The sequence below is a fragment of the Reyranella sp. genome, from assembly GCF_030651995.1.
Taxonomy (GTDB): domain Bacteria; phylum Pseudomonadota; class Alphaproteobacteria; order Reyranellales; family Reyranellaceae; genus Reyranella.
Genome location: NZ_JAUSBN010000069.1, coordinates 1 through 49269, shown reverse-complemented (window position 1 = coordinate 49269; position 49269 = coordinate 1). Strand labels below are relative to the sequence as shown.

Annotated in this window: 51 protein-coding genes and 1 pseudogene; 20 read left to right on the top strand and 32 right to left on the bottom strand. The window is 66.2% G+C overall.

Features of this window, described 5'->3' with window-relative positions:
• The 4 genes from Q7V45_RS21680 to Q7V45_RS21665 all read left to right on the top strand — a co-directional run.
• Positions 1-550: enoyl-CoA hydratase-related protein (locus tag Q7V45_RS21680; RefSeq protein WP_304855981.1), on the top strand; the 550-nt coding region annotated here is incomplete at its 5' end.
• Between the two features lie 87 nt (positions 551-637).
• Complete coding sequence (locus Q7V45_RS21675) at positions 638-1672, top strand: ABC transporter substrate-binding protein (RefSeq protein WP_304855979.1); 1035 nt, start codon at positions 638-640, stop codon at positions 1670-1672.
• A 6-nt stretch (positions 1673-1678) separates the two neighbouring features.
• Positions 1679-2509: an ABC transporter ATP-binding protein gene (locus Q7V45_RS21670; RefSeq protein WP_370692643.1), complete on the top strand. Its 831-nt coding sequence runs from the start codon at positions 1679-1681 to the stop codon at positions 2507-2509.
• A gap of 1 nt (position 2510) precedes the next feature.
• Positions 2511-3308, top strand: a complete 798-nt coding sequence (locus Q7V45_RS21665) for an ABC transporter permease (RefSeq protein ID WP_304855977.1) — start codon at positions 2511-2513, stop codon at positions 3306-3308.
• On the opposite strand, the gene Q7V45_RS21660 is transcribed toward Q7V45_RS21665, so the two are convergent.
• Positions 3309-4130: an enoyl-CoA hydratase gene (locus Q7V45_RS21660; RefSeq protein ID WP_304855975.1), complete on the bottom strand. Its 822-nt coding sequence runs from the start codon at positions 4128-4130 to the stop codon at positions 3309-3311. It abuts the gene before it with no gap.
• A 150-nt stretch (positions 4131-4280) separates the two neighbouring features.
• Between Q7V45_RS21660 and Q7V45_RS21655 the strand changes: the two genes are divergently transcribed.
• The 3 genes from Q7V45_RS21655 to Q7V45_RS21645 all read left to right on the top strand — a co-directional run bounded on the left by Q7V45_RS21655 (position 4281) and on the right by Q7V45_RS21645 (position 6472).
• Complete coding sequence (locus Q7V45_RS21655; protein ID WP_304855973.1) at positions 4281-4748, top strand: MaoC family dehydratase; 468 nt, start codon at positions 4281-4283, stop codon at positions 4746-4748.
• A 10-nt stretch (positions 4749-4758) separates the two neighbouring features.
• Positions 4759-5451 carry a gamma-glutamylcyclotransferase gene (locus Q7V45_RS21650; protein WP_304855971.1) on the top strand — a complete coding sequence of 231 codons (693 nt, stop codon included), beginning with the start codon at positions 4759-4761 and terminating at the stop codon, positions 5449-5451.
• A 94-nt stretch (positions 5452-5545) separates the two neighbouring features.
• Positions 5546-6472 (top strand): DMT family transporter, encoded by a 927-nt coding sequence (locus tag Q7V45_RS21645; protein ID WP_304855968.1) that lies wholly within the window; start codon positions 5546-5548, stop codon positions 6470-6472.
• Positions 6473-6638: 166 nt separating this feature from the next.
• Here the strand turns inward: Q7V45_RS21645 and moaA are convergent, their stop codons facing one another.
• Genes moaA through Q7V45_RS21630 form a run of 3 tightly spaced genes read right to left on the bottom strand, consistent with a single transcriptional unit; the run spans position 6639 to position 10320 of the window.
• Positions 6639-7631 (bottom strand): GTP 3',8-cyclase MoaA, encoded by a 993-nt coding sequence (gene moaA, locus Q7V45_RS21640; RefSeq protein WP_304855966.1) that lies wholly within the window; start codon positions 7629-7631, stop codon positions 6639-6641.
• Positions 7628-9286: a cisplatin damage response ATP-dependent DNA ligase gene (locus Q7V45_RS21635; protein WP_304855964.1), complete on the bottom strand. Its 1659-nt coding sequence runs from the start codon at positions 9284-9286 to the stop codon at positions 7628-7630. Before Q7V45_RS21635 ends, moaA begins: the two co-directional genes overlap by 4 nt.
• Positions 9287-9288: 2 nt before the next feature.
• Positions 9289-10320, bottom strand: coding sequence for a ligase-associated DNA damage response exonuclease (locus Q7V45_RS21630; protein ID WP_304855962.1), 1032 nt, complete (start codon positions 10318-10320; stop codon positions 9289-9291).
• Positions 10321-10427: 107 nt separating this feature from the next.
• On the opposite strand from Q7V45_RS21630, the gene Q7V45_RS21625 reads away from it, so the two are divergent.
• From Q7V45_RS21625 to Q7V45_RS21615, 3 genes are read left to right on the top strand one after another with little or no spacing between them, the layout of a single operon-like run.
• Complete coding sequence (locus Q7V45_RS21625) at positions 10428-10715, top strand: DUF6516 family protein (protein WP_304855959.1); 288 nt, start codon at positions 10428-10430, stop codon at positions 10713-10715.
• Positions 10712-11065 carry a hypothetical protein gene (locus Q7V45_RS21620; RefSeq protein WP_304855956.1) on the top strand — a complete coding sequence of 118 codons (354 nt, stop codon included), beginning with the start codon at positions 10712-10714 and terminating at the stop codon, positions 11063-11065. The genes Q7V45_RS21625 and Q7V45_RS21620 overlap by 4 nt, the downstream gene beginning before the upstream one ends.
• On the top strand, positions 11062-13521 hold the full coding sequence (locus tag Q7V45_RS21615) for a ligase-associated DNA damage response DEXH box helicase (protein ID WP_304855953.1): 2460 nt from the start codon (positions 11062-11064) through the stop codon (positions 13519-13521). Before Q7V45_RS21620 ends, Q7V45_RS21615 begins: the two co-directional genes overlap by 4 nt.
• An 8-nt stretch (positions 13522-13529) precedes the next feature.
• On the opposite strand, the gene Q7V45_RS21610 is transcribed toward Q7V45_RS21615, so the two are convergent.
• The 7 genes from Q7V45_RS21610 to Q7V45_RS21580 all read right to left on the bottom strand — a co-directional run bounded on the left by Q7V45_RS21610 (position 13530) and on the right by Q7V45_RS21580 (position 20602).
• On the bottom strand, positions 13530-13847 hold the full coding sequence (locus Q7V45_RS21610; protein WP_304855988.1) for a CcdB family protein: 318 nt from the start codon (positions 13845-13847) through the stop codon (positions 13530-13532).
• Positions 13831-14103 carry a type II toxin-antitoxin system CcdA family antitoxin gene (locus tag Q7V45_RS21605; RefSeq protein WP_304855950.1) on the bottom strand — a complete coding sequence of 91 codons (273 nt, stop codon included), beginning with the start codon at positions 14101-14103 and terminating at the stop codon, positions 13831-13833. The genes Q7V45_RS21610 and Q7V45_RS21605 overlap by 17 nt, the downstream gene beginning before the upstream one ends.
• Before the next feature lie 74 nt (positions 14104-14177).
• On the bottom strand, positions 14178-17498 hold the full coding sequence (locus Q7V45_RS21600; protein WP_304855947.1) for an error-prone DNA polymerase: 3321 nt from the start codon (positions 17496-17498) through the stop codon (positions 14178-14180).
• 4 nt (positions 17499-17502) lie between these two features.
• The gene (locus Q7V45_RS21595) at positions 17503-17943 is read right to left on the bottom strand and encodes a type II toxin-antitoxin system VapC family toxin (RefSeq protein ID WP_304855944.1); all 441 of its coding nucleotides are present in this window, start codon (positions 17941-17943) and stop codon (positions 17503-17505) included.
• On the bottom strand, positions 17940-18182 hold the full coding sequence (locus tag Q7V45_RS21590) for a hypothetical protein (protein ID WP_304855942.1): 243 nt from the start codon (positions 18180-18182) through the stop codon (positions 17940-17942). The genes Q7V45_RS21595 and Q7V45_RS21590 overlap by 4 nt, the downstream gene beginning before the upstream one ends.
• Positions 18183-18195: 13 nt before the next feature.
• On the bottom strand, positions 18196-19845 hold the full coding sequence (locus Q7V45_RS21585) for a DNA polymerase Y family protein (protein ID WP_304855941.1): 1650 nt from the start codon (positions 19843-19845) through the stop codon (positions 18196-18198).
• Positions 19763-20602 (bottom strand): ImuA family protein, encoded by an 840-nt coding sequence (locus Q7V45_RS21580; protein ID WP_304855939.1) that lies wholly within the window; start codon positions 20600-20602, stop codon positions 19763-19765. Before Q7V45_RS21580 ends, Q7V45_RS21585 begins: the two co-directional genes overlap by 83 nt.
• A gap of 145 nt (positions 20603-20747) precedes the next feature.
• Here Q7V45_RS21580 and Q7V45_RS21575 point away from each other — a divergent pair, with 145 nt between their 5' ends.
• Positions 20748-21590 carry an MBL fold metallo-hydrolase gene (locus Q7V45_RS21575; RefSeq protein WP_304855937.1) on the top strand — a complete coding sequence of 281 codons (843 nt, stop codon included), beginning with the start codon at positions 20748-20750 and terminating at the stop codon, positions 21588-21590.
• A gap of 188 nt (positions 21591-21778) precedes the next feature.
• Here the strand turns inward: Q7V45_RS21575 and Q7V45_RS21570 are convergent, their stop codons facing one another.
• The gene (locus Q7V45_RS21570; protein WP_304855934.1) at positions 21779-22459 is read right to left on the bottom strand and encodes a GntR family transcriptional regulator; all 681 of its coding nucleotides are present in this window, start codon (positions 22457-22459) and stop codon (positions 21779-21781) included.
• Positions 22460-22560: 101 nt separating this feature from the next.
• Here Q7V45_RS21570 and Q7V45_RS21565 point away from each other — a divergent pair, with 101 nt between their 5' ends.
• From Q7V45_RS21565 to Q7V45_RS21550, 4 genes and pseudogenes are all read left to right on the top strand, one after another.
• Entirely contained in the window at positions 22561-23619 is a 1059-nt protein-coding gene (locus tag Q7V45_RS21565) for a TauD/TfdA family dioxygenase (protein ID WP_304855932.1), read from the top strand.
• Between the two features lie 46 nt (positions 23620-23665).
• Positions 23666-24634, top strand: coding sequence for a tripartite tricarboxylate transporter substrate binding protein (locus tag Q7V45_RS21560; protein ID WP_304855929.1), 969 nt, complete (start codon positions 23666-23668; stop codon positions 24632-24634).
• Positions 24635-24636: 2 nt separating this feature from the next.
• On the top strand, positions 24637-25605 hold the full coding sequence (locus Q7V45_RS21555; RefSeq protein ID WP_304855928.1) for a tripartite tricarboxylate transporter substrate binding protein: 969 nt from the start codon (positions 24637-24639) through the stop codon (positions 25603-25605).
• 70 nt (positions 25606-25675) lie between these two features.
• Positions 25676-26443 (top strand): annotated as a pseudogene (locus tag Q7V45_RS21550) (IS5 family transposase).
• 13 nt (positions 26444-26456) lie between these two features.
• Here the strand turns inward: Q7V45_RS21550 and poxB are convergent.
• The 5 genes from poxB to Q7V45_RS21525 all read right to left on the bottom strand — a co-directional run bounded on the left by poxB (position 26457) and on the right by Q7V45_RS21525 (position 31236).
• A complete protein-coding gene (poxB, locus tag Q7V45_RS21545; RefSeq protein WP_304855987.1) occupies positions 26457-28178 on the bottom strand; it encodes a ubiquinone-dependent pyruvate dehydrogenase in 1722 nt (573 codons plus the stop codon).
• 159 nt (positions 28179-28337) lie between these two features.
• Complete coding sequence (locus Q7V45_RS21540) at positions 28338-29369, bottom strand: histone deacetylase family protein (protein WP_304855925.1); 1032 nt, start codon at positions 29367-29369, stop codon at positions 28338-28340.
• Positions 29370-29378: 9 nt separating this feature from the next.
• Positions 29379-30551, bottom strand: a complete 1173-nt coding sequence (locus tag Q7V45_RS21535; RefSeq protein WP_304855922.1) for a CaiB/BaiF CoA-transferase family protein — start codon at positions 30549-30551, stop codon at positions 29379-29381.
• A gap of 71 nt (positions 30552-30622) precedes the next feature.
• On the bottom strand, positions 30623-30952 hold the full coding sequence (locus tag Q7V45_RS21530) for a type II toxin-antitoxin system RelE/ParE family toxin (RefSeq protein WP_304855919.1): 330 nt from the start codon (positions 30950-30952) through the stop codon (positions 30623-30625).
• On the bottom strand, positions 30949-31236 hold the full coding sequence (locus tag Q7V45_RS21525) for a type II toxin-antitoxin system Phd/YefM family antitoxin (RefSeq protein WP_304855918.1): 288 nt from the start codon (positions 31234-31236) through the stop codon (positions 30949-30951). Before Q7V45_RS21525 ends, Q7V45_RS21530 begins: the two co-directional genes overlap by 4 nt.
• A gap of 65 nt (positions 31237-31301) precedes the next feature.
• Here Q7V45_RS21525 and Q7V45_RS21520 point away from each other — a divergent pair, with 65 nt between their 5' ends.
• Both Q7V45_RS21520 and Q7V45_RS21515 read left to right on the top strand, forming a co-directional pair.
• A complete protein-coding gene (locus tag Q7V45_RS21520; RefSeq protein ID WP_304855916.1) occupies positions 31302-32543 on the top strand; it encodes a Zn-dependent hydrolase in 1242 nt (413 codons plus the stop codon).
• A gap of 132 nt (positions 32544-32675) precedes the next feature.
• On the top strand, positions 32676-33839 hold the full coding sequence (locus Q7V45_RS21515) for a benzoate/H(+) symporter BenE family transporter (protein ID WP_370692642.1): 1164 nt from the start codon (positions 32676-32678) through the stop codon (positions 33837-33839).
• A gap of 165 nt (positions 33840-34004) precedes the next feature.
• Here the strand turns inward: Q7V45_RS21515 and Q7V45_RS21510 are convergent, their stop codons facing one another.
• Positions 34005-34553 carry a carboxymuconolactone decarboxylase family protein gene (locus tag Q7V45_RS21510; RefSeq protein WP_304855914.1) on the bottom strand — a complete coding sequence of 183 codons (549 nt, stop codon included), beginning with the start codon at positions 34551-34553 and terminating at the stop codon, positions 34005-34007.
• A gap of 86 nt (positions 34554-34639) precedes the next feature.
• Between Q7V45_RS21510 and Q7V45_RS21505 the strand changes: the two genes are divergently transcribed.
• Positions 34640-34951 (top strand): helix-turn-helix domain-containing protein, encoded by a 312-nt coding sequence (locus Q7V45_RS21505; RefSeq protein ID WP_304855912.1) that lies wholly within the window; start codon positions 34640-34642, stop codon positions 34949-34951.
• Positions 34952-34963: 12 nt separating this feature from the next.
• Here Q7V45_RS21505 and Q7V45_RS21500 read toward each other — a convergent pair whose 3' ends face one another.
• The 13 genes from Q7V45_RS21500 to Q7V45_RS21445 form a co-directional block, all read right to left on the bottom strand.
• Positions 34964-35404: a hypothetical protein gene (locus Q7V45_RS21500; RefSeq protein ID WP_304855910.1), complete on the bottom strand. Its 441-nt coding sequence runs from the start codon at positions 35402-35404 to the stop codon at positions 34964-34966.
• Positions 35401-36642, bottom strand: coding sequence for a sulfite oxidase (locus Q7V45_RS21495; RefSeq protein ID WP_304855909.1), 1242 nt, complete (start codon positions 36640-36642; stop codon positions 35401-35403). Before Q7V45_RS21495 ends, Q7V45_RS21500 begins: the two co-directional genes overlap by 4 nt.
• A 29-nt stretch (positions 36643-36671) precedes the next feature.
• Positions 36672-37463: an ABC transporter permease gene (locus Q7V45_RS21490; RefSeq protein ID WP_304855907.1), complete on the bottom strand. Its 792-nt coding sequence runs from the start codon at positions 37461-37463 to the stop codon at positions 36672-36674.
• Between the two features lie 24 nt (positions 37464-37487).
• Positions 37488-38327 carry an ABC transporter permease gene (locus tag Q7V45_RS21485; RefSeq protein ID WP_304855905.1) on the bottom strand — a complete coding sequence of 280 codons (840 nt, stop codon included), beginning with the start codon at positions 38325-38327 and terminating at the stop codon, positions 37488-37490.
• Positions 38328-38729: 402 nt separating this feature from the next.
• A complete protein-coding gene (locus tag Q7V45_RS21480) occupies positions 38730-39728 on the bottom strand; it encodes an ABC transporter ATP-binding protein (RefSeq protein WP_304855903.1) in 999 nt (332 codons plus the stop codon).
• A gap of 1 nt (position 39729) precedes the next feature.
• A complete protein-coding gene (locus tag Q7V45_RS21475) occupies positions 39730-40815 on the bottom strand; it encodes a polyamine ABC transporter substrate-binding protein (RefSeq protein ID WP_304855901.1) in 1086 nt (361 codons plus the stop codon).
• Positions 40816-40831: 16 nt separating this feature from the next.
• Positions 40832-41533, bottom strand: coding sequence for an ABC transporter ATP-binding protein (locus tag Q7V45_RS21470; protein ID WP_304855898.1), 702 nt, complete (start codon positions 41531-41533; stop codon positions 40832-40834).
• Positions 41533-42285 (bottom strand): ABC transporter ATP-binding protein, encoded by a 753-nt coding sequence (locus Q7V45_RS21465; protein ID WP_304855895.1) that lies wholly within the window; start codon positions 42283-42285, stop codon positions 41533-41535. The genes Q7V45_RS21470 and Q7V45_RS21465 overlap by 1 nt, the downstream gene beginning before the upstream one ends.
• Positions 42278-43243, bottom strand: a complete 966-nt coding sequence (locus tag Q7V45_RS21460) for a branched-chain amino acid ABC transporter permease (protein ID WP_370692644.1) — start codon at positions 43241-43243, stop codon at positions 42278-42280. Before Q7V45_RS21460 ends, Q7V45_RS21465 begins: the two co-directional genes overlap by 8 nt.
• Positions 43243-44157, bottom strand: coding sequence for a branched-chain amino acid ABC transporter permease (locus Q7V45_RS21455; RefSeq protein WP_304855891.1), 915 nt, complete (start codon positions 44155-44157; stop codon positions 43243-43245). Before Q7V45_RS21455 ends, Q7V45_RS21460 begins: the two co-directional genes overlap by 1 nt.
• 62 nt (positions 44158-44219) lie before the next feature.
• Positions 44220-45398, bottom strand: a complete 1179-nt coding sequence (locus Q7V45_RS21450) for an ABC transporter substrate-binding protein (RefSeq protein ID WP_370692641.1) — start codon at positions 45396-45398, stop codon at positions 44220-44222.
• A gap of 125 nt (positions 45399-45523) precedes the next feature.
• The gene (locus Q7V45_RS27075) at positions 45524-45766 is read right to left on the bottom strand and encodes a GNAT family N-acetyltransferase (RefSeq protein ID WP_370692640.1); all 243 of its coding nucleotides are present in this window, start codon (positions 45764-45766) and stop codon (positions 45524-45526) included.
• Between the two features lie 179 nt (positions 45767-45945).
• Positions 45946-47505, bottom strand: a complete 1560-nt coding sequence (locus tag Q7V45_RS21445; RefSeq protein WP_304855889.1) for a benzoate-CoA ligase family protein — start codon at positions 47503-47505, stop codon at positions 45946-45948.
• Positions 47506-47617: 112 nt separating this feature from the next.
• Between Q7V45_RS21445 and Q7V45_RS21440 the strand changes: the two genes are divergently transcribed.
• On the top strand, positions 47618-48085 hold the full coding sequence (locus Q7V45_RS21440) for a hypothetical protein (RefSeq protein WP_304855886.1): 468 nt from the start codon (positions 47618-47620) through the stop codon (positions 48083-48085).
• A gap of 201 nt (positions 48086-48286) precedes the next feature.
• On the opposite strand, the gene Q7V45_RS21435 is transcribed toward Q7V45_RS21440, so the two are convergent.
• Complete coding sequence (locus tag Q7V45_RS21435; protein WP_304855885.1) at positions 48287-48664, bottom strand: hypothetical protein; 378 nt, start codon at positions 48662-48664, stop codon at positions 48287-48289.
• Positions 48665-48851: 187 nt separating this feature from the next.
• Here Q7V45_RS21435 and Q7V45_RS21430 point away from each other — a divergent pair, with 187 nt between their 5' ends.
• A complete protein-coding gene (locus tag Q7V45_RS21430) occupies positions 48852-49127 on the top strand; it encodes a hypothetical protein (protein WP_304855883.1) in 276 nt (91 codons plus the stop codon).
• Positions 49128-49269: the final 142 nt, after the last annotated feature.

Below are 49269 nucleotides of genomic sequence, written 5' to 3'. Positions count from 1 at the left end.
GCCCACCATCGCCGCCTGCAACGGCCCGGCGGTCGGCGTCGGCATCACCATGCAGCTCGCGATGGACATTCGCCTTGCCTCGGAAGCGGCACGCTACGGCTTCGTGTTCACCCGCCGCGCCATCGTCATGGAAGCCTGCTCGAGCTGGTTCCTGCCGCGCCTGGTCGGGCCGCAGCAGGCGCTGGAGTGGGTCATGACCGGGCGGGTTTTCGGCGCCGAGGAAGCGCTGGCTGGCCGCCTCGTGCGCTCGATCCACAAGCCCGATTCCCTGCTGCCGGCGGCCTATGCGCTGGCGCGCGAGATCGCCGACAACACCGCGCCGGTCTCGGTCGCGTTGAACCGCCAGATGATCTGGAAGATGCTGGGCGCCGACCATCCGATGGAAGCGCACAAGGTCGATTCCAAGGGCATCTACTCGCGCGGCAAGTCCGACGACGTGAAGGAGGGCGTGACCGCCTTCCTCGAAAAGCGCCCGGCCCGCTTCCCCATGAAGGTGAGCGACGGCATGCCGTCCTACTTCCCGTGGTGGCAGGAGCGTAAGTTCAACTAGCCGATCTTTCTCCGTGACCGGCGGCGGTTGCCGCGCTGCGCGCCTTGCGGCAATCTGCCGGAAAACAAGCCTGTCATGGAGGAAACGATGACCAAGCTGCAGATGCGGCGCCGGACCCTGCTGGCGGCCGCCCCGATCGTACTGGCGGCTCCGCATGTCGCGCGGGCGCAGGCCAAGCCCGAGAAGAGCAAGGTCATCCTGGCCGTCGGCGGCAAGTCGGCACTCTATTACCTTTCGCTGACCATCGCCGAGCGCAAGGGCTTCTTCAAGGAAGCCGGTATCGACGTCGAGATCAACGACTTCCAGGGCGGCGCCAAGTCGCTGCAGGCCCTGATGGGCGGCAGCGCCGACGTCGTCGCCGGCGCCTACGAGCACACGATCCGTATGCAGCAGCGCGGCCAGGATGTGACGGGCTTCGCGCTGATCGGCCGCGGCATGCAGATCTGCATCGCGTTGCGCAACGACGTGGCCGCCCGGGTGAAGGGGCCGTCAGACATCAAGGGCATGAAGTTCGGCGTCACGGCGCCAGGCTCCTCGACCCACATGCTGCTTAATTTCTGGGCGGCCAAGGGTGGCTTGAAGGCCAGCGACGTGGTGGCGATCGGTGTCGGTGCCGGCGCCTCGGTCATCGCTGCGGTAGAGAAGGGAGAGGTCGACGGCGTGTCCCAGACCGATCCCGCGCTCACCATCCTGACCAACAAGAACCTGGTGAAGGTCGTCGTCGACACGCGCACGACCAAGGGCAATCAGGAAGTGTTCGGCGGTGCCTTTCCGGCAGGCAGTCTCTATTCGCAATCCGACTTCATCAAGAAGAACCCCGGTACGACGCAGGCGCTGGCCACCGGCATCGTGCGCGCCAACCAGTGGCTGCAGAACGCTTCGCCGGCTGACGTCGCCAGTGCCGTGCCCGAGGGTTACCTGCTGGGCGACCGTGCCATCTACGAGAAGTCGTTCGCCGGCGTCCGCGAGACGATCTCGCCCGACGGGACCATGCCGGCTGGAGCGATGGAGAATTGTCTCAAGTTCCTGGCCGAGAGCGATCCAGCCATCAAGCCCGCGACGATTAAGCTCGCGGACACGTGGAACAACGAGTTCGCCCAGCGTGCCGCCAAGCGCAGCTGACCGGACGTGACGACAACGAAGGACGTGCCGGCACTGGCGCTGGCCGATATCACCTGTCGCTTCGCCGCCCGCGACGATGCGAGCAAAGCCTACACCGCTGTTGCGGACGCCACGCTGAATGTCGCGCGCGGTGAGTTCGTGTCGGTGGTCGGGCCGACCGGCTGCGGCAAGTCCACTCTGCTCAACGTGGCGGCGGGACTGCTGGAGCCGTCATCGGGCACCGTCGAAGTTTTCGGCGAGAGGTTGCTGGCAACGCAGGGCGTGAACCGGCGGGCGGGCTACATGTTCCAGGCCGATGCGTTGATGCCTTGGCGCACCGGCATCGACAATGTGATCGCAGGCCTCGAATTTCGCGGCGTCCCGCGCGCGGAAGCGGTCGGGCAGGGCGAGGCGTGGCTGCGCCGCGTCGGGCTGGCGGGGTTCGGGGACCGTTATCCGCACCAGATGTCCGGCGGCATGCGCAAGCGGCTTGCGCTCGCCCAGACGCTGATCCTCAGTCCCGACATCCTGCTGATGGACGAACCCTTCTCGGCGCTGGACGTGCAGACGCGCCAGCTCATGGAGAACGAGCTGCTGGCGCTGTGGGCCGAGGATCGCAAGTCGGTGCTGTTCATCACCCACGATCTCGAGGAGGCCATCGCGCTCTCCGATCGCGTGGTCGTACTCTCGGCCGGCCCGGCAACTCGGCCAATCGGCGACTTCAAGGTGGATCTGCCGCGCCCACGCGACGTGCAGGAGATCCGCATGACGCCCGCCTTCCTCGACCTGCATCGCGAGATCTGGGCCGCGATGAAGGAAGAGGTGCTGAAGGCCTACGAACAGCAGAAGGCGATCTGAGATGCGGCTCAGGATCCTGCAACTGCTTCTCCTCGGCCTGCTGATCGTGGCCTGGTACGTCATGACGGCGCCCGGGCTGATCCCGCCCTTCTATTTCGACAAGGCCAACCGCGCCGCCTTCTTCTTCGGCGAGCCGCAGAAGGTCTTTTGGGTGATCGTCGACTGGTTCGCGAGCGGCGAGATCTTCCCCCATCTCGGCATCACCCTGCTCGAGACGGCGCTGGGCTTCACGATCGGTGCGGCGGCGGGGCTGGGCATCGGCCTATGGCTGGCTTTGTCACCCACCGCCTCGGCGATCACGGATCCCTATATCAAGGGCTTCAATTCCATGCCGCGCGTCGTGCTGGCGCCCATCTTCGCGGTCTGGTTCGGCCTCGGGATCTGGTCGAAGGTGGCGCTGGGCGTGACGCTCGTCTTCTTCGTGGTGTTCTTCAACGTCTATCAGGGCGTGCGCGAGGTCAGCCCCAACCTGATTGCCAATGCCCGCATGCTGGGCGCTTCGCAACGCCAGCTCCTGCGCTCGATCTACCTGCCGAGCGCCATGAGTTGGGTGTTCGCCAGCCTGCACAACGCGGTGGGCCTGGCCTTCGTGGGCGCCGTGGTGGGCGAGTATCTCGGCTCCTCGATGGGTGTTGGCTATCTGATCCTCCAGGCTGAGGGCACGTTCGATATCAACACCGTGTTCGCCGGCATCCTGGTCCTCACGGCCTGCGCCCTCGTGCTCGACAGCCTGGTCGGCGTCGTCGAGCGCCGCCTGATGACCTGGCAGCCCAAGGCCGGGCAGACGGAAAAGGTCTAGCTACCTGCCGGTAAACCTCGCGGCCCGCTTCTCGAGATAGTGGGCCACGCCTTCCTTGAAGTCCGAGGTCTGGAACGACAGTTCCATCTCGTGATTTGCCTGGAGCGTGGCCTCGGCCAGCGTCTGGAACTGGGCCTCCCAGAGCTGGCGCTTCATCACCGCCACCGAGCGCGGCGAGACCGTGTTGGCCAAGAGGGTGGCATAGGCGCGAGCCTCGGCCAGCAGCTTGTCGTCGGGAATGACCCGGTTCACCAGGCCCAACGCCAGTGCCTCGGGCGCGCGGAACTTGCGGGCCGAGCAGAGAAGGTCGAGCGCGGTCGGCAGGCCGACCAGCCGCGGCAGCAGCCAACTGATCCCGTGCTCGGCGATCAGGCCGCGCTGGGCGAAGGCCGTGGTGAACACCGCCGATTCGCCCGCGAAGCGCAGGTCGGCATAGAGCGGGATCACCATGCCGAGGCCGGCGGCCGGGCCGTTGATCGCCGCGATGATGAACTTCGGGATCGCCGGGAAATAGGAGTAGTTCATCCTGAACTCGGGCAGCGTGCTGCCGCCGGGAAGCCCCTCCTGGGCCTTGGTCGACCTGTCGGCCGAGGCCCCCGAGCCGATCGCCTGGAGGCCCCCCATGTCGGCGCCGGCACAGAACCCACGACCCGCACCGGTCAGGATGATGGCCCGCACCTCAGGGTCGGCGCCAGCCGTGTGCATGGCGTCCTTGAGGTCGAAATGCATCTGCCGGGTCCAGGCATTGAGCCTCTCGGGACGATTCAGGGTGATCGTGCAGATGCGCTCCGCGACGTCGTAGAGGACGGTCTCGTACGCCATATGGGGGTCTCCTCCTGTGCATTCTTGAGAGTGGCATGATGGGCAAAAGGCCGCGACGATACAAACGCGGAGGATAGCTATCGAGCAGACACGCGTGCGTTTCTGGTCAATATTGCAGTTGAAGCGAAGTAAATGAAGCAGAGGCGGTAAATGGCAAAGCGAGAGTTCGCCCATCCCAGCGAGATGCAGAAGCACGTGGGGGAGGAAATCGGTGTGAGCGACTGGGTTGAGATCACGCAGGAGCGGATCAACCTCTTCGCCGATGCGACCGGCGACCATCAATGGATCCATGTCGACGTCGAGCGGGCGAAGAAGGACATGCCGGGCGGCAAGACCATCGCCCACGGGTTCCTGACCCTGTCGCTGATCCCGATGCTCAGCCAACAGATTTCGCACATCAACAACGTGCGCAACGGCATCAACTACGGTTGCAACAAGGTGCGCTTCACCAGCCCGGTTCCGGCCGGCTCGAAGGTGCGCGCGCGCGCCAAGCTGATCGCGGCCGATCCGATGGACAAGGGCGGCGTGCGCCTGACCAACCAGGTCACCATCGAGATCGAAGGCCAGGAGCGTCCGGCCTGCGTGGCCGAGACCATGTCCATCGTCTACGGCACCTGAGGGACCGCGTTTGCTGACACGCGAGGACCTGACGTCGGAACGGATCGACCAGATCGTCGCCGACGCCCGAGCCGCCGGCTACGACTTCTTCCTGTCGTCGCCGGAGCGCGAGGCCAGCCTTAACGAGGCGCTGCTCGACCGTCCGCCGGGCGAGGAGACCTGGGTTTTCGCCTACGGCTCGCTGATGTGGAATCCGGCCCTCGAATATGCCGAGGTCCAGCCCTGCAGCGTGGAAGGTTGGCGCCGCTCCTTCTGCTTCTGGACGCCGATGGGTCGGGGCACGCCGGAACTGCCGGGTCTGATGCTGGCGCTGGCCGACGGCGGACAGTGCGAAGGCATCGCCTATCGCCTGTCGCCCGAACTCGTGCGGCAGGAACTGGGCCTGCTGTGGAACCGCGAGATGCTGGCGGGCGTCTACAAGCCGCGCTGGGTGCCGACGAAGCTGCGGGATGGGCGCACTGTCAGCGCCGTGACCTTCGTCGTCGAGACCGGGCACTGCCAGTATTGCGGCGACCTGCCGATCGAGCGCGCCGCCTACCACATCGCCTTCGCCGAGGGCCGCCGCGGCGCGTGCCGCGAGTACCTGTTGAATACCGCGGAGCATGCGCGGTCGCTCGGCATCCACGATCCCTATCTCGAGGAGCTGGTGGCCCGTGTCGTCCGGCTGCGCGAGGGTCGGGCGCCCGACATCGCGTTGGCCTGACATCTGATCGTCGGAGGGGGCGACGCACTCGCCTCTCGGAAGCCGCCGAACCGTCGATGGTGCGGGGTCGCAGGGCCTGTGACATAGTTGCGGCGTGTCCGCTCTCGTAGCCCGCTGGCTCGCGCTGCCGCCGAATTTGCGCGGGATCCTCTGGGTCGCTTTGTCGGGCGTCCTGTTCGCCCTGCTCAACGTCTTCACGCTGATCCCGGCGCAGCATCTCAATCCCTACGTGATGGCCTTCCTGCGCTATTTCTTCGGCGCATTGTTCCTCGTGCCGATCGTGATGCGCCTTGGCCTCTACCGCTCGCTGCACACGAGGCGGCTGCCCCTGCACATCTCGCGCGGAGCCATCCATACCGCGGGCATGATGCTGTGGTTCGTGGCGCTGCCGCTCACCACCCTGGCCGAGATCACGGCGCTGGGGTTCACCGGGCCGATTTTCGTCACGATCGGCGCCGCGCTGTTCCTCGCCGAGAAGGTGCGGCTGCGGCGCTGGATGGCCGTCATCGTGGGCTTCATCGGCGCCATGATCATCATCCGGCCGGGCTTCGGCGACATCCATATCGGCGTCATCTGCATCCTGATCTCGACGCCGATCTTCTCGGCCTCGAACCTGATCTCCAAGGCGCTGGCCCGCACCGATTCGGCGACCACGATCGTGATCTGGCAGAACGTCGTGATCGTCGTCTGCGCCTTGCCGTTCGCGCTGTGGTTCTGGCAGACGCCGGAGTGGGGCGACATCGTCTGGTTCCTGCTGGCTGGACTGGCCGGCACGCTCGGCCATATCTGCCAGCAGCGCGGCTACCAGCTCGCCGACATCACGTTGCTGCAGCCGATCGGCTTCCTGTCGCTGATCTGGAACACGATGCTGGGCTATTTCCTGTTCTTCCAGAAGCCGGACGTCTGGACCTTCGTCGGCGCGGCGGTGATCTTCGCCAGCGCCCTGTACATCTCCCACCGCGAGGCGGTGCGGCGGGCGCAGATCAAGACGGCAACGGCGAAGGCCAATCCAGAGGCTTGATGGAGCATGACACAAAAAACCCGTCGTCCTGAGCGGAGCGCCATAGGCGCGTAGTCGAAGGACCTCTTTTCGCTTCAACGCACCGTGCGTCGGAAAAGAGGTCCTTCGACTGCGCCGCCCTTTGGGCGGCTTCGCTCAGGGCGACGGGAGTTATTGGAACAGGCGCTCAGCCGCCGGTCACGCTCATGTGCCGCGGCACCGCGGGGCCGCTGTGGCGGCGGTCGATGATGAAGTCGTGGCCCTTGGGCTTGCGCGCGATCGCCTCGGTGATGGCGCGGTCCAGGACCTCGTCGCTCTCCGACGCGCGCAGCGGCGCGCGCAGGTCGGCCGCATCTTCTTGGCCCAGGCACATATAGAGCGTGCCGGTGCAGGTGAGGCGCACGCGGTTGCAGCTTTCGCAGAAATTGTGGGTGAGGGGCGTGATGAAGCCCAGCCGCCCGCCGGTCTCCTCGACCCGGAAGTAACGCGCGGGGCCGCCGGTCCGGTAATCCGTCTCGGTGAGCGTGAAGTGCCGGGCAATCTCGGTGCGGGCCAGGGACAGCGGCAGATACTGGTCGAGCCGCGCCGCGTCGCCGATCTCGCCCATCGGCATGACCTCGATCAGCACGAGGTCCATGCCGCGGCCGTGGCTCCAGCGGATCATCTCCTCGAACTCGCCGTCGTTGACGCCGCGCAGCGCCACCGCGTTGATCTTGATCGCGAGCCCGGCGCGCTGGGCGGCATCGAGGCCGCGCATCACCTGGTCGAGATCGCCCCAGCGCGTGAGCTGGCGGAATTTGTCGCGATCGAGCGTGTCCATCGACACGTTCACCCGCCGCACGCCGATGTCGGCGAGTTCCTGGGCGTACCTGGCGAGCTGGCTGCCGTTGGTGGTGAGCGTGAGCTCCTCCAGGGCGCCGCTGTCGAGGTGCCTGCCGAGGCCGCGGAACAGCGACATCACGTTCTTGCGCACCAGCGGCTCGCCGCCGGTCAGGCGCAGCTTCTTGACGCCGCGGCGGACGAAGGCCGTGCACAGGCGCTCCAGCTCCTCGAGCGACAGAACCTCCGCCTTGGGCAGGAAGGTCATGTCCTCGGCCATGCAGTAGACGCAGCGGAAATCGCAGCGATCCGTCACGGAGACGCGGAGGTAGGAGATGTGGCGGCCGAACGGGTCGATCATGGCTCTTCGGTTACGATGACGCTGGGATAATGGGCATGCGACATACCCCCTGCAAGGGGCGATTCCGGCCCCGATATCGTCAGCAGCCGCAGGAGGTTTTCGACCGTGTCGGCCTCGGCGGCCGGCTTGTCGGTCCGGATGCGGCTGATGCGCGGGAAGCGCATGGCCACCCCGGATTTGTGGCGGGTCGAGCGGGCGATGCCATCGAAGGCGATCTCCAGGACCAGCTTCTGCTCGACCTCGCGGACCGGGCCGTAGCGGTTGGTCGTGTGGTCGCGCACCCATTTGTCGAGCCAGCGCAGCTCCTCGTCGGTGAAACCGAAATAGGCCTTCCCGACCGGCGCCAGCTCCCGTCCGCCCGCCGCCCCATCTCGCCAGCAGCCGAAGGTGAAGTCGGAGTAGAAGGAGCTGCGCTTGCCGTGGCCGCGCTGGGCATACATCAGCACGCAGTCTGCGAGCATCGGGTCGCGCTTCCACTTGAACCACGGACCCTTGGGCCGGCCGGACAGATAGGCGCTGTCGCCGCGCTTCAGCATCAGCCCCTCGATGCCGTCGGCCCGCATCTCCTCGCGCTTGGCCGCAAGCTCTACCCAGTCGGCGAAGGTCACCAGCGGCGAGAGATCGAAGCGCGGCCGCTCCTTCCGCGCGATCCAGGCTTCGAGGCGAACGCGGCGCTCGTCGAAGGGGAGGGCGCGCAGATCCACGCCTTCGAGCCACAACACGTCGTAGAGGCGGACATGCGCCGGATGCTCCTTCAGCATCTTCGGGGTCACCGTCTTGCGGTTCAGCCGCTGCTGCAGGTCGTTGAACGGCGCCACCGCCGTCTCGCGGCGCACCAGCAGCTCGCCGTCGAACACGCTCTCGAAGTCGATCGCCTCGATGATGTCGGGAAAGGCCCCGGACACGTCCTCGCCGGCGCGGCTGTAGAGGCGCTTCAGCCCGCCGGATGCGGCAACCTGCACGCGGATGCCGTCCCATTTCCACTCGGCACGGAAATGCGCGGGATCGAGCGCGTCGAGCTCGCTGCGGTCGATCGGATTGGCCAGCATCGCCGGCAGGAAGGCGGCACCGGCGTTGGACTGCGGTCGCGGCGCGCCCTGCAGCAGCCAGTCGAACAGCGGCCGATAGGGCACCTCCAGCCCGTGCCAGACCTCCTCGACGGCATCGACCGGCTGGCTGCCGATGTTGGCAACCGCCTGCTTGGCGAGGCGCGCCGAGACGCCGACCCGCAGCGCGCCCGTGAGAAGTTTCAGGAGGGCCCAGCGGCCGGTCGAATCGAGGGCATCCAGCCAGCGTTTCAGGATCGCCGGCGTCTGGGTGCGCGTGGCCCGCTGCAGCGTCTCGACGACCTCGCCGAGTGTCGGGGGTGGTCCGGCAGCGGGGTCGGTCTTCCAGATCAGCGCCAGAGTTTCGGCGAGATCGCCGACATAGTCGTAGGAGAGGGCGAACAGCTCCTCGCCGATCTTCTCCTGGCCGAAGCCGCGCAGCAGCGCCGGCTTGGCCGAGGGAAAGTCGAGCCCGCCGGTCAGTGCCGCCAGCGCCCAGCCGCGGTCGGGATCCGGTGTCTCGCGCAGGTAGGTCTCGATCAGCCGCAGCTTGGCGTTGCGGGCCGGCTGGAAGGAGAGGGAGTCGAGAAGGCGGGCGAAGGCCTGCACGTTCAGGACTCCTCGTCCTCGCGGCCGGCCAGGTGCAGCGCCTCGGCGTCGATGCCGAGCCCGCGCGCATAATGGACCAGCGCCTCCTCGCGGCCGTGCGTCACCCAGACCCTGGGCGCGCCCACATCCTTCAGGGTCTGCGTGAGTTCCGGCCAGTCAGCGTGATCGGAGATCACCAGCGGTAGCTCAGCCCCGCGTTGCCGCGCTCGCGCACGCACGTTCATCCAGCCGGAGCATACGGCGGCGATCGGATCGGCGAAGCGCCTCGACCAGCGGTCGGCGAGGGCCGAGGGCGGGCAGAGCACGATGGCGCCCTTGAAGGTCTCGAGAATCGCCTCGGAAACCGGTGCCACATCACCGAGATCGACGCCATGATCCTGGTAGAGCTTGCACAGGGATAGCAGGCCGCCATGCAGCCAGATGCGCTTGTCGTAGCCGGCCTCGCGCAGCAGGCGGATAACCCTCTGGCACTTGCCGAGCGCATAGACGCCCACCAGATGAGTGCGCTCGGGAAAGGTGGCGACGGAGCGCAGCAGCTTGCCGATCTCGCCGGCATCGGAGGGATGATGGAAGACCGGCAGCGCGAAGGTCGCCTCGGTGATGAACACGTCGCAGGGTACGGGCTCGAACGGCGGACAGGTCGGATCGGGCCGGCGCTTGTAGTCGCCCGATACGACGATGCGCTGGCCCCTGTATGCCAGCACGGCCTGCGCCGAGCCGAGAATATGACCGGCCGGCGCGAAGCCGACCTCGACCTCACCGATGCGCACGCTCTCGCCGTATTTCAGCGCCTGCTGCTCGGTGTCGGGCATGTCCTGGAACCGAGTGCGCATGATCGCCAGCGTCTCGGGCGTCGCCAGCGCCTTGCGATGGCCCGGCCGCGCATGGTCGCCATGCCCGTGCGTGATCACCGCGCGCGGCACGGCAAAGGCCGGATCGATGTAGAAATCGCCCGGTTCGCAATAGAGGCCGCGCGGCGTCGGATAGAGCCACGTACGGGGATTCAGGGTCTCGGTTGCCGTCGTGATTGCCATGGCTCCTGATGCATCCTACCCCACAGATATGGGGCTTCACGCGTGTTATGCATCGGGTGTTGGCGAGTTTGACAACACTCCTTGGTGTTGGCATTTTTGCCAACACAATGAACGCCACGCTGATCGTTCGCTCCAAGACGGTTACCGCTGAAGGAGACATTATCGAATTCGTTGTGCGGCGTGTTCCAGCCCCTGTGCCGCCAAGCCGGCATGATTTCAAGTATCGTGCGGCTTATGTCGTCGAAGGGAAACGGGTCGTCGGCTTCGACAACGAACGTGGCAAGGGAGACCATAAGCACGTCATGGGCCGCGAGACGGTTTACCGGTTCACGTCGGTCGAGCAGATGATCGAGGACTTCATCAGCGAGGTCGATGCCATTCGGAGGCAAAGATGACGAAGCGCACTTTAACCATCCGGCTAAAGCAAGATTGGAAATCCAGCCTGAGAGCCGCAGCCCGCAAGGCGACCAGCAGGAGTTACCAGGGCGAAGAACTCCATTTTGAGACCGCTGCTGTTTTCTTTTCAAAGCTCACTGAGCGGCGATGGGAGCTCATCGGTGCTTTGCAAGGAAAGGGCGCGATCTCGATTAGAGAGCTGGCACGCCAATCCAAGCGCGATGTTAAGCGTGTGCATGAGGATGTGGCTACTCTGGTCGAATTGGGCATATTCGAGCGAGAGGCCTCGGGCGTCTCCTGTCCGTTCGACCTGATTCACGTCGACTTTGAGATTGCCAGAGCTGCTTGAGGTTGGTTGCGGCACAGTTGCTTCCCGACTTGTTTAAGCGCTGGTTCGAAAGTCGCGGCTGGGCGCCGCGGCCGCATCAGCTCGCGCTGGTCGAGCTGGCGCGACAGGGCAAGAGCGCGCTGCTGATCGCGCCGACCGGCGGTGGCAAGACGCTGGCGGGCTTCCTGCCGTCACTGATCGAACTCACGGAGCGGCGGCAGGCTGGCCAAGACCTCGCCTACAAGAAGGGGCAGGGGGAGCTGCACACGCTCTACATCTCGCCCTTGAAGGCGCTCGCGACCGACATCCGCCGCAACCTCGAACAGCCGCTGGCCGAGATGCAGCTGCCGGTGCGCGCCGAGAGCCGGACCGGCGACACGCCCCAGAGCCGGCGTTTGCGCCAGCGCGAGCGGCCGCCCGACCTTCTTATGACGACGCCGGAGTCGCTGGCGCTGCTGCTCTCCTATCTCGATGCGGCGAAGTTCTTCGCCAGCCTCAAATGCGTGATCATCGACGAGCTGCACGCCTTCGCGACCAGCAAGCGCGGCCATCACCTGGCGCTCTGCCTGTCGCGGCTGGCCACGCTCGCCCCGCAGGCGCGGTTCGTCGGCCTGTCCGCCACCGTCGCGGATCCGCCGGCACTCGCGGAGTTCCTCAATCTGCGCGACCAGCCAGTCGAGATCGTGATGGGCGAGCCCGGCGCGCCGCCGGTCGTCTCGATCATCGATGCGCACGAGCGGCTGCCGTGGGGCGGCCACATGGGACGCCATGCGGTGCCCGAGATCTACAACATCATCCGGCAGCACAAGACGTCGATCATCTTCGTCAATACCCGGGCGCAGGCGGAGCTGGCCTTCGATGCGCTGTGGCGCATCAACGACGACAATCTGTCGATCGGCCTGCATCACGGGTCGCTGGCCGTCGAGCAGCGCCGCAAGGTCGAGGCGGCGATGGCGGCGGGCAAGCTGCGCGCGGTGGTCGCCACCTCGTCGCTCGATCTCGGCATCGACTGGGGCGACGTCGATCTCGTCATCCAGATGGGCGCGCCCAAGGGCGTCAGCCGCCTGATGCAGCGCATCGGTCGCGCCAACCACCGGCTCGACGAGCCCAGCCGCGCCATGATCGCGCCGGCCAATCGCTTCGAGGTGCTTGAATCCCTGGCGGCGCTGGAAGCCGTCGAGGCACGCGAACTCGACGGTGATCCGCCGCGACCGCCTTGTCTGGATGTGCTGGCCCAGCACATCGTGGGCTCCGCCTGTGCCCAGCCGATCGACCGCGAGGCCTTCTTCGCCGAGGTGCGCCGGGCGCAGCCCTATCGCGACCTGCCGCGCAAGGATTTCGACGACACGTTCGACTTCGTGGCGACCGGCGGTTATGCGCTGGCGGCCTACGATCGCTGGCACCGGCTGAAGCAGCTCCCGGATGGGCGCTGGATGCTGGCCTCGCCACTGGTGGCCAAGCAGTTCCGCATGAATGTCGGCACCATCGTCGAGCTGCCCCTGATGAAGGTGCGGCTGCGGCGCGGCGCGGTGCTGGGCGAGGTCGAGGAGGGCTTCGTGCAGGGGCTGGTGCCGGGCGACACGTTCGTGTTCGCCGGCCGCCTGCTGCGCTTCGAGGGCGTCAAGGAACTGGCGGCGATCTGTTCGCCGGCCTTCAGCGGCGATCCCAAGGTGCCGGCCTATGGCGGCGGCCGGCTGCCGCTCTCGACCTTCTTGGCCGACCGCGTGCGCGGCATCCTGCAGGACCCGCTGAAGCATCCCAAGCTGCCGGCCGAGGTGCAGGAGTGGCTGCGCATCCAGGTCTTCCGCTCGATGCTGCCGCCGGCCGACAAGCTGTTGGTCGAAGGCTTCCCGAGGGGCGGCAAGCAGTTCCTGGTCGCCTATTGCTTCGAGGGCCGCAACGCGCACCAGACTCTGGGCATGCTGCTGACGCGGCGCATGGAGCGCATGGGCCTGCGGCCGCTCGGCTTCGTCGCCACCGACTATGTGCTGGGCCTCTGGGGGTTGCGGTCGGCGTCGCCGAAGCAGCTCGATGAGCTGTTCGACGAGGACATGCTGGGCGATGATCTCGAGGCCTGGATGGACGAATCGAGCATGCTGCGGCGCTCCTTCCGCAACGTCGCGGTGATCGCCGGCCTGATCGAACGCCGCTTTCCCGGCGAGGAGAAATCGCGCCGCCAGGTCACGTTCAGCTCCGACCTGATCTACGACACGCTGCGCCAGCACGAGCCCAACCACATCCTGCTGCGCGCCACGCGCCAGGATGCGGCCTGGCAGCTCGCCGATCTCAAGCGGCTGGGCGACCTGCTGAAGCGCGCCAAGGGCCGCATCGTCTATCGCCGGCTCGACCGCATCTCGCCGCTGGCCGTGCCGGTCCTGCTCGAGATCGGCAAGGAACGCGTCCTCGACGGCACCGCCGAGGACGAGCTGCTGGACATCGCCGCCCAGGAGCTGATCGACGAGGCGACGCGGCTCTGAGCAGGCAGTCAGATACCCTGGAACGTCCAATCGATGGCGTCGACGATCCTGTCGCGAAATGCCCCGAGATTTGCCACTGAATGGCGTAGCCCCGTCACCGGCACATTGGTCATGGAGGGCATGAGTAGAACAAATTCCCGGTCGCCGATCTCGACAACGGGCATCAGCCGACCGCTGATCGGACCGATTTCGGCCCGTGGGGCCAGGAAGGCAATGATGCGTTCACGGCCAAGTGCTGCGATATCGGCTTGAAGGACCACCAAGTAGGGGTACGCCCGGCGGGCTCGCACGAGCGTGTTGGGAAAGACCTCAAGCTGCATCGTCACGATCGGCAAGATGTTCCCGCAACATCTCGGCCGGAGAGCCGTGCTTCTCGACGTAGGCGTTATAGGCGCCGAGATCCTGGCTGATCTCGGCTCTGACCTTCTCGGAGATGCGCACGGCCAGAGCCTCGGCCAATGCCGCTTCGGCCACCTGCGACGCATTGATGCCCTGAGCCTTGGCCTTGGCGTAGAGGTCGCCATTCAGAGTGAGGCTGACCGTGCGCTTTCGGGCCGCTGGATCGTAGTTGAGCTGCCTCATTGCTGTATTCCACTCGAAAACACATGTGTCTCCAACACGTGTAATTTGAGGTTGGTCGTCAAGAGTTGAGGGGCTCAATGGAAGTCCCGGCTCTGGATGCGGATTTTGGGCCGGTCGAGGACGACGAGGCTTCGGTCGTACTTCGGCTGGCCGGCCGGCTTTTCAGGGACATTCCGGCTCGAGCGATGGCGCGTGGCGTTGGCCTCTGCGACCTTCACCCGACGGTCGCCGGGATCGCTGCGGACCTCGTCGCCACGGCCGTTGGTCAGGTGGAACAAGTCGAGCTCGGAGATCGAGTCCAGTTCGGCCGAGAGGTCCCACAGCTCATCCGCGACCAGATGGATCACCTTGTAGTTATCCTCGCCCTGGCACTGGATGCGACCGCGCACGGCCATCATCCGGGCCCCCATGACGATGCGGCGATGGGCGTCGAACACCTTGGGCCAGACCACGAGGTTGGCGATGCCGAACTCATCTTCAAGCGTGACGAACACCACGCCCGAAGCGGTGCCCGGTCGCTGGCGCACCAGGACGAGACCCGCCAAGGTCAGGAGCTGGCCATTCATCGACGCCTTCAGCGCCTCGGTGCTGGACATGCCGCGCTGCGCGAGAGTGGCCCGCAGCAGCTCCATCGGGTGCGATCGCAGCGACATCGAGAAGCTGCTGTAATCGTCGACCACCTGTTCGCCGAGCGTCAGTGCCGGAAGGACGACGGCGGGCTCGACGTCGCAGGCTCCCGACTCCGTATCGAGCAACGGCAGTTGCCCATCGGAGAAGCCGCGCACCGCCCACAATACGTCGCGGCGCGTGAGGCCGAGGGACGCGAAGGCATCGGCACGGGCCAGCGCCACGATCTGCTTCTTGCTGAGGCCACTGCGCCGCCACAGGTCGGAGGGATCGCGATAGGGCCTGCCGCCCCGGTTCGCGACCATCTGCCTGGCCGCGTCCTCGGAAAGCCCCGTGACCTGACGCAGGCCAAGACGCAGCGCGCAGCGGTTGTTCCGTCCCGGCTCCAGGGTGCAATCCCAGTCGCTGTCGTTGATGTCGGGCGGCCGTATGTTGACGCCATGCTCCTTTGCGTCACGCACGAGCTGGGCCGGCGCGTAAAATCCCATCGGCTGGGCGTTGAGCAGGGCCGCGGCAAAGACTTCAGGATAGTAGTGCTTCACGTAGGACGAGGCGTAGACCAGGATCGCGAAGCTCGCGGCATGGCTCTCGGGGAAGCCATACTCGCCGAAGCCTTCGATCTGCCTGAAGCAGCGCTCGGCGAAGTCGCGATCGTATTTCTTCCCCACCATGCCTTCGATGAAGGGAGTCTTGAACTTGTGGATGGTGCCGTTGTGGCGGAACGTCGCCATGGCGCGGCGCAGTTCGTCGGCCTTCTCCGGCGAGAATCCCGCACCGACGATGGCGATCTGCATCGCCTGTTCTTGGAACAGGGGAACACCCAGCGTTCTCTCGAGGACCGCCTTGAGTTCGTCCCTCGGATAGACGACGGCGCGGGGATTGGCGCGGTTCTTCAGGTAGGGATGCACCATGCCGCCCTGGATGGGTCCCGGCCGCACGATCGCCACCTGGACGACGAGATCGTAATACTCCCTGGGCTGTAGCCGCGGCAGCATCGACATCTGCGCCCGGCTCTCGACCTGGAAGACGCCGACCGAGTCGGCGCGACACAGCATCTCGTAGACGTTCTCGTCGGTCGGCCGCATGGCGAGCGACAGCTTCTCTCCGAAATGCTTCTCGATCAGGGCAAAGCTCTTGCGCAGCGCCGTCAGCATGCCGAGCGCCAGCACGTCGACCTTGTAGATCTCCAGTACGTCGAGGTCGTCCTTGTCCCACTCGACGACGGTGCGCTTCTCCATCGCCGCGTTCTGGATGGGCATCAGCTCGTCGAGGCGGCCCTCGGTCAGCACGAAGCCGCCGACATGCTGGGAGAGGTGACGCGGGAAGCCGCACAGCGCCGACGAAAGTTCGAGCGCCAGCATGATGCGCGGGTCCATCGGGTCGAGACCCGCTTCCCGCACATGGTCGACCTTCACGCCGCTCGACCCCATGCCCCACACCGTGTCGGCCATCACGCCCACCATGTCGGGCGACAGGCCCAGAACCTTGCCGACCTCGCGGATGGCGCTGCGGCTCCTGAAGGAGATCACCGTGGCCGCCAGGGCGGCGCGGTTGCGGCCCTTCGTTTCGTAGATCCACTGAATGATCTCTTCGCGCCTCTCATGCTCGAAGTCGACGTCGATGTCGGGCGGCTCGTTGCGCGAGTTGGACAGAAAGCGCTCGAACAGCACTTCCGTCTCGTTGGGATTCACCGAGGTGACACCCAGGCAGTAGCAGACGGCGGAGTTGGCGGCAGAACCGCGGCCCTGGCATAGGATGCCGCGATCACGCGCCTCCCTGACGATCTCTTGCACCGTCAGGAAGTAAGGCGCGATTTGCTTGTGACCGATGAGTGCGAACTCGCGTCGGATCGTGCTGGCCACCTTGTCCGGGACGCCTTCCGGATATCGCCATTTCGCACCCTCCCAGGTCAGGCGGACGAGCTTGTCCATGGGGGTCTCGCCGCCCTCGTAGACGACCGGATACTGGTAGGTGAGTTGTCGAAGCGAGAAGCCGCAGCGCTTCACGATCTCCTGGGTATGCGCGATGGCATGGGGATGGCGGCGAAACAGGCGCGCCATCTCTGCGGGGTCCTTGAGATGGCGTTCTGCGCTGACGAAGCGCCGGAAGCCAAGCTCCTCGACGGTGCAGCCCAGGCGGATCGCCGTCACGACATCCTGCAGCGCCCGCCGCTCGGGGACATGATAGTGGACGTCGTTGGTGGCGACGAACTTCATCCCCATCTCGGTGACGAGATCGTCGAGCCGGGCCAGCCGCCGCGCATCGTCGCCCCGGAACAGCATCGTGCCCGCGAGGTAGCAGCGGTCGCCGAACAGTCCGGCCAGGGCCCGCAGCCTGTCGCGGAAGGCCGGGTCTCCGGGATCGCGAGGCGGCAGCACGATGGCCAGCAGGCCCTCTGCATGCCCGGCCAGATCGTCGAAGCTGATGTCGCACTGGCCCTTCTCGGTGCGACGGTTGCCCAGGGTCAGCAGGCGGGACAGGCGCTTGTAGGCGTCGAGGTCGGTCGGATAGGCGAGCAGCGAAAAGCCGTCGCGCGTTTCGAGGCGGCTGCCGGCCAGCAGCTTTATTCTGTCGCACGTGGGATCCTTTGGCTTCTTCTCGTCGCGCGAAGCTGCGAAGGCACGCACGACGCCGGCCAGCGTGTTGCGGTCGGTGATGCCGATGGCGGTATGGCCGAGCTCGATCGCCCGTTCGACCAGTTCCTGCGGGTGCGAGCCACTGCGCAGGAAGCTGTAGTTGGTGGTGACCTGGAGCTCGGCGTAGTCCATGGCATCAGCGATCGACGAGTTCGTCCGCCTGGGTGAGCGGGACACCCCGCACCGCAATGCCTTCGCTCTTCAGCGCCAGCAGGAACGCCTCGTCCGCGCTGACCAGCGGCGCCTGGGCGGACTCGGCACAGGCGGCATAGAAGCATTCGTGCACCGGCCGGCCGCATTGCAGGGCGATGGCCAGCGCGCGGTTGCGCAGTTGAGACGATTCGACGAAGGCCGAGATGAACGACGGCAGCGCGATGTTGCGCACGATGGGCTCGGCCTGTTCGGCCGTGATTTCACCGCGTGTCGTCTTCTGCCAGGCCAGCTCGGCGACGCCCGCGATCAGGATGTCGGGCGCGATCACCTCGTGACGGTTGGCCAACAGGGAGCGTGCCTGTGGCCGCAAGGGCTCCTCGACGAACCATTTGATGGCGACGCCGGGATCGACGACGACGATCACGTGCCGCCTCCCATCTGGGCGACGGATCGCGGTGTCATGGCGGCGATGCGGTCGGCCTCTTCCAGCGGATCGAGCACCAGCGGCTGGCCCGACGCGTAGGTCAGCAGGTCACGCAGGTCGGCCTCCAGCGAGCGGCCCCTGGCACGCGCATGGATCTTCAGGCGTTCGATGATCGCGACATCGAGGCCGCGGATGGTGAGCGTGGTGCCCCGTCTGGCCGTTGCTGTTGCCGTCTCCATTTCCCTCTCCCCTTCAGGCGCAGAAACCGTGGAGGAACCAGCGGGCGGTCGGATGACCGTTGGCGGCGAGCTGGTAAGGCCCGTCGCGGAACAGCCAGAAGCGGCCGCCGTCATCGTCCTCGACGCGGTAGTAATCGCGCACCGGCGGCAGGGTGCCGGCCGGCGGATGAGTGCCGTCGGACCGCGGTCGCCACCATTCATTGGCGATCCGTTCCGGGCCGTCGGCGCGCACGATGCGGTGGGCATGCCGCCGCCAGTGGAAGACCGAGGGCGGATCGTCGGGCACGAAGGCGGTGACCTCGACGGGCTCGGGTCGCTGCAGCAGGCGCGTTGGCCGTGCGCCCTTGAGGCTCGCGACGCGGCGCCAGGCGCCCGCCGCTGCGGGCTTCGATGAAACAGCCGCAGCGACCTGTACGCGTTCGGGCAGATGGCTGTCGCGCGACAGCAGCCGCACGACATTTTCCGATCCCAGCCGCAGCGCCAGACGGTCGGCGAGATCGATCATGCCGTCGACGCCCGAGGCGATGCCGGGCGCGTTCTGGTCGGGCAGCGCATCTTGCGTGCCGCTCCAGGCTTCGACCTCGGGGGCGGCCAGGATCATCAGCTCGACGCCGAAGCCGGGATCGAGCTCGCCCAGCCTCTCCTCGAACAGCTTCATCAGCTTCGGGTTGTCGCGGTTGGGCCGGCTGGTGCCGATCGAGGTGCGGTCGACCGATCCGTCGACACGATAGAGCGCGATCTCGAGCTGGCGCGCGCCGACACCGGCCTGTTCGAACTGTCGGCAAAGTGCTGCCAGCAGCCGGCTGGTCGCGGCGGCGATGTCCTCGGCCCGGCCGATCGGCTCGGCAAAGGCGAGGCGCGTGCGGAAGGCGGGCGGCAGGCGGCGCGGCTCGATCGGCTCGGCGAGCGTACCCAGCGCCTGGTCGAGGCGATTGAGCGGCTGGTTGCCGAAGCGGCGGGCGAGCGGCGCACGCGGCATGGGATAGAGATCGCCGATGCGGCGCAGGCCGAGCTTCAGGAAGGCCTCGAGGATCGGCGGGTCGAGCCGCAGGCCTTCGACCGGCAACGAGCCGAGCGCATCGCGCTGGCCGCGCGACGGGCAGAAGAGATCGGCCTGGCGCTCGGCGAAGCGCGCCAGTGCCCAGGCGGCGCCCGCCGTGTCGGCCATCGCGGCGCGACAGGAAAGGTCGCGGCGGGCCAGCCGCGTGACCAGGTCGGCCAGCAGCGCCCGTTCGCCGGCCTCGCCCTCGCCGAAGAGATGCGTGCAGCCCGTTACGTCGAGCAGCAGGCCGGCATCACCGCCGAAGCCGCCGGCGCTGCAGGTCTTTTCGATGTCATCGGCAAGGGCCCCGCCCATCGGATCGATCGCCACCCACGGCGTGTAGCGATCGCACCAGCCCGCGATCGCCTCGATCAGGCGAAGGTCGGCCTGTGGTTCGCCCGCGACCGTGACGAGGTCAGGGAGCAGGGCGCGCGCATCGGCCAGCCGCATGCGTGGACGCAGGCCGGCGGCCCGGGCGTGCGGATTGACGGCGGCGAGGCGCGGGCAGCCGTCGTGCCAGACGACGGTGGCGGTGGCCCTATCCGACCAGTCTTTCTTCGAAGCGCGCGCCAGACGATCCGTGGAGAGCTTGGGGAACCACAGCGAGACAATGCGTTTCATCGTTCCACTCCAGGAGCCAGGACGGTGTTTCGGCGGCGGACGGCGTGCCGAAGCGGTTGCGCCGAAGTTCGAGGCGCCAGCGCGCGGCGCCGACATCCTTGAGACCCGGCGTCGAGCAGGAGGGCGCGGAGGCGATCCGCCACCGGGTCGCGCATACGCTTTGCGGCGGCGCCGGCTGGGCGCGCAGCAGCAGGGCGGGCACGCCGTTCTTCTCGGCGGCCAGCGACAGGCGGCGGCCGGCCGTGGGATCGGCCGCCCGCGTCTCGCCCAGCACGGCGGCGATGCCGGGGCAGCGCAGCCCTTCCTCCATCGCCCAGAAGAGATCCTCGTCGCGATGGGCCGTGACCATCAGCAGGCGCGCCGGATCGAACCAGGGGGAGAGCGCGGACGCATAGGGCGGCGCGTCGAAGCGGCCGGTCGGGCGGCGGCACCACAGGATCGTGCCCGGCCCGAAGCGACCGAGCAGATGGGCGGCGAAGCCCAGCGCGGCCCCGTCATGGGGCGCCACGCGGCCGGAGGGGCAGGGCCCGGCCTCGATCTCGTGCAGGGCGCCCGTCAGCAACCCGCCCTCGGGCAGCAGGGCGTCGATGGCCGCAATCCCAAGGGGAACCGCGGCCGCTTTGCCGCTTCTCTGGACACTGTTTGCCCTCTCCAGACGCCTTACTTTTTCCCGCAGGGCCGCAGGGACCAGAGTCGCCAGATCGTTGGCGGCCTTGGAAGCAGGGGAAGCAAAGGCACTCGGGGAAATGACCGGCATCGCCCCCTCGTCGGTCTGGTGGACGGGCTGTGGGTTAAATGTTCTTGTTTTGTTCTAGTTCCTTCACAATCGCGAGTCAACGGCACTCAGGGCTGGCATATCGAGTGCATCCGGGGAGAAGCTGCCATCCTGTCCCGGAGGCTCCATGACTCTTCGTCTGTCGCTCTTCGCCTTGTGCGCCACCGCCTTGGCCCTGCTGGCCGGCCCGGCGCTGGCGCGCTGTTCCAAGAACCTGGTCGAGCTCGGTCCCACCCTGCAGGGCCGCGGTGTGCAGATGGCCTCGCTCGACGGGGCGCAGATGGCGGCGGACACGGCGAGCCGCGCCATCATCACCTTCCTCGGCCATGCCAGCTTCGAGATCGACACGCCCCAGGGCGTGCGCGCCATCACCGACTACAACGGGCTGAACGGCTTCGGCCGCAAGCCCGACATCGTGACGATGAACAACGCGCACTCCACGCACTACACCGACACGCCCGAGGAGGGGATCACCTACGTGCTGCGCGGCTGGCCGAGCGAAGCCGGCCAGACCGAGGCGCGCCACGACGTCTCGCTCAAGGACCTCAAGGTGACGAACCTGCCGACCAATGCGCGCGACTGGGGCGGCGGCTCGGCGCGCATCAACGGCAACTCGATCTTCACCTTCACCATCGGCGATCTCTGCATCGCCCATCTCGGTCACCTGCATCACCGGCTGACCCGGGACCATCTCGACGAGCTCGGCCGCATCGACGTGCTGATGGTGCCGATCGACGGCGCCTACACCGTGGGCCTGCCGGTGATGGTCGAGGTCATCCGTCAGATCCAGCCACGGATCGTGCTGCCGATGCACTATTGGGGACGCGGCCAGGTCGCGCGCTTCGAGGAACTGATGGCGGACCAGGACGCCGTCTTCATCTGGCCCGACCGCCGCACCATCGAGGTCGCGCACGACAAGCTGCCCGAGAAGCTCACCGTCTATGTCGTCGGCGGCAATGGCGGCGACTGATCCTGTTGATACCGCGAGCTGGCTGGAACACTGGACTCTCGACGCCGATGGCGAACCGCTGAGGACCCACACAGCCTGCTGTTACCGGTGCGGCGCAACGGTGAGCCGGCCATGCTCAAGATCGCGCATGAAACCGGAGGAGCGCCGCGGCAGCCAGCTCGCGTCGGCTGCGCTCGGATGCTGATCCGTCAGCCCTGCTTGGCCATCCCGTCGGCGAGCATGCTCAACGCCGTGTCGCGAGTGTCAAAGACGAGTTGGCGGGCGAAGCCCTCGGCGGCCTTGGCGTCGCCCGCGAGGATCGACCGGACCAGACCGTGCCAGTTGGCGATCGATTGCCGACGTCGGTCGGACGTCGACAGGCTGAGCTTCGTATAGCGGGCGGTCTGGCGGCCGAAAGACAGGATCAGGTCGGCCAGCCGCCGACTGCCGGCATTGCGCACGCAGAACTCGCTGATCGCCAGACTCGCGCGGGCATAGGCCTCGGCATCGTCGAGCGATCTTTCCAGTTCGGCACAGAGGCGTTCCAATTCGGGCCTGCCGGCCGGGGGGAGGGCGGCCACGAGACGCTCGCAGGCCAGGCCCATCAACTGGGCGCGAATATCGAAGATGTCCTCGACCTCGGCGGCGCTCAGCGCCGTCACCTGCGCGCCGCGCTGCGGCAGGATCGTCACCAGCCCTTCGCTTTCGAGGATGCGCAGGGCCTCGCGAACCGACGCCCGGCTGACCCCAAAGGCGCCCGCGAGATCGACCTCGCGCAACTTCTGGCCCGGCTTGAATTCGTTCTCGACGATGGCCTGCCCGATCCGCACCGCGATCTGCGCGGGTAGGGTGGCGTAGATGTCGTAGGTCTTTTGGACGGGTGCGGCCATGGGTTGGAACCCTCTAGCGGCATTTCGCTCTTGCTTCCAGCAAGTAGGTGCCCGAATGTCTGTAATTAATAATGTCGACATTCAGACGGAGGAAGAATCTCATGAAGGAGTTCGAACTGGAGGAAGTCCTCGGCCGCTCGGCATGGCTCGGTCAGGACCTGCAGAAAAGCGACGAATGGCTCTACCGGCTGAGCCCTGACGAAATCGCCGAGATCGACGCCGCTTTGCGCCATCTCCAGTCCACCGGCCACCAGATCCCGGAGATCGGCAAGGAACATTTCCCGTTGCCGCGTTTCGCGCGGACTTTGCGGCTGATCCAGACGGAGATCGAGAACGGCCTCGGGATCCTGCTGATTCGTGGCCTGCCGCGCGACCGATACAGTGCCGAAGAAATGGGTCTGATCTATTGGGGCATCGGAGCACATTTCGGGCGCGCCGTGGCGCAGAACGCACAAGGCGACGTGCTCGGCCACGTCCGCGATCTCGGCCGCGACCAGTACAAGGACATGCATGCACGCGGCTATCAGACCGCCAACCTCCTGCCGTTCCACAACGACTCCTGCGACATCGTCGGCCTGTGCTGCCTCGAGACGGCGCAGAGTGGCGGCCTTTCCGCCGTTGCCAGCTCGGTTGCGGTCTACAACGCGATGCTGCGCTCGCGCCCCGACCTCGTGAAGGTCCTGGCCCAGCCGTTCTATGCCGACCGGCGCGGCGAAGAGTCGGAAGGGCAGAAGCCCTACTACATCACGCCCATCTTCATCTGGCACAAGGGCCGGATGTTCAACCGCTTCAATCGCACTTTCATCGACTCCGCGCAGCGCTTCAACGAGGTGCCGCGACTGACGAAGCTGCAGATCGAGGCGCTCGATACCGTGGCGGCCTACTGCAAGGATCCCGTGTTCCGTCTCGATATGAAGCTGGAGCGTGGCGACATGCAGTTCGTGAACAATTACTGCGTGCTGCACTCGCGCACGGCCTTTGTCGATCACAGCGAACAGGATCGCAAGCGCCACCTGCTGCGTCTGTGGCTTCGGACGGCGGCCTTCACTGACTACCCCGCCGCTTTGCGCGACCGCTACGAGGACATGGACAAGTGGCGCAGCAGCCCGCGTCCGCCGTCTTACAGCTTCGTCACCATGAAGGAGGTGACGACCCACTGACGCTGCCTCGTCTCGGCCGAATTAACCAAGAAAAACTGGAGGAAACATGACGATGACGAGGCGTGCGCTGGCCACGGTGCTGGCGCTGATGCTGTCGTGTGTGCCCGCAATGGCGCAATATCCGGACAAACCGGTCAAGCTGGTGGTGCCGTTCCCGCCGGGCGGTCCGACGGACGTCTTTGCGCGCGTCCTGTCGGCGGCGCTGGCGGAGCAGCTTGGTCAGCAGGTCGTGATCGAGAACAAGGGCGGCGCCGGCGGTACGGTCGGCACCGACCTGGTCGCGAAGGCCAAACCCGACGGTTACACGCTTCTGTTCGGCACGGCTGCCACGCATGGCATCAACGTATCGCTCTACCAGCAGCTTCCGTACGATCCGCTGAAGGATTTTGAACTCGTGGCGCTGGCCGGCCTCGTGCCGATGGTGCTGCTGGTCTCGCCCGAGCAGCAGCGCACGCTCCCCGAGCTGATCGCCAAGCTGAAGGCCGACAAGGGCAAGTCGAGCTACGCCTCGTCGGGCAACGGCACGACCAATCACCTTGCCGGCGAGCTGTTCAAGACGCGCGCCGGCGTCGAGGCCGTGCACGTGCCCTATCGCGGCTCCGGGCCGGCGCTGCAGGACCTGATGGGCGGCCGCGTGACCTTCATGTTCGATTCGTTCGGCACGTCGCTCGAACAGATCAAGGCCGGCAAGCTCTATGCCGTCATCATCATGGCCGACAAAAGGAGCACTGCACGCCCCGACGTGCCGACCGCAGCAGAGGCAGGCCTCGCAGACTTCGTGGGTGGTACCTGGAACATCGTGGCGGTGCCGGCCGGCACGCCCAAGCCAATCGTGGACCGGCTGAACGCCGCCATCAACAAGGCGCTGGTCAGTCCGGCCGTGGCGGAACGACTGCAGCAGCTCGGAATCGAAGCGGTCACGGATTCGACGCCGGCCAGCACGCGCGCCTTTGTGACGGCCGAAATCGCCAAGTGGCGTGACGTCATCCGTGCCGCCGGCGCGAAGGTGGACTGACCATGCGGCTTATCCTCGCTTCGCTCTTCGCCTGTGTCGTCGGGCTGCTTTCGGCCGGGCAAGCTGCTGCACAATATCCCGACAAGCCGCTGCGCATGGTTGTGCCGTTCCCGCCGGGCGGCCCGACCGACCTGATCGCGCGCGTTGTCGCCGTCGGCATGGCGGCCGATCTCGGCCAGCAGGTCATCATCGACAACAAGGGCGGCGCCGGCGGCAACGTCGGGACCGAGATGGTCGCCAAGTCGAAGCCCGACGGCTACACGCTGCTGTTCGGCACGGCTGCGACGCACGGCATCAACATCTCGCTCTACAAGAACCTGCCCTATCACCCGGTGAAGGACTTCGAGCTGGTCGCGCTGGTCGGCCTCGCGCCGATGGCGTTGCTGGTACCGCCGGGACAGCCCACGAAGCTGCCCGACCTCATTGCCAAGCTGAAGGCCGAGCCCGGCAAGGCGAGCTATCCGTCCTCCGGTAACGGCACGACCAACCATCTGGCCGGCGAACTGTTCAAGACACGCACCGGAGTCGACATCTTGCACGTGCCCTATCGCGGAACGGGACCGGCGCTGCAGGACCTGCTCGCAGGACGGCATACGCTGATGTTCGCCACGCTGGGACCGGTGATGGAGAATGTTCGGGCGGGGCAGCTGATCCCGATCGGGTTGATGGCCGACAAGCGCAGCACGGTGATGCCCGACATCCCGACGATGAAGGAAGCCGGCCTGCCCGATTTCGTGGGCGGCACTTGGAACATAATCGCCGTACCGGCGGGCACGCCGGCGGACATCGTCCGCCGCCTCAACGCTTCCATCTACAAGGCGCTGGCCGATCCGACACTGGGTGAGCGACTCAAGTCCCTGAACGTCGAGGCGAGTGAAGCACTGACGCCCGCGGAAACGAAGGCGTTTGTCGAAGCCGAGATCGAGAAGTGGCGCAAGATTGTGAAGGCTGCCGGCGCGCAGGTCGACTAGGTGGTGTGGACTCTTGGGGGATTCCGTTCGCTGATGGATTGTGATTCGAAGCTGTCTTTTGGAGGCAGCGTTGAGTGCTTTGGACCGTCTGATCCTGCGAGACGATCAATGGGCCAGGATATCGCCGCACAGCATCGGCGATGAGCGCACGCGCGGCTCCTCGGGCCGCGACAACCATCTGTTCGTGGAGGCAGTGCTGTGGATCGTGCGCACCGGCTCGCCGTGGCGCGATCTGCCCGAGGTGTTCGGCGAATGGAACAGTGTCTTTCGCCGCTTCAGCCGCTGGAGCCGCAAGGGTGTCTGGCTGCGAATGTTCCAAGCCATGTCGGACGATCGGGACTTCGAGTACCTGATCGTCGACTCGACGATCATTCGCGCGCATCAGCACGCTTCAGGCGCCAAAAAGGGGGGGGTCTGAAGATCAGGCCCCCTCGGCCGATCCCGCGGCGGCCTGAGTACCAAGATCCATATGGCGGTGCGCGGGCTTGGCTGCCCCGTCCGCTTCCTCCGCACGGCCGGCCAGAAAGGCGACGCACCTCAAGCCGACGCTTTGATCGAAGGCCTGCCTGCCGACTTCGTGATGGGCGATGCAGCCTATGACAGCGACAGACTACGGCAGGGTATCGCAGCAAAAGGTGCCGAGGCGGTCATTCCCAACAACCCGTCGCGAGCCCAGAAACACCCGATCGACAAGCACCTCTATGCTCAGCGTCACCTGATCGAGTGCTGCTTCTCAAAGCTCAAGCAGTTCCGACGGGTCGCCACACGCTTCGAGAAAACCGCGCGCAACTACTTCGCCGTCGTCACCCTCGCCGCTATCGTCCTATGGATCAGATAACTGTCCACGCTGCCTAGAGGCTGAGGTTGGTGCGCGCCAGGTCGATGAGTTCTTTCGCGCGGCCGTCCATCACCGCTCGTGTCAGGTACATGCTGAACCCATAGGCCTGCTCGAGTGTTGTCTCGGGAGGCATGACGAGTTCCTGACGGGCGCTCACCACGTCGACCAGTACAGGACCCTTGTGGGCCAGCGCCTCGCGCATGACGCCCTCGAGTTTGGCTGGATCCTCAACCCGGAAACCCTTGACGCCCATAGCCTCGGCCATGGCTGCGAAGTTAGGGTTCCTGAGCTCGACCGCGGTGTCGACGAAGCCAGCCGCCTTCATTTCCAGTTCGACGAAGCCCAGCGTGCCGTTGTTCAGCACTACGACTTTCACCGGCAGGCCGAGCTGCGACAGGCTGATGAAGTCGCCCATCAGCATTGCAAAGCCGCCGTCGCCGGACATCGAGATGACCTGACGTCCCTTGTGGGAGGCCTGTGCGCCGATCGCTTGAGGCATCGCATTGGCCATGGAAGCGTGGTTGAACGAGCCGATCAGGCGCCGTTTGCCGTTCATCTTGAGGTAGCGCGCTGCCCAGACCGACTGGGTACCGACATCGCAGGTGAAGATTGCATCCTCATCGGCCAAGTCGCTGATCAAGCGGGCGACACATTGCGGGTGGATCTGCTTGCCGTCGGTGCGGCCTTCGGCAAGGTCGTCGAGATCGGCGCGCGCTTTGCGGTAGTGGGCGAGGGCAGCATCGAGGAAGCTGCGGTCCGTCCGGGCCTTCAGGCGCGGCAGCAGCGCCGCGATCGTGTCCCCGACATCTCCGACCACGCCGATGTCTAGGCGGCAGCGGTTACCCAGGCTTTCGGGCCGGATGTCGACCTGCGCGACACGGGCCTTCTCGGGATAGAACTGGCGATAGGGGAAGTCGGTGCCCAGCAGGAGGAGCGTGTCGCATTCCTTCATCGCGGCATAGCCCGAGGAGAAGCCGATCAGGCCCGTCATGCCGACATCGAACGGATTGTCGTACTCGACATGCTCCTTGCCACGCAGAGAGTGCACGATCGGCGCGTTCAGCCTGCGCGCGAGTTCGACGACGGCGTCGTGCGCGCCAGCGCAGCCCGCGCCGCACATCATCGTGACCTTGCTGCCGCCGTTGAGCAGATCGGCCAGCGCGTCGAGATCGTGGTCGGATGGTCGGACAATCGGCGGGCTGGGTGCGAACCATTTCCCGGCCTCGACTTCGGTTTTCATCAGGGCGACGTCACCCGGAATGACGATGACCGCCACGCCCTTTTCGGCGATGGCGATGCGGATCGCCTTTTCCAGTACGCGGGGCATCTGCTCCGGATTGCTGACTGTTTCGACGTAGTGTGCGCACTCGGCGAAGAGCTGCTCCGGATGCGTCTCTTGAAAATAGTGACCGCCGATCTCGGCACTCGGGATGTGTGCGGCGATGGCCAGCACGGGCACACGGCTGCGGTAGCAGTCGAACAGGCCGTTGACGAGATGCATGTTACCGGGCCCGCAGCTTCCCGCACAGACCGCCAGCTTGCCGGTCAGATGAGCCTCGGCGCCGGCAGCGAACGCGCCGGCCTCTTCGTGGCGCATGTGGACCCACTCGATCCCCTTCATGCGACGCAGCGAGTCCGTGAAGCCATTCAGCGAATCGCCTGCAACGCCGTAGATGCGTTCCACGCCTGCTGCCCGCAGGGTCTCGGCCATAAGATCCGCGATCGTCTGTGCCATGTCATCGCTCCCCGCTAATTGCGTTTCCGGCGCCAGATGCGTCCGCATCTCAACATAACGCAATTCGGCTCGCGAGGCGCGTGGCCGCAGGACCACGCCGTCGAGGCGAAGCGGGAGCGCCGAAAGATCGGGGTAGCTGAAGCGCAGGCCGACCAGGCGCTAAGCGCCGCGTCCCTTCTCGAAACCGGCGAGGAACTGCACGAGGTTGCGGCCGAGATCGTCCCCGAGATAGCCGCCTTCCTGCACGAGCACCGTCGGCAGGCCCAGGCGCGCGATCTTCTCGGCCATGGCGTGGAAGCCCGCGCCGGTGACCTTGAGGCCCTGCAGCGGATCGCTTTCGCTGGCGTCGAGACCAAGCGCCACGACGAGCGCCGTCGGCTGGAACTCGCGGATGCGTGCGAGGGCCCTGTCACCGGCCTCGAGCCACGGCGCGTCGGGCGAGCCGAGCGGCAGCGGCAGGTTGAGATTGAAGCCCTGGCCCTTGCCGGCGCCGTGCTCGTGCGCGTGGCCCCAGAAGAAGGGGTAGTAATGGTCGGGATCGGCGTGGATCGAGACGGTAAGCACGTCGTCGCGCTCGTAGAAGATCCCCTGCGTGCCGTTGCCGTGATGCACGTCGACATCGAAGATCGCGACGCGCTGATGTTTCGTGCGCAAGCGTTGCGCGGCGACGGCGGTGTTGTTCAGAAAGCAGAAGCCGCCCGCCATGTCGGCATAGGCGTGATGGCCCGGCGGCCGGCAGAGCGCATAGGCATGGTCTTCGCCCGCCAGCACCATGTCGGCCACGGTCGCGGCGACCTCGGTGGCGGCGAGAGCCGCGTCCCAGGTGTGCGGCCCGATCGGGCAGCCGGTATCGACCTGGTGCCAGCCGGCGCGGCCCGCGAGCGCCTTCGGATACGAAGCATGGGCGCGTGCCGGATGGACGTTGGGCACCACCTCCGGACCCGCACCCGGCAGCTTCGCCCATTCGCGCGCGGCGATCTGCAGGAAGTCGAGATAGTCCGGCGTATGCACGGTGGCGGCCGGCGCCGGTCCGTATGATTTCGGCGGCAGGATCGTATGGCCCGCTTCCGTGGCGGCAGCCAGCAGGCGGGTGGCGCGTTCGGGCTGCTCGGCGCTGCGTAGCTTGGTGCCGCGCACGACGAAGTGCTGCGGGTCGTGCTGGGCGTGCTTCTCGGAATAGACGATTTTCACGGTAGGACCTCAGGTCGTCACGATGGCCTTCGCCGTCCTGAGGGCGGCGATCTCGTCATCGCTATAGCCCACCTCGCGCATGATCTCGACCGTGTGCTCGCCGATGCCGGGCGACTTCTGCCGCGTCTCGACCGGTGCTTCGGACAGCTTGATCGGGTTGGCGGCCGACTTCACCGGGCCGATGCCGGGATAGTCGATCTCCAGCACGCTGCCGCGCGCCCGGGCATGCTCGCTCGCCATCACGTCGCTCACCTTGTAGGCGGCGGAGCAGGGCATGCCGGCGGGGATCAGCTTTTCGAGCAACTCGTCGGCCGTGTACTGCAGGAAATAGTCCTCGATCATCCCTTCGAGGAGCGCCCGATGGGCGACGCGGCCGGCATTGGTCTTGAAGCGCTCGTCGTCGAGCCAGTCCTTCCTGCCGAGTGCCGTGCAGAGCATGCGCCAGAAGGCGTCGTTGGTGCCGGCCACGAACACCGGCTGCGTCTTGGTCGGGAAGACGCGCAGCGGGCAGAGGATCGTGTTCGAGGTGCCCATGCGCTCCGGATTCTCGCCGGTGAGGCCGTGATTCGTGATCCAGTGGCTCATCATGTGCATGCCGACGTCGAACAGCGACAGGTCGAGCCGTTGGCCCTTGCCGGTCTTGATCCGGTGCAGCAGCGCGAAGGCGATGCCGCCGGCGCAGGCGAGACCGGTCGAATAATCGATGGGCGCGGTGCCGACGCGGCACATCTCGCCCTGATAAGGGCCGGTCGCATCCATCAGGCCGATCTCGGCCTGGATGCAGGGATCGTATCCCGCACGGGGCGAGTAGGGACCTGTCTGGCCGTAGCCCGAGATCGAGGCATAGACGGTCTGCGGATTGACCTTCGAGACGACGTCCCAGCCGAAACCCAGCTTGTCGATCACGCCCGGCGTGAAGGCTTCCATGAACACGTCTGCCTTCTTGACCAGCCGCATCAGCACGCCCTTGCCGCCCTCGCTGCGCAGGTCGATCGCCAGCCCGCGCTTGTTGCGGTTCATCGACGGCACCCAGGCACCGCCGAAATGCGGCCGGAAATGCTCGCCGTTCAGCGGCTCGACCTTGATCACGTCGGCGCCCATATCGCCGAGGATCTGGCCGGCCGTGGGACCGGCGATGACCTGCGTCAGGTCGAGAACGAGCGTGTCGGACAGCGGAAGCATGCGGTGCGTATCCATTCCTGTAGTGGAGGCTTCAGCAATAGCGGTGCGCAGCCAATCCTGCCAGCGCCGGCCTAGGCGCCCAGCAGGCGTCTGCTCAGCAGGGCGCGCATATCGCGGCGGCCGTCGGCGACGAGGAACACGACAACCTCGCGCTCATAGACGCGATAGACGATACGGTAAGGCTTGAAGTGAACCTCCCGAAAGCTGCGGTTGCCCATGGCCAAAAGCTCGCGCGGATGCGATCCGCGGTCTGGCAAGCTCGTTAGGGACGCAAAGGCTTCCTCGATTCGCTGCGCGACGTGCTCCGCCTTCTCCGGCAAATCGTGGATAGCGATATAGTGGGCAATGTCGTCGAGATCGAGAAGGGCCTGTTCGGTCAGTACGACCGCATAGCGCTTCATTCCGCAGCTCTTGTCCGCTTGATCCTATCGCGGAAGCGCCGCATAGCCTTGACTGCGGGCACGGTCTTGCCTTCGTTGACCTGCTGCTCACCCAGCGCAAGGATCTTGAGGAATGCGAGCGTTTCCTGCGTTTGCTCGTAGCTGACGATATCCTGAATGACGGCGGTGGCTTCGCCATTCTGTGTGATGATCATCGGTTCGCCGCTTTCGGCAAGGCCGCGCACAACCTCGGCGGCATTGGCCTTAAGGTAGCTGATGGGCTTGATCCGGGTGGAGTACTTCATGGTAGGGTCCTCCTAAACCTGGACTGAATTTAGTCCGTTAACGGCTAGCTGACAACGGAGTCGCTATGACCACCGCCGACCGCCCCAATCTTCGCGTAGATCCCGACCGGCTGTGGTCGAGCCTGATGGAACTGGGCCAGATCGGCGGCACGGAGAAGGGCGGCGTCTGCCGGATCGCGCTGACCGACCTCGACCGGCAGGGGCGCGATCTGTTCGTGCGCTGGGCGAGGGAGGCAGGCTGCACGATCAAGGTCGACCAGCTGGGCAACGTCTTCGCACGTCGCGAGGGACGCGATCCGGCGAAGCCGCCGATCATGACCGGCTCCCACCTCGACACCCAGCCGACCGGCGGCAAGTTCGACGGCGCCTATGGCGTGATGGCGGGGCTCGAAGTGCTGCGCGTGCTGCATGATTCGAACTACGTCACCGAGGCGCCGATCGAGGTCGCGGTCTGGACCAACGAAGAAGGCTGTCGCTTCGCGCCGGCGATGGTGGCGTCGGGCGTGTTCGGCGGCGCGTTCACGCTGGAGCACGCTCTGTCGATCAAGGATCGTGACGGGGTGACCTTCGGCGAGGCGCTGAAGCAGATCGGCTATGCCGGCAAGGAGCCGGTTGGTGGCCGGCCGATCGCCGCCTTCTTCGAGGCGCATATCGAACAGGGACCGATCCTGGAGCGCGAGAAGAAGACGATCGGCGTCGTCACGGGTGCGCAGGGCCAGCGCTGGTATGAGATCAACTGGACGGGCATGGAGAGCCATGCCGGCACGACGCCGATGGAAGGCCGCCGCGATGCGCTGGTCGGCGCGGCGGAACTGATCGTTGCCGCGCGCGCCATCGGCAACCGGCCCAACGGTCGCTCGACCATCGGCGTGATCGAGAGCCAGCCGCAGTCGCGCAACACCATCCCCGGGCGCGTATTCATGACGGTCGACTTCCGCCACCCCGACGATGCTGAACTGACGAAGATGGACGCCGATATGCGCGCCGCCGCGGCCGACATCGCCAGGCGCCATCGTCTCGAGGTGAAGATCGAGCAGATCTGGTATTTCCCGCCGTCGCCCTTCGCGAAGGAGCTGGTCGAGGCGGTACGCCGCGGCGCCGAGCAGGCGGGCTATCCGCACATGGACATCGTGAGCGGCGCCGGCCACGATGCCTGCTATGTCAGCCGCGTGGCCCCGACGGCGATGGTGTTCGTGCCCTGCAAGGACGGCGTCAGCCACAACGAGATCGAGGACGCCAGCAAGAGCGACGTCGGTGCCGGCGCGCAGATCCTGCTGCAGGCCATGGTCGAGCGCGCGAATGCTTGATTGGGCGCAGGGCGATCGCTCGACGAAGTTTGTCATCCCGAGCGCAGCGAGGGACCTTTCGCGGCACCGATCAAAGGTCCCTCGCCTGCGGCTCGGGATGACAATGGTGTGGAGTTCGACAGGCGTGCGCCGTTGAAAATCGGAGGTCTGATCTCCGTCGCGGCCGCCGCGCTGGTCGCGACGATCGCCGGCGTGGGCGGAACCTTGCCCGTCGTGCTGGCGGCGGCGCAGGCAGTGGGGGCGACGCCCGATCAGGCGAGCTCCTGGGTCTCGGGGCTCGGTCTCGCCACGGCGGCCAGCGCGCTGCTGCTCAGCGTGCGGTACCGTATGCCGATCATCACCGCGTGGTCGACGCCGGGTGCCGCGCTCATCGCCTCGACCTCCGGCGTGCCGAGCTTCGCGGCAGCGGTCGGCGCCTTCGTGCTGGCGGCGCTGCTCATCCTGCTGACCGCCGCAGTGAAGCCGCTCGGCCGGCTGATCGGCAGGATTCCGCCCAGCATTGCCGCGGCCATGCTGGCCGGCATCCTGCTGCGGCTCGTCATGGCGATGGTCGAGCATGTGCCCACCGCGCCGCTGCTGGTCCTGCCGCTGATCGCCCTGTTCCTGGTGGCGCGCGTTTTCCTCCCGGCGCTTGCCTCGCTGATCGTGCTGGTCGGCGGCGCGCTGCTCGCCTGGTCGCTGGGCCTGGTGAAGCCCTTGCCGTCGCTCGGCCTCTCGACCCTGGTGGTCACCGCGCCGGCATGGGACGTGGCCACGCTCGTCGGCCTGGGCGTGCCGCTCTATCTCGTGACCATGGCGTCGCAGAACCTGCCGGGCTTCGCGGTGCTGCGCGGTTCTGGGTACCAGCCGCCGACGCAACCCATCCTCGCCGTGACGGGCGCGGCGTCGCTGGGCACGGCGTTCCTCGGCGCCCATACGTCGAACCTGGCCGCGATCTCGGCCGCGCTGTGCACCGGTCCCGACGCCCATCCCGATCCGGCGCAGCGCTGGAAGGCGGGGCCGTTCTACGCCCTGTTCTGGGGCCTGATCGCGCTGTTCGGCGCCTCGCTGGTTGGCCTGTTCGGCGCGCTGCCGCCTGCGTTGCTGGCCACCGTTGCCGGCACCGCGCTGCTGGGCTCGATGGCTGGCGCGCTGGGGATCGCGCTGGCCGGCGAGCAGGACCGTCTCGCGGCGGCGGGCACGCTGGCCGTCACCGTCTCGGGCGTCACCCTGATGGGCGTCGGCTCGGCCTTCTGGGGCCTCGTCTTCGGGCTGCTGATCCTAGGGGTCGACCGTCTCACGAAGGCGAAGCGCTAGAGCCGCTGCGCGGTGCGGCTTTGGGCAGGCAACCCCGGGAATCGCTTCCGGGGCGGGGGGCTTTCCCCGTGAGTTATTTCGTTTATTGCGTTTGTTTCGTTTATGGGGGCTGACGGGGCGCCGGGGTGGAGGGTCAAAGGGGATCCCTTTCGAGTCCTTTTCAGATCATGACGCTCCAGGAAAACGCGCGCCGTAGGCTTCGAGCGGCAGGTCGAGGGCGCGGCAGAGGAAGCTGATCGTGTGGCAGTAGCCCGCAAGCGCGATCACTTCGACGATGTGCGCCGCGTCGAAATGGGTGGCGAGCCGGGCCCAGGTTTCGTCGCCGATGGTGCGGCGGTCGACCAGATCGTCGACGGTGGCCAGCAACGCCTGTTCGTCGGCCGACCAGCAGGGCGCATCGGCCGGTCCGTGAACGGTCGCCGCGATCCTCTCCGCGTCGAAGCCGACCTTCTCGGCGAAGAAGGCGATGTGGACGCCCCATTCATATTCGGCCCCGAGCCGTGCCGTCGTGCGGTCGATCACGACCTCGCGCTGACGCAGCGAGAGGGCGCCTTTGTCGAGCAGGCCGCCGGCGAACATCTTCCCGAAGACGCGCGGGTTGCGCGCCATCGTCCGGAACAGGACCAGCGGCGCGACGCCCGGGGGCATGGTGCGCGCCAGGGCGGTTGCGATCTCGGACGGGTAAGGCTCGTCGGCGGGAGCGATGCGGGGCATGGCGGGTCTCCAATCAGTGCGCTACACATTCCGTAGCAACAAGCGACGCAATGCGCTACAAAAAATGTAGTAATGGAGTGTAATGGATGGTGAAGAGGGTGCGCGGCTCGTCGACCGGCCGTCCGATCATGGCGCTGCTCGACCTGCTGGGCCGGCGCTGGACCCTGCGCATCGTCTGGGAGCTGCGCGAGGAGCCTAAGCGCTTCCGCGAGTTGCAGGACCTGATCGGCGCCAGCCCGACCATCGTGAACACGCGGCTGGCCGAGCTGCGCGAGGCGAAGCTGGTCGAGCTGGACGAGGCGACGGGCTACCGGCTCACGGCGCTGGGCAACGAGTTGCTGCGGCTGTTCCTGCCGCTGCACGTCTGGTCGGAGAAGTGGGCGAAGGCGACGACGTAGCCTTCGCCCTCACTACTTCAGGAAGGGATTGTCGCTGCCACGTCCCTTGCGGCGGGGCGGGAAACTCTCGGCGAGATAGTCGAGGATCTCCGTGCGCTCCTCGGCCTTGATCGGCGGCATGCGAAACTTCTCGACCATCAGGTCGAGGGTCGAATCCCAGAGGTCGCGCGTCAGGCCCTGGGCCTTGATCAGTGCCACGCCGTGGCAGGCCGTGCACGCATAGAACGTCAGCTCGCGGTTCTTGCCCTCGGGCAGGTCCTCGACCGTGTCGTTGTGCGGCGGCGGCTTGCCCTTGTCGGGATCGACGACGGGCGGTGCAGCCGCCACCTTGGGCGCCGGCGGCACGTAGACGTACTTGTCCCTGTGCAACTCGCCGGCGCGATCGAAGGCGAGCAGCACGAACGTCGCCGCCAGGCCGAGGACGGCGGCGTGTATCACATTGATCTGGCTCAAGATTCGACGAGCACCCGGATGCGGTTGATCGGATTGGCCCCGTAGCCCTGCGGGTTCCAGTTGGCGGCGGCGAAGGGCTGGGTCACGCCCTTGCTGTCGGTCGCTTTGGCCCAGACTTCGTAGTAGCCCGTGGTCGGCAGCTCGATCGAGGCGCTGAAGTTCTGCCAGGCATACTTGTTGGCCGGCGCGTCGACCTTCGCGGGCTTCCAGGTGACGCCGTAGTCGGTCGAGATGTCGACGGTCTTGATGTCGAAGTCGCCGGCCCAGGCATGGCCGCGCAGGTCGAGCTTGCGCGACGTGAGGCGCGTGCCGTCGGCGGGGAAGGTGATGACCGAGCGGACGGGCATCGATTCCAGGATCGCCATGTCCTTGTCGTTGCCCTTGCTGCCGGGGACGATTGGCGTCTTCGGCACGCGGTAGGAGAAACCGCCCATGCCGGGACCGTCATGCTCCTTGTCGCGGATCCAGATGCGGTTCAGCCACTTGATCGACGCCGAGGCAGGCCAGCCTGGGATGACGAGGCGGACAGGCGCGCCGTGGATCAGTGGCAGGTCCTGACCGTTCAGCTTGAAGGCGATCAGCGTGTGCTCCTCCATGGCCTTGGCGATCGGCACGCCGCGCGAGAGGGTGGGCTTGTCGGTTTCCCCCGCCAGTGTCGGATCGGCGCCGTAGCTGCCGATATAGGTGGCCGAGGTCTTGAGCCCGGCGGCCTTCAGCACGTCGGCCAGACGCACGCCGGTCCACATCGGGCAGCCCGCACCGCCATTGGTCCACTGGTTGCCGCGTGCTTCCGGCGTGAAGAAGGACCGGCCGTTGCCGCCGCATTCCAGCATCAGCTGGTAGGTGACGGCGGGGAATTTTGTCATCAGGTCGCCGACCGTGATCTCCATCGGCGTGTTGACCTCGCCGTCGATCTTGACCTTCCACGCCTTGGGGTCGCCGGTGATGTCGGGCACCTGTCCGTTGTTGCGGATGAACAGCTTGTTGGTCGGCGTGACATTGTCGTCGAGCAGCTCGGCCTGGGTTTCCGCCACGAGCGGCCTGTCGCCCAGCACGGCGAGCTTGGCCTTGCCGTCCATCTCGAGCAGCTTCGGTCCCTTGGCGGCCGCCGGCGCGCCCTGAGCATGAGCCGCGCCCCCAACCGGCAGAGAAGCCCCCAACGACGCACCGACGGTGGCCAGGCCGACCCCCTTCAATACGCTACGACGCGACGCCTTCGACGTTTCGGAACGAAGCATTTTTTTCTCCCTGAGGAGGGATTCTTAGCTCAAACTTTCCTTCGCGTCAGCCAGCCGGACAGGATCAGGGCACAGGCCGCGATGGTCACGACGATGGTCGCGAGAACGTTGATCTGCGGGTCGACGCCCAGCCGGACGCTGGAATAGACGCGCATCGGAAGCGTTTGCGACTGCGCGCCGGCGACGAACTGGGTCAGGATCAGATCGTCCAACGATAATGTGAAGGCCAACAGCCAGCCCGAGCCGACGGCCGGCGCGATCAGCGGCAGGGTGATGGTGCGGAAGGTCACCCAGGGCGTGGCGCCAAGGTCCATCGCCGCTTCTTCCAGCGCGCGGTCGAAGTCGGAGAGGCGGGCCTGCACCACGATGGCCACGAAGGCGATCGAGAAGGTCGTGTGGGCGACGGCGATGGTGAGGAAGCCGCGGTCCGGTCCGCCGAACAGTCTCTCCGAGCCGACGAACAGCAGCAGCATCGAGATGCCCATGACGACTTCCGGCATCACCATGGGAGCGACCACGAGGCTGCCGAACACTGTGCGTCCGGGAAAGCGCGGTGCGCGCGCCAGGGCGTAGCCGGCGGCGAGACCGAGCAGCGCCGCGCCGGTGGCGCTCACCAGCGCGATGCGCAGCGACAGCCACGCGGCCTGCAGCATCGCCTCATTGGCGAACAGCGCGTGCCACCATTTCAGGGAGAAACCCGACCACACCGTGACGAGGCGCGATTCGTTGAACGAATAGACGATCACCAGCGCGATCGGCAGGTAGAGGAAGGCGTAGCCGAAGGCCAGCATGCCGAAGGCGAAGCGGGCGCGGCCCCTCATGCGCGACCTGTCATGTGGGCGCCCTCACGTGCGCCGCTCCAGGCTGCGCGCCTGGTTGCGCTGGAAGAGCGCGATTGGGCCAACGAGAAGGACCAGCAGGCAGACGGCGACCGCCGAGGCGAGCGGCCAGTCGCCGTTGGTGAAGAACTCGTCCCACAGGACCTTGCCGATCATCAAAGTTTCGGTGCCGCCCAGCAGATCCGGGATCACGAATTCGCCGACCGCCGGGATGAACACCAGCAGGCAGCCGGCGACGATGCCGGGCAGCGACAGCGGCAGGGTGACGGTGAGGAAGGCGGCGAACGGCTTTGCGCCGAGATCGGCGGCGGCCTCGAGCAGGCCGTCGTCGAGCTTCTCCAGGGTGGCGTAGAGCGGCAGCACCATGAAGGGCAGGTAGGCGTAGACAATGCCGAGATGCACCGCCCATTCGGTGCCGAGGATCGTGCCGGGATTCGACGCGAGGCCGGTCCAGCGCAGGAACTGTTCGATCAGGCCGTTGTCGGCCAGCAGGCCCATCCAGGCATAGATGCGGATCAGGAACGAGGTCCAGAAGGGCAGCACGACTAGCATCAGCAGCAGCGGCCGCCGGTTGGGCGCGGCACGCGCGATGGCATAGGCCATGGGATAGCCCAACAGCAGCGCCACCAGGGTCGAGGTCGCGGCGATGCGCAGGGAGGAGAGCCAGGCCGCCAGATAGAGGTCGTCCGAGAAGAGGAGCGCGAAGCTCTTGAAGCTGAGCCCCAGCTCGACCGGCGGCACCGAGTCGGGCGCATAGGTCCCCAGCGAGATGGCCAGCACCAGCAGGCACGGCAGCAGGAAGAAGATCCCGAGCCACAGGAACGGAAGCCCGATGACGAACCGCACCGCCTAGAGTCCTTCCATTTTACATTGACCCACTTACCTCATCCTGAGGAGCGCCGTGAAGCGGCGCGTCTCGAAGGATGGGCAACAAGCAAGGTGCGCGCTCCCACCCCAGCGCCAGGGGGATCGCATGCGGTCCCAATGGCGGCGGGAGCAGGTGTTTTGAAGAAAGAGAAAGGTCCTTCGCTGCGCTCAGGATGACAATTTTGCTGGGATGGGCGCAGTGCGTCGATGCAGAAAACGGTGTCATCCTGAGCGTAGCGAAGGACCTTTACGCCACATGCGATAGCCCTGATCCCAGCGCGGAGGTTACTCCGCGCGACGAGACGCATCGCTGCGCGGTGCTCCTCAGGGTGAGGTCGGTGTTGGAATGCCCGGCTCGATTCAATCTCGCCCATGAACGCTCTACGCCTCCAGCCTCTGGCCGGCCCCGTCGGCCCAGCCCAGCCAGACGGGCTGGCCGCGCGCAAAGGCATCGCCGGCGCTGCGGCTGGTGTTGGTCGTCGAGACGGTCATCGTGCCGTGGGCGTCGGTCTCGACATGATAGAGCGAGCGGTCGCCCTCGTAGGCGACGTCGACGATCCTGCCGGCGACGGTCTGCGGCAGGGCTGGCCGCGTGGCCGAGAGCGTGATCTTCTCCGGCCGCAGCGCCATCCAGCCGCCGCCTTCCAGGGCGATGATGTTGGCGATGCCGATGAAGTCGGCCACGAAGCGCGAGGCGGGATGCTCATAGACCTCGTGCGGCGTGCCGATCTGGGCAATGCGGCCGGCGTTCATCACGGCGAGCCGGGTTGCCATGGACATGGCCTCCTCCTGGTCGTGCGTCACCATGACGAAGGTGAGGCCGAGCTGCTCCTGCAGGCGCACCATCTCGAAGCGCGTGCTTTCGCGCAGCTTGCGGTCGAGCGCCGCCAGCGGCTCGTCGAGCAGCAGGAGCTTGGGCCGCTTCACCAGCGCACGCGCGAGAGCCACCCGCTGTCGCTGGCCGCCCGAGAGCTGCGACGGCTTGCGCTTCGCATGGTCCTGCAGGTGCACGAGCTTCAGGATCTCCGCGACCCTGTCGGCGATCTCCGGGCCCTTCACCCCGTCACGGCGCAGCCCGTAGCCCACGTTCGCCGCCACATCCATGTGCGGGAACAGGGCATAGGACTGGAACATCATGTTCACCGGCCGCCGATAGGGCGGCACGTCGGTCATGTCCTGGCCGTCGATGAACAGCCGGCCTTCGTCGGGCGTCTCGAATCCCGCCAGCATGCGCAGCAGGGTGGTCTTGCCGCATCCCGAGCCGCCCAGCAGGGCGAACAGCTCGCCGCGCGCGATTTCCAGATCGACGCGATCAACGGCGACGATCGGCCCGAAGCGCCGGGTTAGTCCCTCGATGCGGACGATCGGTCCTGAATCCAATTCAACGGCCCGTCTTGATTGTCGTCCACAGCCGCGTGCGCTCGCGCACCTGTTCGGCGGTGCCGGCGGTGATGGTGTAGAACTTCGCGCGCACGTCGGCCGGCGGGTAGATCAGCGGATTCTCGGAAATGTCCTTGGGCAGCAGCGCGAAGGCGGCCTTGTTGCCATTGGCGTAGCCGGTGAGCTCGGTCGACGCCGCGGCGACCTTGGCCTCCAGCATGAAGTCGAGGAAGCGGTAGGCGTTGGCCTGGTTGGGCGCATCCTTCGGAATCGCCACGACATCGATCCAGAGCAACGAGCCTTCCTTGGGGATCGCGTATTCGATGTCGACCTTGCTGGCGGCCTTGGCGCCGCGGTCGCGCGCCTGGAAGATGTCGCCGGAATAGCCGAAGGCGAGGCAGATGTTCCCGCCGGCCAGCGCGTTGATGTACTCCGACGAATGGAACTTGCGGACGTAGGGCCGTACCGCCTTCACCACGTCGGCGGCCTTGGCGAGATCCTCCGGCTTCTTCGAATCGGGATCGAGGCCGAGATACCTGAGCGCGGCCGGCAGTACGTCGGTGGCGCTGTCGAGCAGCATGACGCCGCAATCCTGGAACTTCGAGACGACCGCCGGATCGAAGATCATGCGCAGCGAATCGACCGGGGCGTCGGGCAGGCGCTTCCTGATCTCGGCGACGTTGTAGCCGATGCCGGTCGTGCCCCACATCCACGGCACGGCATGGGCGTTGTTGGGGTCGTATTTGGCCAGCGCCGTCATGATCTCGGGATCGAGGTTCTTCCAGTTCTTCAGCTTCGCCTTGTCGAGGGGCAGGAAGATGTTGGCCTGGAGCTGGCGCACGAAGAACGGCGAGGCCGTCGGCACGACGATGTCGTAGCCCGACCGGCCGGTGCGCAGCTTGGCGTCGAGGATCTCGTTCGAATCGTAGGTCGTGTAGTTGACCTTGATGCCAGTATCCCTGGCGAAGTCCTTGACCTGGTCTTCGGCGATGTAATCCGACCAGTTGTAGACGTTGACGGAGCCCTGCGCGGCGACGGGACCGGCAGCGGCAAGAAAGAGCAAAGAGGCAACGGCAAGCAGACGCATCGGCAACTCCGCAGGATCAGACGCCAAGATACCTGTGCTGCAGGTCCTTGTCCCCGGCCAGGGCCTGGGACGAGCCGACCCATACGACCCGGCCCTTCTCGACGATGTGGTGGCGGTCGGCCAGCGGGATCAGGGCCGACACGTTCTTGTCGATAACGAGGATCGCCTGGCCCTCGCGCTTCAGCCGGCCGAGGCAGGACCAGATTTCCTGCCGGATCAGCGGCGCCAGCCCCTCGGTGGCCTCGTCGAGGATCAGCAGCTTCGGATTGGTCATGAGGGCGCGGCCGATCGCCAGCATCTGCTGCTCGCCGCCGGAGAGCTGGTTACCCATGTTGCGCTGGCGCTCCGCCAGACGCGGAAAGAACTCGAAGACGCGCGCGATGGTCCACGGGTTCGGCCGCGCCGTGCGGTTGGCGCTGGCGGCCAGAAGGTTCTCGCGCACCGAGAGATTGGGGAAGATCTGGCGCCCCTCGGGCACCAGGCCGAGGCCGAGCCGGGCGATGCGGAAGGCGGGCAGGCCCTCGACCCTGGCGCCCTCGAACTCGACCGTGCCGCGGCGCGCCGGCAGCAGCCCCATGATCGTGTGCACGGTGGTGGTCTTGCCCATGCCGTTGCGGCCCATCAGGGTCACGACCTCGCCGGCATCGACGCGCAGTTCCATGCCGAACAGCGCCTGGCTGGGGCCGTAGAAGGCGTCGAGTTCCTGGACCCGCAGCATCAGGCCGTCTCCTCGCCGAGATAGGCCTGGCGCACCTCCGGATTGGCGCGGATCTCGTCGGGCGTGCCGCTGGCGATGGCGCGGCCATAGACCAGCACGGTGATGCGGTCGGCGAGCTGGAACACCGCATCCATGTCGTGCTCGATCAGCAGCATGGCGTGCTTCTGTTTCAACGCCCGCAGGAAGCCGATCAGCCGCTGGCTCTCCTCCGCGCCCATGCCGGCCATCGGCTCGTCGAGCAGCAGCAGGCGGGGCTCGCCGGCCAGTGCCATGGCGATCTCGAGCTGGCGCTGTTCGCCATGGCTGAGGGACGCGGCGAGGGTGCCGGCGCGGTCGCCCAGCCCGACTTCTTTGAGCAGGCGGCGGGCGGGCCCGTGCAGGCTCTCGTCGCGGCGGGCATCGGCCAGGAAGCGGAAGGAATGGCCGGCATGGCCCTGCACAGCCAGCGCCACGTTCGCGAGCGCCGTGAATTCGCGCAGCACCGAGGTGATCTGGAAGGAGCGGGCGAGGCCCAGTCGCACGCGTGCATGGGTCGGCAGGCGGGTGACGTCGCGGCCGGCGAAATGGATGGCGCCCGAATCCGGGGCGACGATCCCGGTGAGCTGGTGCACCAGCGTGGTCTTGCCCGCGCCGTTCGGGCCGATCAGCGCATGGATCTCGCCCGGCCGGACGTCGATCGACACATTGTCGGTCGCCAGCAGGCCGCCATAGCGCTTCACTAACCCCTCGGTGCGGAGCAGGGGCTCAGTCATGGCGGCGTCCCAGCAGCGAGTCGATGCCGCCGCGCGCGTAGAGCGCGATCAGGACCAGCAGCGGGCCGAACACGATCATCCAGTATTCGCCCCAGCCCTTGTGGGCGAGATTGAGGATCGGCGGCAGCGCCTCCTCCAGAACGAAGAAGGCGATGGTGCCGTAGAGCGGGCCGAACAGGGTGCCCATGCCGCCCAGCACGACGATGACGATGAGGTCGCCCGACTTCATCCAGGACATCATGGCGGGAGAGATATAGGCGCCCTCGTTGGCGAGCAGGATGCCAGCGAGGCCACCGAACGTACCGGAGATGGTGAAAGCGGCGAGCCGGTAGCGGAACACCGGGAAGCCGAGCGCCGTCATGCGCAGCTCGTTCGACTTCGCGCCGCGGATCACCAGGCCGAAGCGCGAGTTGGCGTAGCGGCCACAGAACCAGAGGCTGGCGCAGAGCAGGGCGAAGCACAGCCAGTAGAAGCTCGCCTTGTCGCGCAGGTCGACCAGCCCGGGGAAGCGGCTGCGGCTGATGTTGAGCCCGTCGTCGCCGCCATAGGCTTCGAGGCCGCTGCCCACGTAGTAGACGAGCTGGGCGAAGGCCAGGGTGATCATGATGAAGTAGAGGCCGCGCGTCCTGAGCGACAGCGCGCCGATCACGGCGGCCCACGCCGTCGCCGCGAGCAGGGCGACCGGCCACTGGACCCAGCCGCTGGAGATGCCTTCCGCCGACAGGATGCCAACCGCATAGCCGCCGATCCCGAAGAACATTGCGTGGCCGAAACTGACCAGCCCGCCATAGCCCAGGATCATGTTGAGGCTGACCGCGGCAATCGACCAGATGACGATGCGCGTGCCGATCGACAGGAGATAGCGCTGGTCGAACGCCTGGGTGAGCAGCGGCAGGACCGCCAGCACCAGCAGGATCAGGGCCGTCGCGAATCCGCGCGGCGTGCGGAGAGCTGCCATCATGTGCGCTGGCCGAACAGGCCGGTCGGCCGCCACACCAGCACCACGGCCATCAGCACGTAGACCAGCACCTGCGAGATGGCGGGCGCGGCGCTCGAGGCGGCGCTGGAGCTCATGAAGGTCTTGAGGATGTCGGGCAGGAAGGCGCGACCCACGATGTCGATCTGGCCGACCACCATGGCGGCGATGAAGGCGCCCTTGATCGAGCCGATGCCGCCGATGACGATGATGACGAGGGCGAGGATCAGGATGTCGTCGCCCATGCCGATCCGCACCGAGGCGATGGGGGCGGCCATCAGGCCGGCGAGGCCGGCGAACACGGCACCGAGTCCGAAGACCAGGCTGAACAGCAGCTCGATATTGACCCCCAGCGCACCGATCATGCGGCGGTTGGAGGCGCCGGCGCGGATCAGCATGCCGAGCCGCGTGCGCGCCACCAGCCAGGCCAGCAGAATCGCGACGAGCGCGCCCACCAGGATGATGGCGAAGCGGTAGGCGGGATAGGGCACGCCCGGCAGGATCTCGATGGTGCGGTTCAGGAAGCTCGGCACCGCGATGCTCTTGCCGGCCGGCCCCCAGAGCGCACGCACCAGTTCATTGAAGAAAAGGATCAGGCCGAAGGTCGCCAGCACCTGGGTGAGATGATCGCGCGCGTAGAGCTTTCGGATCACCACGATCTCGACGGCGACGCCCAGCAGGAAGATCGCCGGCAGCGCCAGCAGCGCGCCCAGCACGAACGAGTCGGTAATGCCGATCAGCGTCCAGGCGATGTACGCGCCCATCATGTAGAGCGAGCCGTGCGCCAGGTTCACCAGGTCCATGATGCCCAGGGTCAGCGTCAGGCCGGCGGCGAGCAGGAACATCAGCAGGCCGAGCTGCACGCCGTTCAGAACCTGGAGCAGCAGATATTCCATACGTTCCCCAAACGAAACGGGAGCGCGTCGCCGCGCTCCCGCCGACCGTTTCGACTATGACGTCACTTCATCGGGCACTTTGCCGCGAAGGGATCGACTGCGTCCTTCACGGCGGTGGCGATGGTCTTCACCGTCATCATGCCCTGCGGGTCCTTGACCGTTTCCTGGATGTAGAAATTCTCGATCGGGAAGTTGTTGTTGCCGAACTTGAAGTCGCCGCGCACCGACTTGAAGTTGGCCTTCTTCATCTCGGCGCGGACCTTGTCCTTGTTCGACAGGTCGCCCTTCAGCGCGTCGGCGGCCGAGGCCATCAGCATGATCGCATCGTAGCTCTGGGCGCCGTAGTAGGACGGATAGGTGCCATGCTTCTTCTTGAAGTCGGCGACGTACTTCTTGTTGGCCTCGTTCGGCAGGTCGTTGACCCATTCCTGTGCGCCGAGCGTGCCCAGCGCGAGGTCGCCCTGCTGCGGCAGGGTGATCGCGTCGATCGAGAACACCTGATAGAGCGGCACCGTCTTGTTGAGACCCGACTGCGCCCATTGCTTGACGAACTGAACGCCGTGCGCGCCCGGGTAGAAGATGAAGATGCCGTCAGGCTTGGCGGCGGCGACCTTGGTCAGCTCGGCCGAGAAGTCGAGCTGGTCAGGCCACTTGGTGTAGTCCTCGCTGACGATCTTGCCCTTGTAGGTGCGCTTGACGCCCGCGAGCATGTCCTTGCCGGCGGCGTAGTTGGGGCCGATCAGATAGAGGCTCTTCACGCCCTTGGTGTTGAGATATTCGCCCATCGCCATCGGCGTCTGGTCGTTCTGCCAGGAAGTCGAGAAGAAGTTCTTGTTGCAGAGCTCGCCCGCGATCTGCGACGGGCCGGCATTGGCCGAGACCAGGATCGTGTCGCCCTCGTCGACCACGGTCTTGTAGGAGGCCAGCAGCACGTTGGACCAGATGTAGCCGGCGATGAAGTTCACCTTGTCCTGCTGGACGAGCTTCTCAGAGCGCGCCTTGCCGACATCCGGCTTGAACTGGTCGTCCTCGTAGATGATCTCGAAGGGCTTGCCGCCCATCTTGCCGCCGAGATGTTCCTTGGCGAGCTCGACTGAGCGGCGCATGTCCTCGCCGATCGCGGCCTGCGGCCCGGAAAAGGTGCTGACGAAACCGATCTTGATCGGGCTCTGGGCCATCGCCGGCAAGCCGAACGCCATCGCCGCCGCAATAGTTGCGGTCCCAAACAATTTGTTCTTCATGAGCCGTCGCTCCCTGTTTTCTCTTGGCGGCTATAAAAGCGGAAAATGCAGGGCCCAACAATCGCTTAATGGACCGTAGCCGACGGCTTGAGGTAGGCGAGGGGCAGGTTTGCCCCGGCGGCTGGCTACACCAGGTCTTGATCTTGTGGTTCACCTGGATCGCGCCCCATCCAGCAAGTCCGGCTTTCCGTCGCCCTGTCGAAAATCAGAGCCGCAAACCCCCGGGCCTCCCAGAACCGCAGGGCGCCGACATTCATGCGATTGACGCCGACGTGAAACGATCGCGCGCCTCGCGCCCGAGCCGCGGCCAGCCACGTTTCCAGGAGCAGCGATCCGGCACCACGGCGCTGCTCGGGAGCGTCGCTCACTGAAGCGGCGCTAACGAATTCCGTCGTCTCGACCGGAGCCGAGCGCAGCGAGGCGGAGTGGAGAGACCTTCGCACCACGACTTGCCGACATTTGGGGGAGCGAAGGTCTTTCCACTTCGCGCGGAGTTTACCCCGAGGGTACTCGAGGGGCGCTCCGGTCGAGACGACGGCGCATTCGCTTAACCACGCAACTTGAAGCGCTGGATCTTGCCGGTGGCGGTCTTGGGAAGCTCGGGCACGTACTCGACCCAGCGCGGATACTTGTACGGCGCCAACGTCTTCTTGCAGTGGGCCATCAGCGCATCGGTGAGGGCGGCGCCGGCATCGCCCGGCTGCTTCAGCACGACGATCGCCTTGGGCTTGATCAGCCCCTGCTCGTCGCTCTGCCCGATGACCGCGGCCTCCAGAATGGCAGGGTGGCCCACCAGGCAGTTCTCGATCTCGACCGGCGAGCACCAGATGCCGCCGACCTTCAGCATGTCGTCGCTACGGCCCTCGTAGATGAAGTAGCCGTCCTCGTCCTCGCGATAGGTGTCGCCGGTGTTCAGCCAGCCGTTCACCATCGTCTCGGCCGTCTTCTCGGGCTTGTTCCAGTAGTGCTTCGCGGCCGACTCCGCCCTGATCCACAGGCGGCCACTTTCACCCTTTGGGACTGGATCTCCGTTCTCGTCGAGGATACGGACTTCGTAGCCCGGAACCGCCTTGCCGCTGGTGCCCGGCCGGAAATCGTCGAGCCGGTTGCCGATGAAGATGTGCAGCGCCTCGGTCGAGCCGATGCCGTCCAGGATGAGCGTCCCGGTCTGCTCCTTCCAGCGGCGGAACATGTCGCCGGGCAAGGCTTCGCCCGCCGAGACGCAGGCGCGCAGGCTGGAGAGGTCGCGCCTGCTCGTTTCGAGCGCGGCGAGCTGGGCGGCATAGAGCGTCGGCACGCCGTAATAGATCGTCGGCTTGAAGGTCTCGATGTTGGAGAAGGTCGTCTCCGGCGTCGGGCGACGATCGTCGAGGACGGCGGTGCCGCCGACCCACAGCGGGAAGGTCATGCCGTTGCCGAGGCCGTAGGCGAAGAACAGCTTGGCGGCGGAGTAGCAGACGTCCTGCTCGGTGACGCCCAGCACACGCACGCCGTACAGCTCGCTGGAGACGACCATGTCGCGCTGGGCGTGGACGGCGCCCTTGGGCCGTCCGGTCGAGCCCGACGAATAGAGCCAGAAGCAATCGTCTTCCGGGGCGGCGAGCCGGGCCTCGAGCGTGGGCGGGGCCTTTGCCATCTCCGCAAGGAAGGCGTCTACCGTCATCGCCTTCGGCGCCTTGTCCCCGAGTTGCTTCAGGGCGGGCTCGATTTCACCGGTGAACTCCGAGGAATAGACGACGAGCCTGCAGCCCGAATCCTCGATCATGTAGGCATAGTCCGGGGCGCGCAGCAGCGTGTTGGGCGGCACCGGCACGATGCCCGACTTGATGGCTCCCCAGAAGAGATAGAAGAAGGCCGGGCAGTCCTTCACCACCATCAACAGGCGGTCGCCGGGCGACAGCCCGTGTGCAAGCAGCGCGTTGCCCGTTCGGTTCACGCGCTCGGCAAGCTCCGCATAGCTCACCGTTTCCTCGCGCGTCAGGATCGCGGTCTTCTCACCTCGTCCTTCCGCCAGGTGGCGGTCGATGAAGGGCATTGCGGCATTGAATCGGGCCGGCAGCTGGACGGCATGCGTGGACGAGAAGGAAATGCCTGAGGGAAGCGCCATGTCGGGACCCGGAAGAATTCACGAGGTCCTTCGATACTAATCAGCCGGGCGGACCGCAACGCTTCCGGCCTGTCTCGCGTTGTCAGGTCGCAAAACCCAGGACCAGTCTCCCATGAAGCAAGGCGTCGTTTTTGTTCTCGCTTCCGCGGTGCTGCTCGCGGCCGTGGCCGCCGCGCATGTCATAGCCCCGTTGCCGGATGCCGCGCCTTTCCAGGCATCCGCGAAGGCGGTGAGCGCTTCAGATGCCGCGTTGCCTGTCCCGAAGCCTGGTGGGGAGACGCCGGTTTCGAAGCGCCCGGTGGAAGCTCGACAGGCGCCGGTACCCTTGCAGATGCGGGAAAGGCTGCCCGCGGTACTGTCGCAGACAGTCGAAACCGCCGCGGCAGCGATGCCGACAGCCGCAGGTCCTAGCGACATGGAAGGCGGCAACTTCGCCAGGAGTGCTATCGAGGCGGACGGCTACAAGTCCGTGAAGAACATTGTGGCCGGGCCGGGCGGTACATGGCAGGCCCGCGCCCTCAGAGGAAAGACGGAGGTGGTGTTGCGCGTCGATCAGGAGGGGCGTGTCTCGGCCGACTGACTTTTGCTGGCAACCCCGCGCCTGCTGGCGCGTTGTCGGAGTGCAGCCTTCGACGGTTCAGTAGCCGTCCCTCTCCCCCGAGGGGCTGCAGGAGCCCGTCCTGACCACCATCAGGACGGGCTTTCTTTTGGCGTTTCCGACGGCATGGCAAAGCCCGCCCAAGGTGACTGGGCGGGCCTGTTTGGCTATCCCGGACGCTCTCTAGAACCGGAGGACCACCCCCCGGTCGGCGGAAACGGCCAAATTGTCGCCCGCCTTGGCCAGCGGTTGGGTGGGCACGGGTTTGATGCTGATGGAGTCCGCAGGTGCCCCCTGGCGAACCAGCTCCTGTTTCACGGCGTTTGCGTAGTCCGCGCGTCCTTCGATGCGCACGGGCGACTGTTTGGCGGCGTCGGCAGCCGACCGGACGGTTTGCATTGCCGACTCGGGTACTCGGCCAGCGTCGCTGCCCATGAAAACCAGATGATCCGACCTGACGATGGGCGAGGCGTCCGGGGCCGATGCGAGGTTCTGGCCCAGGGCGGACAGCGGCATCAAGGCGAGGCCGCCAGCGACCAGGGCTGTGCTGAGCTTGTGCATGATCAAGGCTCCTTTGTTTGTACCTGATCAACGCAAAAGCCACGGTGGAAGTTTCCTGCGAAATGAGCGCAACGATTGTTGGTGAGCGTGTTCACCAAGGCGAGGCCGCCTCATTTGTCGCTGCGTTGCTCTGGCGTCCTGCAGTATGCTTGCACGCTGCCAGTTCAAGAGATGGAGGAGGTCGATCATGTCTGAGGAACGGAAGAGGGTGCTGCAACGCTTCAAGGAGCGGCTCGCGCACCTCGAATCAGGAGCGATCGCCGGACCGGCGCACTGGCACCTGTTTCATCTTCACAATGCGCTGAATGCGCTTCCGGACGACCATTCGGCAGCCGACCTCCATCTCGACGAGTTCGATCGCGCCGATCTCGCCAAGGAGTTTCCGGAGATGGAGGCGGACAGGCCGCCCTCGGCTTCCGAAATCCGCACCCGCTTCGACATGCTCGCGGGCGGGCTGCTCTAGCTGTGAGCTTTCAATAGGTTGTCCATCCGGCCCGGGCCGAGGAAGCTGAGGTTGTCGAGACTTCAGTAATCCTTGGGAGAGCCGAATGGACATCCACAAGAATGCCCGTCTGACGCCGCTCGGTCGAGAGCGCCTGGTCAAA

What these genes read in the sequence shown, in the direction of transcription:
- Q7V45_RS21675 (WP_304855979.1), top strand. Translation starts at nt 638, where the DNA reads ATGACCAAGCTGCAGATGCGGCGCCGGACCCTGCTGGCGGCCGCCCCG.
- Q7V45_RS21665 (WP_304855977.1), top strand. Translation starts at nt 2,511, where the DNA reads ATGCGGCTCAGGATCCTGCAACTGCTTCTCCTCGGCCTGCTGATCGTG.
- Q7V45_RS21660 (WP_304855975.1), bottom strand. Translation starts at nt 4,130, where the DNA reads ATGGCGTACGAGACCGTCCTCTACGACGTCGCGGAGCGCATCTGCACG.
- Q7V45_RS21655 (WP_304855973.1), top strand. Translation starts at nt 4,281, where the DNA reads ATGGCAAAGCGAGAGTTCGCCCATCCCAGCGAGATGCAGAAGCACGTG.
- moaA (WP_304855966.1), bottom strand. Translation starts at nt 7,631, where the DNA reads ATGATCGACCCGTTCGGCCGCCACATCTCCTACCTCCGCGTCTCCGTG.
- Q7V45_RS21630 (WP_304855962.1), bottom strand. Translation starts at nt 10,320, where the DNA reads ATGGCAATCACGACGGCAACCGAGACCCTGAATCCCCGTACGTGGCTC.
- Q7V45_RS21625 (WP_304855959.1), top strand. Translation starts at nt 10,428, where the DNA reads ATGAACGCCACGCTGATCGTTCGCTCCAAGACGGTTACCGCTGAAGGA.
- Q7V45_RS21620 (WP_304855956.1), top strand. Translation starts at nt 10,712, where the DNA reads ATGACGAAGCGCACTTTAACCATCCGGCTAAAGCAAGATTGGAAATCC.
- Q7V45_RS21605 (WP_304855950.1), bottom strand. Translation starts at nt 14,103, where the DNA reads ATGAGGCAGCTCAACTACGATCCAGCGGCCCGAAAGCGCACGGTCAGC.
- Q7V45_RS21600 (WP_304855947.1), bottom strand. Translation starts at nt 17,498, where the DNA reads ATGGACTACGCCGAGCTCCAGGTCACCACCAACTACAGCTTCCTGCGC.
- Q7V45_RS21590 (WP_304855942.1), bottom strand. Translation starts at nt 18,182, where the DNA reads ATGGAGACGGCAACAGCAACGGCCAGACGGGGCACCACGCTCACCATC.
- Q7V45_RS21585 (WP_304855941.1), bottom strand. Translation starts at nt 19,845, where the DNA reads ATGAAACGCATTGTCTCGCTGTGGTTCCCCAAGCTCTCCACGGATCGT.
- Q7V45_RS21580 (WP_304855939.1), bottom strand. Translation starts at nt 20,602, where the DNA reads ATGCCGGTCATTTCCCCGAGTGCCTTTGCTTCCCCTGCTTCCAAGGCC.
- Q7V45_RS21575 (WP_304855937.1), top strand. Translation starts at nt 20,748, where the DNA reads ATGACTCTTCGTCTGTCGCTCTTCGCCTTGTGCGCCACCGCCTTGGCC.
- Q7V45_RS21570 (WP_304855934.1), bottom strand. Translation starts at nt 22,459, where the DNA reads ATGGCCGCACCCGTCCAAAAGACCTACGACATCTACGCCACCCTACCC.
- Q7V45_RS21565 (WP_304855932.1), top strand. Translation starts at nt 22,561, where the DNA reads ATGAAGGAGTTCGAACTGGAGGAAGTCCTCGGCCGCTCGGCATGGCTC.
- Q7V45_RS21560 (WP_304855929.1), top strand. Translation starts at nt 23,666, where the DNA reads ATGACGATGACGAGGCGTGCGCTGGCCACGGTGCTGGCGCTGATGCTG.
- Q7V45_RS21555 (WP_304855928.1), top strand. Translation starts at nt 24,637, where the DNA reads ATGCGGCTTATCCTCGCTTCGCTCTTCGCCTGTGTCGTCGGGCTGCTT.
- poxB (WP_304855987.1), bottom strand. Translation starts at nt 28,178, where the DNA reads ATGGCACAGACGATCGCGGATCTTATGGCCGAGACCCTGCGGGCAGCA.
- Q7V45_RS21535 (WP_304855922.1), bottom strand. Translation starts at nt 30,551, where the DNA reads ATGCTTCCGCTGTCCGACACGCTCGTTCTCGACCTGACGCAGGTCATC.
- Q7V45_RS21530 (WP_304855919.1), bottom strand. Translation starts at nt 30,952, where the DNA reads ATGAAGCGCTATGCGGTCGTACTGACCGAACAGGCCCTTCTCGATCTC.
- Q7V45_RS21525 (WP_304855918.1), bottom strand. Translation starts at nt 31,236, where the DNA reads ATGAAGTACTCCACCCGGATCAAGCCCATCAGCTACCTTAAGGCCAAT.
- Q7V45_RS21520 (WP_304855916.1), top strand. Translation starts at nt 31,302, where the DNA reads ATGACCACCGCCGACCGCCCCAATCTTCGCGTAGATCCCGACCGGCTG.
- Q7V45_RS21510 (WP_304855914.1), bottom strand. Translation starts at nt 34,553, where the DNA reads ATGCCCCGCATCGCTCCCGCCGACGAGCCTTACCCGTCCGAGATCGCA.
- Q7V45_RS21505 (WP_304855912.1), top strand. Translation starts at nt 34,640, where the DNA reads ATGGTGAAGAGGGTGCGCGGCTCGTCGACCGGCCGTCCGATCATGGCG.
- Q7V45_RS21495 (WP_304855909.1), bottom strand. Translation starts at nt 36,642, where the DNA reads ATGCTTCGTTCCGAAACGTCGAAGGCGTCGCGTCGTAGCGTATTGAAG.
- Q7V45_RS21490 (WP_304855907.1), bottom strand. Translation starts at nt 37,463, where the DNA reads ATGAGGGGCCGCGCCCGCTTCGCCTTCGGCATGCTGGCCTTCGGCTAC.
- Q7V45_RS21475 (WP_304855901.1), bottom strand. Translation starts at nt 40,815, where the DNA reads ATGCGTCTGCTTGCCGTTGCCTCTTTGCTCTTTCTTGCCGCTGCCGGT.
- Q7V45_RS21470 (WP_304855898.1), bottom strand. Translation starts at nt 41,533, where the DNA reads ATGCTGCGGGTCCAGGAACTCGACGCCTTCTACGGCCCCAGCCAGGCG.
- Q7V45_RS21465 (WP_304855895.1), bottom strand. Translation starts at nt 42,285, where the DNA reads ATGACTGAGCCCCTGCTCCGCACCGAGGGGTTAGTGAAGCGCTATGGC.
- Q7V45_RS21460 (WP_370692644.1), bottom strand. Translation starts at nt 43,243, where the DNA reads ATGGCAGCTCTCCGCACGCCGCGCGGATTCGCGACGGCCCTGATCCTG.
- Q7V45_RS21455 (WP_304855891.1), bottom strand. Translation starts at nt 44,157, where the DNA reads ATGGAATATCTGCTGCTCCAGGTTCTGAACGGCGTGCAGCTCGGCCTG.
- Q7V45_RS21450 (WP_370692641.1), bottom strand. Translation starts at nt 45,398, where the DNA reads ATGAAGAACAAATTGTTTGGGACCGCAACTATTGCGGCGGCGATGGCG.
- Q7V45_RS21445 (WP_304855889.1), bottom strand. Translation starts at nt 47,505, where the DNA reads ATGGCGCTTCCCTCAGGCATTTCCTTCTCGTCCACGCATGCCGTCCAG.
- Q7V45_RS21440 (WP_304855886.1), top strand. Translation starts at nt 47,618, where the DNA reads ATGAAGCAAGGCGTCGTTTTTGTTCTCGCTTCCGCGGTGCTGCTCGCG.
- Q7V45_RS21435 (WP_304855885.1), bottom strand. Translation starts at nt 48,664, where the DNA reads ATGCACAAGCTCAGCACAGCCCTGGTCGCTGGCGGCCTCGCCTTGATG.
- Q7V45_RS21430 (WP_304855883.1), top strand. Translation starts at nt 48,852, where the DNA reads ATGTCTGAGGAACGGAAGAGGGTGCTGCAACGCTTCAAGGAGCGGCTC.